The sequence below is a fragment of the Sinorhizobium fredii USDA 257 genome (genome assembly GCF_000265205.3).
Classification (GTDB): Bacteria; Pseudomonadota; Alphaproteobacteria; order Rhizobiales; family Rhizobiaceae; genus Sinorhizobium; species Sinorhizobium fredii_B.
Window position 1 is genome coordinate 5,205,001 of sequence record NC_018000.1, and the last position, 55,619, is coordinate 5,260,619.

At 63.2% G+C, this 55,619-nt stretch carries 55 protein-coding genes and 1 tRNA gene (2 of these 56 only partly in view); 28 read left to right on the plus strand and 28 right to left on the minus strand.

The features are described 5' to 3' along the window. A protein-coding gene (locus tag USDA257_RS24440) for a M23 family metallopeptidase (RefSeq protein ID WP_041414622.1) crosses the window boundary here: on the plus strand, positions 1–1,241 show its 3' portion. The gene continues 715 nt to the left of window position 1, outside the view; 1,241 of the gene's 1,956 nt are visible here — the last part of the coding sequence; the start codon falls outside the window, past its left edge; its stop codon occupies positions 1,239–1,241. A gap of 63 nt (positions 1,242–1,304) precedes the next feature. On the opposite strand, the gene clpB is transcribed toward USDA257_RS24440, so the two are convergent. From clpB to USDA257_RS33265, 7 genes are all read right to left on the minus strand, one after another. Continuing rightward, on the minus strand, positions 1,305–3,908 hold the full coding sequence (gene clpB / locus USDA257_RS24445; protein ID WP_041414623.1) for an ATP-dependent chaperone ClpB: 2,604 nt from the start codon (positions 3,906–3,908) through the stop codon (positions 1,305–1,307). Positions 3,909–4,219: 311 nt separating this feature from the next. Then, a complete protein-coding gene (locus tag USDA257_RS24450; protein ID WP_041414624.1) occupies positions 4,220–4,867 on the minus strand; it encodes a DUF4167 domain-containing protein in 648 nt (215 codons plus the stop codon). A 331-nt stretch (positions 4,868–5,198) separates the two neighbouring features. Further along, positions 5,199–6,080 carry a peptide chain release factor N(5)-glutamine methyltransferase gene (prmC, locus tag USDA257_RS24455; RefSeq protein ID WP_041414625.1) on the minus strand — a complete coding sequence of 294 codons (882 nt, stop codon included), beginning with the start codon at positions 6,078–6,080 and terminating at the stop codon, positions 5,199–5,201. A 7-nt stretch (positions 6,081–6,087) separates the two neighbouring features. After that, entirely contained in the window at positions 6,088–7,170 is a 1,083-nt protein-coding gene (gene prfA, locus USDA257_RS24460) for a peptide chain release factor 1 (RefSeq protein ID WP_041414627.1), read from the minus strand. Positions 7,171–7,255: 85 nt separating this feature from the next. Further along, positions 7,256–9,523 carry a phosphoenolpyruvate--protein phosphotransferase gene (ptsP, locus tag USDA257_RS24465; RefSeq protein WP_014765666.1) on the minus strand — a complete coding sequence of 756 codons (2,268 nt, stop codon included), beginning with the start codon at positions 9,521–9,523 and terminating at the stop codon, positions 7,256–7,258. Positions 9,524–9,615: 92 nt separating this feature from the next. Beyond that, a complete protein-coding gene (locus tag USDA257_RS24470; protein WP_014765667.1) occupies positions 9,616–10,890 on the minus strand; it encodes an aspartate kinase in 1,275 nt (424 codons plus the stop codon). 254 nt (positions 10,891–11,144) lie between these two features. Next, positions 11,145–11,669: a class I SAM-dependent methyltransferase gene (locus USDA257_RS33265; protein ID WP_014765668.1), complete on the minus strand. Its 525-nt coding sequence runs from the start codon at positions 11,667–11,669 to the stop codon at positions 11,145–11,147. 156 nt (positions 11,670–11,825) lie between these two features. On the opposite strand from USDA257_RS33265, the gene USDA257_RS24480 reads away from it, so the two are divergent. The 3 genes from USDA257_RS24480 to USDA257_RS24490 all read left to right on the plus strand — a co-directional run bounded on the left by USDA257_RS24480 (position 11,826) and on the right by USDA257_RS24490 (position 13,689). Beyond that, a complete protein-coding gene (locus USDA257_RS24480) occupies positions 11,826–12,371 on the plus strand; it encodes a dihydrofolate reductase family protein (RefSeq protein ID WP_014765669.1) in 546 nt (181 codons plus the stop codon). 116 nt (positions 12,372–12,487) lie between these two features. Next, positions 12,488–13,234, plus strand: a complete 747-nt coding sequence (gene ubiG / locus USDA257_RS24485) for a bifunctional 2-polyprenyl-6-hydroxyphenol methylase/3-demethylubiquinol 3-O-methyltransferase UbiG (protein ID WP_014765670.1) — start codon at positions 12,488–12,490, stop codon at positions 13,232–13,234. An 83-nt stretch (positions 13,235–13,317) separates the two neighbouring features. Beyond that, positions 13,318–13,689 carry a nuclear transport factor 2 family protein gene (locus USDA257_RS24490; protein ID WP_014765671.1) on the plus strand — a complete coding sequence of 124 codons (372 nt, stop codon included), beginning with the start codon at positions 13,318–13,320 and terminating at the stop codon, positions 13,687–13,689. A 43-nt stretch (positions 13,690–13,732) separates the two neighbouring features. Here USDA257_RS24490 and USDA257_RS24495 read toward each other — a convergent pair whose 3' ends face one another. The 4 genes from USDA257_RS24495 to USDA257_RS24510 form a co-directional block, all read right to left on the minus strand. Continuing rightward, a complete protein-coding gene (locus USDA257_RS24495) occupies positions 13,733–14,161 on the minus strand; it encodes a DUF1178 family protein (protein WP_014765672.1) in 429 nt (142 codons plus the stop codon). After that, complete coding sequence (locus USDA257_RS24500) at positions 14,158–15,015, minus strand: carbon-nitrogen hydrolase family protein (protein ID WP_014765673.1); 858 nt, start codon at positions 15,013–15,015, stop codon at positions 14,158–14,160. Before USDA257_RS24500 ends, USDA257_RS24495 begins: the two co-directional genes overlap by 4 nt. Positions 15,016–15,106: 91 nt before the next feature. Continuing rightward, positions 15,107–15,364 carry a glutaredoxin 3 gene (gene grxC, locus USDA257_RS24505; RefSeq protein WP_014765674.1) on the minus strand — a complete coding sequence of 86 codons (258 nt, stop codon included), beginning with the start codon at positions 15,362–15,364 and terminating at the stop codon, positions 15,107–15,109. Between the two features lie 47 nt (positions 15,365–15,411). Further along, entirely contained in the window at positions 15,412–16,188 is a 777-nt protein-coding gene (locus tag USDA257_RS24510; protein ID WP_041414628.1) for a ComF family protein, read from the minus strand. A gap of 58 nt (positions 16,189–16,246) precedes the next feature. Here USDA257_RS24510 and USDA257_RS24515 point away from each other — a divergent pair, with 58 nt between their 5' ends. Next, positions 16,247–17,146 carry a methyltransferase domain-containing protein gene (locus USDA257_RS24515; protein ID WP_014765676.1) on the plus strand — a complete coding sequence of 300 codons (900 nt, stop codon included), beginning with the start codon at positions 16,247–16,249 and terminating at the stop codon, positions 17,144–17,146. A 15-nt stretch (positions 17,147–17,161) separates the two neighbouring features. Here USDA257_RS24515 and USDA257_RS24520 read toward each other — a convergent pair whose 3' ends face one another. The 6 genes from USDA257_RS24520 to USDA257_RS24545 all read right to left on the minus strand — a co-directional run bounded on the left by USDA257_RS24520 (position 17,162) and on the right by USDA257_RS24545 (position 21,677). Next, positions 17,162–17,329: a Flp family type IVb pilin gene (locus USDA257_RS24520; RefSeq protein ID WP_014765677.1), complete on the minus strand. Its 168-nt coding sequence runs from the start codon at positions 17,327–17,329 to the stop codon at positions 17,162–17,164. A gap of 97 nt (positions 17,330–17,426) precedes the next feature. Next, the gene (locus tag USDA257_RS24525) at positions 17,427–17,747 is read right to left on the minus strand and encodes a hypothetical protein (RefSeq protein ID WP_014329520.1); all 321 of its coding nucleotides are present in this window, start codon (positions 17,745–17,747) and stop codon (positions 17,427–17,429) included. 260 nt (positions 17,748–18,007) lie between these two features. Then, complete coding sequence (locus USDA257_RS24530) at positions 18,008–18,415, minus strand: (deoxy)nucleoside triphosphate pyrophosphohydrolase (RefSeq protein ID WP_014765678.1); 408 nt, start codon at positions 18,413–18,415, stop codon at positions 18,008–18,010. 9 nt (positions 18,416–18,424) lie between these two features. Beyond that, positions 18,425–19,231 carry a GNAT family N-acetyltransferase gene (locus tag USDA257_RS24535; RefSeq protein ID WP_041414631.1) on the minus strand — a complete coding sequence of 269 codons (807 nt, stop codon included), beginning with the start codon at positions 19,229–19,231 and terminating at the stop codon, positions 18,425–18,427. A 135-nt stretch (positions 19,232–19,366) separates the two neighbouring features. Further along, the gene (gene argJ / locus USDA257_RS24540; RefSeq protein WP_014765680.1) at positions 19,367–20,608 is read right to left on the minus strand and encodes a bifunctional glutamate N-acetyltransferase/amino-acid acetyltransferase ArgJ; all 1,242 of its coding nucleotides are present in this window, start codon (positions 20,606–20,608) and stop codon (positions 19,367–19,369) included. A 214-nt stretch (positions 20,609–20,822) separates the two neighbouring features. Further along, positions 20,823–21,677 carry a peptidylprolyl isomerase gene (locus USDA257_RS24545; RefSeq protein WP_014765681.1) on the minus strand — a complete coding sequence of 285 codons (855 nt, stop codon included), beginning with the start codon at positions 21,675–21,677 and terminating at the stop codon, positions 20,823–20,825. 249 nt (positions 21,678–21,926) lie between these two features. Between USDA257_RS24545 and secA the strand changes: the two genes are divergently transcribed. The 3 genes from secA (at position 21,927) to USDA257_RS24560 (ending at position 27,537) form a co-directional block, all read left to right on the plus strand. Then, a complete protein-coding gene (secA, locus tag USDA257_RS24550) occupies positions 21,927–24,632 on the plus strand; it encodes a preprotein translocase subunit SecA (RefSeq protein WP_014765682.1) in 2,706 nt (901 codons plus the stop codon). A 239-nt stretch (positions 24,633–24,871) separates the two neighbouring features. Further along, positions 24,872–26,266, plus strand: coding sequence for a lipopolysaccharide biosynthesis protein (locus tag USDA257_RS24555; protein ID WP_174900825.1), 1,395 nt, complete (start codon positions 24,872–24,874; stop codon positions 26,264–26,266). Further along, positions 26,263–27,537 carry a GNAT family N-acetyltransferase gene (locus USDA257_RS24560; RefSeq protein ID WP_014765685.1) on the plus strand — a complete coding sequence of 425 codons (1,275 nt, stop codon included), beginning with the start codon at positions 26,263–26,265 and terminating at the stop codon, positions 27,535–27,537. The genes USDA257_RS24555 and USDA257_RS24560 overlap by 4 nt, the downstream gene beginning before the upstream one ends. Before the next feature lie 230 nt (positions 27,538–27,767). On the opposite strand, the gene USDA257_RS24565 is transcribed toward USDA257_RS24560, so the two are convergent. Continuing rightward, positions 27,768–29,408, minus strand: a complete 1,641-nt coding sequence (locus USDA257_RS24565) for an AMP-binding protein (RefSeq protein WP_041414632.1) — start codon at positions 29,406–29,408, stop codon at positions 27,768–27,770. Positions 29,409–29,886: 478 nt separating this feature from the next. On the opposite strand from USDA257_RS24565, the gene USDA257_RS24570 reads away from it, so the two are divergent. Together USDA257_RS24570 and USDA257_RS24575 are read left to right on the plus strand one after the other, a co-directional pair. Beyond that, positions 29,887–30,093 carry a hypothetical protein gene (locus USDA257_RS24570; protein ID WP_014765687.1) on the plus strand — a complete coding sequence of 69 codons (207 nt, stop codon included), beginning with the start codon at positions 29,887–29,889 and terminating at the stop codon, positions 30,091–30,093. Positions 30,094–30,254: 161 nt separating this feature from the next. Beyond that, a complete protein-coding gene (locus USDA257_RS24575) occupies positions 30,255–30,530 on the plus strand; it encodes a tyrosine-type recombinase/integrase (RefSeq protein WP_223843372.1) in 276 nt (91 codons plus the stop codon). Positions 30,531–30,637: 107 nt separating this feature from the next. Here USDA257_RS24575 and USDA257_RS24580 read toward each other — a convergent pair. Beyond that, a tRNA-Leu gene (locus tag USDA257_RS24580) sits at positions 30,638–30,723 on the minus strand. Positions 30,724–30,932: 209 nt separating this feature from the next. Between USDA257_RS24580 and USDA257_RS24585 the strand changes: the two genes are divergently transcribed. Then, positions 30,933–31,442 (plus strand): disulfide bond formation protein B, encoded by a 510-nt coding sequence (locus tag USDA257_RS24585; protein WP_041414634.1) that lies wholly within the window; start codon positions 30,933–30,935, stop codon positions 31,440–31,442. A gap of 90 nt (positions 31,443–31,532) precedes the next feature. Here USDA257_RS24585 and USDA257_RS24590 read toward each other — a convergent pair whose 3' ends face one another. Both USDA257_RS24590 and USDA257_RS24595 read right to left on the minus strand, forming a co-directional pair. Beyond that, positions 31,533–32,090: an HNH endonuclease gene (locus USDA257_RS24590; protein ID WP_014765689.1), complete on the minus strand. Its 558-nt coding sequence runs from the start codon at positions 32,088–32,090 to the stop codon at positions 31,533–31,535. Positions 32,091–32,196: 106 nt separating this feature from the next. Then, complete coding sequence (locus USDA257_RS24595; RefSeq protein WP_014765690.1) at positions 32,197–32,844, minus strand: DNA-3-methyladenine glycosylase family protein; 648 nt, start codon at positions 32,842–32,844, stop codon at positions 32,197–32,199. Positions 32,845–33,000: 156 nt separating this feature from the next. Here USDA257_RS24595 and gluQRS point away from each other — a divergent pair, with 156 nt between their 5' ends. Then, on the plus strand, positions 33,001–33,897 hold the full coding sequence (gene gluQRS, locus USDA257_RS24600; RefSeq protein WP_014765691.1) for a tRNA glutamyl-Q(34) synthetase GluQRS: 897 nt from the start codon (positions 33,001–33,003) through the stop codon (positions 33,895–33,897). A 7-nt stretch (positions 33,898–33,904) separates the two neighbouring features. Here gluQRS and USDA257_RS24605 read toward each other — a convergent pair whose 3' ends face one another. Then, entirely contained in the window at positions 33,905–34,792 is an 888-nt protein-coding gene (locus tag USDA257_RS24605) for a YihY/virulence factor BrkB family protein (RefSeq protein WP_014765692.1), read from the minus strand. 155 nt (positions 34,793–34,947) lie between these two features. Between USDA257_RS24605 and USDA257_RS24610 the strand changes: the two genes are divergently transcribed. The 7 genes from USDA257_RS24610 (at position 34,948) to USDA257_RS24640 (ending at position 40,498) form a co-directional block, all read left to right on the plus strand. Continuing rightward, positions 34,948–35,781 carry an SDR family oxidoreductase gene (locus USDA257_RS24610; protein WP_041414636.1) on the plus strand — a complete coding sequence of 278 codons (834 nt, stop codon included), beginning with the start codon at positions 34,948–34,950 and terminating at the stop codon, positions 35,779–35,781. Between the two features lie 80 nt (positions 35,782–35,861). Next, positions 35,862–36,065, plus strand: coding sequence for a twin transmembrane helix small protein (locus tag USDA257_RS24615; RefSeq protein WP_014765694.1), 204 nt, complete (start codon positions 35,862–35,864; stop codon positions 36,063–36,065). 8 nt (positions 36,066–36,073) lie between these two features. Then, on the plus strand, positions 36,074–36,652 hold the full coding sequence (locus USDA257_RS24620) for a cob(I)yrinic acid a,c-diamide adenosyltransferase (RefSeq protein ID WP_014765695.1): 579 nt from the start codon (positions 36,074–36,076) through the stop codon (positions 36,650–36,652). Between the two features lie 30 nt (positions 36,653–36,682). Next, positions 36,683–37,474 (plus strand): rhomboid family intramembrane serine protease, encoded by a 792-nt coding sequence (locus USDA257_RS24625; RefSeq protein WP_014765696.1) that lies wholly within the window; start codon positions 36,683–36,685, stop codon positions 37,472–37,474. Positions 37,475–37,764: 290 nt separating this feature from the next. Continuing rightward, a complete protein-coding gene (locus USDA257_RS24630; protein WP_014765697.1) occupies positions 37,765–38,514 on the plus strand; it encodes an electron transfer flavoprotein subunit beta/FixA family protein in 750 nt (249 codons plus the stop codon). Positions 38,515–38,539: 25 nt separating this feature from the next. Next, the gene (locus tag USDA257_RS24635; RefSeq protein ID WP_014765698.1) at positions 38,540–39,481 is read left to right on the plus strand and encodes an electron transfer flavoprotein subunit alpha/FixB family protein; all 942 of its coding nucleotides are present in this window, start codon (positions 38,540–38,542) and stop codon (positions 39,479–39,481) included. Positions 39,482–39,625: 144 nt separating this feature from the next. Continuing rightward, entirely contained in the window at positions 39,626–40,498 is an 873-nt protein-coding gene (locus USDA257_RS24640) for a 3-hydroxybutyryl-CoA dehydrogenase (protein WP_041415593.1), read from the plus strand. 15 nt (positions 40,499–40,513) lie between these two features. Here the strand turns inward: USDA257_RS24640 and tlpA are convergent, their stop codons facing one another. Next, positions 40,514–41,188, minus strand: coding sequence for a thiol:disulfide interchange protein TlpA (tlpA, locus tag USDA257_RS24645; RefSeq protein ID WP_014765700.1), 675 nt, complete (start codon positions 41,186–41,188; stop codon positions 40,514–40,516). 26 nt (positions 41,189–41,214) lie between these two features. Between tlpA and argH the strand changes: the two genes are divergently transcribed. The 4 genes from argH to USDA257_RS24665 all read left to right on the plus strand — a co-directional run bounded on the left by argH (position 41,215) and on the right by USDA257_RS24665 (position 47,002). Beyond that, entirely contained in the window at positions 41,215–42,618 is a 1,404-nt protein-coding gene (gene argH, locus USDA257_RS24650; RefSeq protein ID WP_014765701.1) for an argininosuccinate lyase, read from the plus strand. A gap of 146 nt (positions 42,619–42,764) precedes the next feature. Further along, positions 42,765–42,959, plus strand: a complete 195-nt coding sequence (lptM, locus tag USDA257_RS24655; RefSeq protein ID WP_014765702.1) for an LPS translocon maturation chaperone LptM — start codon at positions 42,765–42,767, stop codon at positions 42,957–42,959. A gap of 14 nt (positions 42,960–42,973) precedes the next feature. After that, positions 42,974–44,242, plus strand: a complete 1,269-nt coding sequence (lysA, locus tag USDA257_RS24660) for a diaminopimelate decarboxylase (RefSeq protein WP_014765703.1) — start codon at positions 42,974–42,976, stop codon at positions 44,240–44,242. Between the two features lie 144 nt (positions 44,243–44,386). Beyond that, the gene (locus USDA257_RS24665) at positions 44,387–47,002 is read left to right on the plus strand and encodes a TIGR02302 family protein (protein WP_014765704.1); all 2,616 of its coding nucleotides are present in this window, start codon (positions 44,387–44,389) and stop codon (positions 47,000–47,002) included. 31 nt (positions 47,003–47,033) lie between these two features. Here the strand turns inward: USDA257_RS24665 and USDA257_RS24670 are convergent, their stop codons facing one another. From USDA257_RS24670 to USDA257_RS24680, 3 genes are all read right to left on the minus strand, one after another. Continuing rightward, positions 47,034–47,393 carry a response regulator gene (locus tag USDA257_RS24670; protein WP_014765705.1) on the minus strand — a complete coding sequence of 120 codons (360 nt, stop codon included), beginning with the start codon at positions 47,391–47,393 and terminating at the stop codon, positions 47,034–47,036. Positions 47,394–47,662: 269 nt separating this feature from the next. Beyond that, entirely contained in the window at positions 47,663–48,208 is a 546-nt protein-coding gene (gene hpt / locus USDA257_RS24675; protein WP_014765706.1) for a hypoxanthine phosphoribosyltransferase, read from the minus strand. A 164-nt stretch (positions 48,209–48,372) separates the two neighbouring features. Continuing rightward, a complete protein-coding gene (locus USDA257_RS24680) occupies positions 48,373–49,026 on the minus strand; it encodes a hypothetical protein (RefSeq protein ID WP_014765707.1) in 654 nt (217 codons plus the stop codon). 499 nt (positions 49,027–49,525) lie between these two features. Between USDA257_RS24680 and ftsE the strand changes: the two genes are divergently transcribed. The 4 genes from ftsE to USDA257_RS24700 all read left to right on the plus strand — a co-directional run bounded on the left by ftsE (position 49,526) and on the right by USDA257_RS24700 (position 52,835). Continuing rightward, positions 49,526–50,149, plus strand: coding sequence for a cell division ATP-binding protein FtsE (gene ftsE / locus USDA257_RS24685; protein ID WP_231698945.1), 624 nt, complete (start codon positions 49,526–49,528; stop codon positions 50,147–50,149). Then, complete coding sequence (locus tag USDA257_RS24690) at positions 50,142–51,149, plus strand: cell division protein FtsX (protein WP_014765709.1); 1,008 nt, start codon at positions 50,142–50,144, stop codon at positions 51,147–51,149. The genes ftsE and USDA257_RS24690 overlap by 8 nt, the downstream gene beginning before the upstream one ends. Positions 51,150–51,242: 93 nt before the next feature. Beyond that, the gene (locus USDA257_RS24695; protein WP_048657514.1) at positions 51,243–51,902 is read left to right on the plus strand and encodes a YdcF family protein; all 660 of its coding nucleotides are present in this window, start codon (positions 51,243–51,245) and stop codon (positions 51,900–51,902) included. Between the two features lie 144 nt (positions 51,903–52,046). Further along, positions 52,047–52,835 (plus strand): lysophospholipid acyltransferase family protein, encoded by a 789-nt coding sequence (locus USDA257_RS24700; protein WP_014765711.1) that lies wholly within the window; start codon positions 52,047–52,049, stop codon positions 52,833–52,835. On the opposite strand, the gene USDA257_RS24705 is transcribed toward USDA257_RS24700, so the two are convergent. Then, positions 52,826–53,380 carry a gamma-glutamylcyclotransferase gene (locus USDA257_RS24705; protein WP_014765712.1) on the minus strand — a complete coding sequence of 185 codons (555 nt, stop codon included), beginning with the start codon at positions 53,378–53,380 and terminating at the stop codon, positions 52,826–52,828. The two genes, USDA257_RS24700 and USDA257_RS24705, sit on opposite strands and share 10 nt — an antisense overlap. A 344-nt stretch (positions 53,381–53,724) precedes the next feature. On the opposite strand from USDA257_RS24705, the gene USDA257_RS24710 reads away from it, so the two are divergent. Beyond that, positions 53,725–54,738 (plus strand): DUF2125 domain-containing protein, encoded by a 1,014-nt coding sequence (locus tag USDA257_RS24710; protein WP_014765713.1) that lies wholly within the window; start codon positions 53,725–53,727, stop codon positions 54,736–54,738. 15 nt (positions 54,739–54,753) lie between these two features. Here the strand turns inward: USDA257_RS24710 and USDA257_RS24715 are convergent, their stop codons facing one another. Continuing rightward, a protein-coding gene (locus tag USDA257_RS24715) for a prephenate/arogenate dehydrogenase family protein (RefSeq protein WP_014765714.1) crosses the window boundary here: on the minus strand, positions 54,754–55,619 show its 3' portion. Its footprint extends 61 nt past the window's final position; the window shows 866 of its 927 coding nt (coding positions 62–927); its start codon lies beyond the right edge, outside the window; the stop codon is at positions 54,754–54,756.

Sequence of the window (55,619 nt, forward strand, 5' to 3'; positions counted from 1 at the left end):
TCGACTTGATCCAAGGCCTCTCGGCTCGGATCGTCGAGGAGAACATGACCGTCTCGACCCACGAGACCATCACCGAGCAGAGCACCGAATATGCCGACGACGTCATCCCGGTGCGCCGTGCCACGCCGATCGCCACAGTGCTCGTGAATGCGGGCTACGCCAAGGCCCAGGCCGAGGACGCAGCCGGTTATATCGAAGCGTCGCTTGGTGCCAAGGAACTTGGCCCCGGTGATGTGCTGCGCATCGGCATCATCCAGAAGGGCGAGGAAGCCAGGATCGTCCGGGCGACAATCTATTCGCGCAACCGGCACGTGCTGACGATGGCGGTCGACGATCGCGGTCGTTTCGTACCCGGAGCCGAGCCCCCCAAGCTCGATGCCGTCGCCACTGCCTTTGACGATACCGGAACGCCGGTCGTAACCAGCGGTCACGATCTGCCGCGCGTCTATGACGGCATCTATCGGGCCGCCCTCTCCTACGGCATGAACGCCGAGATGATCTCGCTGATCGTCAAGCTGCTGGCGAGCAATGTCGACTTCCAGGCGCAGCTCAAGCCGACGGATTCGCTGGAAGCCTTCTTCTCGGTCACCGATGAGAGCGGGCAGGCGACGGAGGAGTCCGAACTTCTCTACGTCGATGCCAAGTTCGGCGATGCCGAAACGCGGTTCTACCGCTTCCAGGACCCCGACGACAATTCGATCGATTATTTCAACGAGGACGGCAAGAGCATCCGCCAGTTCCTGTTGCGCAATCCGGTTCCGAACGGCCACTTCCGTTCCGGCTTCGGCATGCGCCGCCACCCGATCCTCGGTTTCTCGCGCATGCATACCGGCGTCGACTGGTCGGCGCCGCGCGGTACGCCGATCATCGCCGCCGGCAACGGCGTCGTCGAAAAGGCAGGCTGGGACTCCGGCGGCTACGGGAACCAGACGCTGGTCCGCCACGCCAATGGTTACGTGTCGTCCTACAACCACCAGAGCGCCATCGCCAAGAACGTCAAGCCGGGGACAAAAGTCGTGCAGGGCCAGGTGATCGGCTGGGTCGGGACGACCGGTCTGTCGACCGGCCCGCATCTCCACTACGAGCTGATCGTCAACGGCAACAAGGTCGACCCGTTGCGCATCCGCCTGCCGGGCGGCAAGTCGCTGTCCGGCGAGGTGCTCGCGAAGTTCGAGACGGAGCGCGAGCGTATCGACGAACTGCTCGGCAAGGACGACCCGAGCGAGGTTGCAAGCCAGTAGGTCTTTCCAGACACGAAAAGGCCGCCGTTTGACGGCGGCCTCTTCGCGTTTCTGGAGACGGGATTACGCGGCCTTGGCGGTAGCCGTGCCACGCTTGAAGTTCAGCCGGTCGGAACCGGCAACGATCTTGATCGCCGATCCGTCCGGGAACTCGCCCTGCAGCATCTTCTCCGCCAGCGGGTCCTGCAGATATTTCTGGATCGCCCGCTTCAGCGGCCGCGCACCATAGGCCGGGTCGTAGCCCTTGTCGGCAAGGAAAGCCCGCGCCTCGTCCTCGAGTTCCAGGGTGATCTTCCTCTCGCCGAGCAGCTTGCGCAGCCGTCCGAGCTGGATATCGACGATCGCGCCCATTTCCGACCGACGCAGCCGGTGGAACAGGATTATCTCGTCGACGCGGTTCAGGAATTCCGGGCGGAAGGCGGCCCGCACCACCTCCATCACCTGGTCGCGGACCGCGTCGCTGTCCTCGTTCTCGCCGAGCCCGGTCAGGTATTCGGCGCCGAGATTCGACGTCATGATGATCATCGTGTTCTTGAAGTCGACGGTGCGTCCCTGACCATCGGTCAGACGGCCATCGTCTAGGACCTGCAGGAGCACGTTGAAGACATCCGGGTGTGCCTTCTCGATCTCGTCGAACAGCACGACCTGATAGGGCCGCCGCCGGACGGACTCGGTCAGGGCACCGCCCTCCTCGTAGCCGACATAGCCGGGAGGCGCGCCGATCAGCCGGGCGACCGAGTGCTTCTCCATGTATTCCGACATGTCGATCCGCATCAGTGCCGTCTCGTCGTCGAACAGGAAGCGCGCGAGCGCCTTGGTAAGCTCCGTCTTGCCGACGCCAGTGGGGCCGAGGAAGATGAACGAGCCGATCGGCCGATTCGGGTCCTGAAGGCCCGCGCGGCCGCGGCGGACGGCACGGGATACCGCCTGGACGGCATCGCCTTGGCCGACGACCCATTTCGCCAGCTCGTCTTCCATCCTGAGCAGCTTTTCGCGCTCGCCTTCGAGCATCTTGTCGACCGGAATGCCGGTCCAGCGCGAGACGATATGGGCGATGTTGTCGGGCGTGACGACCTCCTGCACCATGGCATTGTCGCTCGAGGCGTCACGGCTCTCTGCCTCGGCAAGCTCCTTCTCGAGATTCGGGATGACGCCATAGGCAAGCTCGCCGGCCCGCTGGAATTCACCCTTGCGCTGGACGATCTGCAGCTCGTTGCGCGCCTCGTCGAGCTGCTTCTTGAGGTCGGCCGCCCGGCCGAGCTTATGCTTCTCCGCCTGCCAGCGGGCCGTCAGCGTCGCCGCCTGCTCCTCAAGCGTCGCAAGGTCGAGCTCCAGCTTCTCAAGACGGTCCTTTGACGAGACGTCGGTCTCCTTCTTCAGAGCCTCGCGCTCGATCTTCAGCTGGATGACACGCCGGTCGAGCTCGTCGAGTTCCTCCGGCTTGGAATCGACCTGCATCCTGAGCCGTGACGCCGCCTCGTCCATGAGGTCGATTGCCTTGTCGGGCAGGAAACGGTCGGTGATGTAGCGGTTGGAAAGGGTCGCCGCGGCGACCAGGGCGGAATCGGAGATCCGCACTTTGTGGTGCTGCTCGTATTTTTCCTTGAGGCCGCGCAGGATCGAGATCGTGTCCTCGACCGTCGGCTCCTCGACCATTACCGGCTGGAACCGGCGGGCAAGCGCCGCATCCTTCTCGACATGCTTGCGGTATTCGTCGAGCGTCGTCGCACCGACGCAGTGCAACTCGCCGCGCGCCAGCGCAGGCTTCAGGAGGTTCGAAGCGTCCATCGCCCCGTCCGCCTTGCCGGCGCCGACCAGCGTATGCATTTCGTCGATGAAGAGGATGATCTCGCCCTCCTCGGCACGCACCTCGTTGAGCACCGCCTTGAGCCGCTCTTCGAACTCACCGCGGTACTTCGCACCGGCAATCAGCGCGCCCATGTCGAGGGCCATCAGCCGCTTGTCCTTGAGGCTCTCCGGCACGTCGCCATCGACGATCCTCAGCGCCAGGCCTTCGGCGATCGCCGTCTTGCCGACGCCCGGCTCACCGATCAGCACCGGATTGTTCTTGGTGCGGCGCGACAGCACCTGGATCGTGCGGCGGATTTCGTCGTCGCGGCCGATCACCGGGTCGAGCTTGCCGTCCCGCGCTTCCTCGGTGAGGTCGCGCGCGTATTTCTTCAGCGAATCGAAGCCCTGCTCGGCATTGGCGCTATCGGCTGTCCGGCCCTTGCGGATCTCATTGATGATCTGGTTGAGCTTCGTCGGGGTGACGCCCGCTTTGGTCAGGATCGATGCCGTCGCGGCCGAGCCTTCGATCGCAAGCGCCAGAAGCAGGCGCTCGACGGTCACGAAGCTGTCGCCGGCTTTCTTGGCCGCCTCTTCCGCAGCAGTGAAAACCTTGGCGAGCGGCTGCGACAGATAGACGGATCCACTGCCGCCCGTCACTTTCGGAAGCTTGGCCAGGGCCGCGGCCGTGCCGGCACGCGCCTCGCGGGCATCGCCGCCGGCGCGTTCGATAAGCGAAGCCGCCATGCCTTGATCGTCGTCGAGCAATACCTTGAGGACGTGTTCCGGCGTGAATTGCTGGTGTCCTTCGGCCAAGGCATAGGTCTGCGCGGATTGCAGGAAGCCCCGGACGCGCTCGGAATATTTCTCGATATTCATGCTCACCTCCATAGCCCGGCTAGCCCATCGTCGTGGCACTGGCCGGCATTTCAGGATCAGGCTCCCGCATTCGGCAAGCCTGTCATCTCGTCTCGTCCTCGCATTGCGCGGAATCGAGCCTTCGAAGCGAATATGGGGCGATATTTTTGGAAATTAAAGGGTAACCGAAGGCGGCCTTCGGCGAAAACTCTCGGATACAAGGGGACGCCGGTTGGGGCGAGCGAGCCAGGGGCAGGCATTTGACCGATGCAAGAAGCCCGGCCGTTGGGCCGGGCTTACAGATTGAAAGAGCTCGAGGATCTACGTAGCGCCTATTCCGATGCCGCCAGAGCCGCAGCGTCGCCGGCAGGCTGGCCTTCAGCCGCAGGCTCGTCCGCGCCATTGCGGCGCGGCTGGCGACGCGGCCGGGATGCAGAGCGGCGGCGCGTTGCCGAGCGACCGGAAGCCGCCGACGTTTCCTCGTCCATCGCGACTTCGGCGGGCACGCCTTCGATCACCGGCTGCGGGCCGGAGCCGTCGATAACCGGTTGCGGCTCGCTCGGTGCCGCCGCCGCAACAGGCGCAGCGGCGACCGGAGTCGGCTCGCCATAGCCCTGATCCAGATCGTCCTGGTCGCGATCGCTATCGCGGTCCTGGTAGTCCTGGCGTTCTTCGCGCTGGAAGCGCTCCTGCATCTGCGCCTGTGCCGCCGCAATGATGCGGTTATAGTGCTCGGCATGCTGCAGATAGTTTTCTGCCATCACACGATCGCCGGAACTCTGGGCGTCGCGCGCAAGCGCTGAATATTTCTCGGCGATATGCTGGGCGGTACCGCGAATTTTCACGTCCGGGCCGGAGCTGTCGTAGGTCCGCGTCAAGGGATTGGATCCCTTGCGGTTGTTGTTGTTATTGTTGTTGTTGTTGCTTCCGTTGTTGTTATTCCGCCCACGGCCGCGCTTGTTCTGCTGTCCTGGCCTCATAGTCCATTCACCTGAATTTTCTTGCTAATGATGATCATATGTTCCGATCCCGGCCGGATTGTCCGCGCCCGAGAAAACACGCGCCACGGCAGACCGCCTGTTTGCGATCCCGGCGCCGGCTGACGTCAAATTAACAGATACCCGCACAAGGCACTGTCGAACCCTAGCAACTCTTTCTTGAGAGCAACCCCCGCGGCCAGGTCATACTGGAACGAATCTTTGGTCCATGACCTTCTGCCCAGTGCGTGGGCGCAAACTAGCCGGCTTCCTTGGGGATTCCAAGCCCTTTCTTTGCTCTTCGAGAAAAGAGAAGCGCGAGTGCAGCATTTTTTCAACGGTCGTTGCTGCGTTCAACGTCCTGCCCGAATATCAGGACTCGGTCGTTGCCGCCGAAGTCCTTCGAACTCTCAAGCAAGCAAAAGCCCTGCGTCTCGAAGAGCGCCGCTACAGCCTGCTTTTGGTCGAAACCGATTTCCAAGCCTATTACGCCGTCCGGTTCAAGGTGTCGTCCGGCGTGAAGAGCGATGGCACGGTAGGCATCAAGCCCGTCATTGCCGCCATCCAAGGCGGCTGCCGGATCGTAGTATCTCACTTCCGGCTCGAGCTCAGCTACCACATTGGAACGGATATACGGCGGATTTGAGACGATGATGTCGAACCGCCCTTCCACTGCCTCGAACCAGTCGCTTCGATGGCTCTGGAACCGTTCGGCGAGCCCGTTCCTCTTCGCGTTTTCGCGTGCCGTCGCCAAGGCGTCTTCCGATATATCGGTACCGAGGCCCCGCGCGTCAAGTACCGCGGCGAGAAGAGCGAGGCAAATCGCCCCGGTGCCTGTTCCGAGATCGATGAGCCGGCAGCTTCCTTTGCTCGCGGCAATCCGACGCACGTGGGGTATCAGGCAATCGACGAGCGTTTCGGTATCTGGCCGCGGTTCCAGCGTTTCTTTCGAAAGCGTGAAGGTCAGTCCATGGAACTCGCGCTCGCCGAGGATGCGATAGACCGGCTCGCGCGCCACGCGGCGCTCGACGGCAGCACGGATACGCGCTGCATCTGCCGGGCTGACCGGCTCCCCTCCCCGCGCCATCAGGCCGGCGAGCGACAGGCCGAGGAGACCGGAGATCAGGTGGCGGGCATCGACCGCAGCTCCGTCGAGGCCGGCTGCCTTCAACCGGTCGCGGCTCTCGGCAAGCAGCCTGTCCAGTGTCTCGGACATCGCCCGCTCAATTCTGCCGTTCGCCGAGAAGGGCGAGTTGGCTTGCCTGGTGGTCCGCGAGCAAGGCGTCGACGACCTCGTCGATTTCGCCCTCCATCATCCGCTCGAGCTTGTAGAGCGTCAGGTTGATGCGGTGGTCGGTCAGGCGGCCCTGCGGGAAATTATAGGTGCGGATGCGCTCCGAACGGTCGCCGGATCCCACCTGGCTCTTGCGGTCGGCGGACCGTTCGCTATCGGCGCGTTGACGCTCCATGTCAAAGAGCCGCGAGCGCAGCACCTGCATGGCCTTGGCGCGGTTCTGGTGCTGCGACTTTTCCGAGCTGGTGACGACGATGCCGGTCGGAAGATGGGTGATGCGGACCGCCGAATCGGTGGTGTTGACGTGCTGACCGCCCGCTCCCGAAGAGCGCATCGTATCAATGCGGATATCCTCGGGGCGGACCTCGATGTCGATCTCCTCCGCCTCCGGCAGGACGGCAACAGTCGCCGCCGACGTGTGAATGCGGCCGCTCGCTTCCGTCTCCGGCACGCGCTGCACCCGGTGGACGCCGGACTCGAACTTCAGTCGGGAGAACACGCCGCGCCCGGAAACCGTCGCAATGATTTCCTTGTAGCCTCCGGCCTCCCCCTCGCTCGCCGAGAGCACTTCGACCCGCCAGCCCCTGCTCGCGGCATAGCGCTCGTACATGCGGAAAAGGTCGCCGGCAAAGAGCGCCGCTTCCGAGCCGCCGGTGCCGGCACGGATTTCGAGGATTGCGCTCTTTTCGTCGGCCGCGTCCTTCGGCAAGAGCAGGATTTGGATCTCCTGCTCGAGCGCCTCGATCCGCTCCTCCACCTCGGGTTTTTCCATGTCCGCGAGGTCGCGCATCTCCTTGTCCGTATCGCGGTCGGCGAGCATGATCTCGATATCGGCAAGCTCGGCCCCCGCCTTCTCATAGGCGCGAATCTTCGTCACGACCGGCTGAAGCTCGGAATATTCGGATGCGAGCTTCACATAGACATCGGCGGCGGGGCCTTCGGACATCCGCGCCTCGATCTCTGCGAATCGCCGTTCGAGCTCGCGCATCTTTTCAACAGGAAGCTTTGCCAACTCTCACCCCAAACACGTGTCGTTCCAAATGCGTCCGCCTCGTCCGAGCCTGGTCCGGACGAGGACAACGACGCTCTCAGTCAATCTATACCGGTATGCCGTTGGCCGCCGCGAAATCGACCAGAAGCTGGCGGACTGGCGCCTCGGATTTTACGTCGTCCAGGGCCGCGTTCAGGACTTCGGCCAGCTTGTCCGCATCGAGCGCGAGCAGCATGGCCTTGACCGGACCGACGGCGGTCGGCGACATGGAGACCGACCGGAAGCCTATCCCGAGCAGCGCCATGGCCGAAAGCGGTTTGCTCGCCATCTCCCCGCAAAGCGTCACCGGCGTGCCGTTGCGTTCGCCGGCGCGCACGATGTCACGCAGCATTCTCAAGAACGGACGGCCGAGAATGTCGAAACGATCGGAAACGCGCGCATTGCCACGATCGACCGCCATGGCGAACTGGAAGAGATCATTCGAGCCGACCGAAACGAAATCTACCTCGGCCATCAGCTCGTCGAGCTGCCAGAGCAGAGCCGGGACCTCCAGCATCGCCCCGAACTGCAGTTTGCGCGGCAATTGCTCGCCGAGCTTCGACTGCCGCTCGATCTCCTTCTGCAAAAGCTCGCGCGCGACCTTGAGCTCCGCCACCTCCGTCACCATCGGCAGCATCAGCTTGAACTCGGCGCCGGCGGCTGCGCGCAGCATCGCCCGGAACTGGGTACGCAGCAGACCCGGCCGGTCGAGCGAAAGCCGGATGGCGCGCCAGCCGAGCGCCGGATTTTCCTCCTCTGCCGCGCGGAAATAGGGAACGACCTTGTCGCCGCCGATGTCGAGCGTGCGGAAGGTCACCGGCTTGCCGCCCGTCTGTTTCAGAACATTGCGGTAGAAGGCTTCCTGTTCCTCCGCCTTCGGCATGGTCGAGGCGATCATGAACTGCAGCTCGGTGCGGAAGAGACCGATGCCTTCGGCGCCTGCTTCGTTGAGATGCGGCAGATCGACCAAAAGCCCGGCATTCATCTGCAGGGTGATGCGCTTGCCGTCCTTCGTCAGCGGCTCGACGTCCTTCAGCGCCCTGAACTGCGCCTGGCGGCGGGCGCGGAAGCGCACCTTTTCCTCATAGGACCGCTGCAGGTCGGCGACCGGCCGCAAATGCACCTTCGCGTCGTCGCCATCGACGATGATCGCGTCGCGGTTTTCGGCAAGCGCCACGGCGCCCGCCGCCTGGCCGACGACCGGAATGCCCATGGCGCGTGCGACGATCACCACATGGCTGGTGACGGCGCCCTCCTCCAGCACGAGGCCGCGGACGTTCTCGCGCGGATAGTCGAGCAATTCGGCGGCACCCATGGCGCGCGCCACGATGATCGCGTCGTTCGGGAAGTCGGCCGCCGACAACTTGGCGCCGTAGCCGGAGAGCTGGCGCAGCAGCCGATTGGCGAGGTCGTCGAAATCGTGCATCCGCTCGCGGAGATAAGGGTCCGTCAGGCGGATCATTCGCGCCTTCGTCTCGCTTTGCACCCGCTCGACCGCCGCCTCCGCCGTCAGGCCGTTGCGGATCGCTTCCTCGAGCTTTCTCACCCAGCCGCGGTCATGGGCGAACATGCGGTAGGTTTCGAGCACGGCGCGGTGCTCGCCCTCCATCGACACGTCGCGCCTCGACAGCATGTCGTCGATCGAGATGCGCAGCGACCCGAGCGCCTCGGCGAGGCGCTGCAGTTCGTGCTCCGTATCTTCGTTGAGCAGGTTGGTAACGACGATCCTCGGCTCGTGCAGCACCACATAGCCGAGGCCGATGCCTTCGCCATAGCTGTTGCCGTCGATCGAGACGGGGCGCGATAGATCGAGTTCCAATCCGGGCTTGGTGATCTTCTTGAGCTCGCCGGTCGCGACCATCTCGGCAAGCACCATGGCGGTCGTCTCGAGCGCCTCGACCTCGTCCTCGCGATAGTTGCGCATCGCCTTGTTCTGCACGACGAGAACGCCGAGTGCGCGGCCGGTGCGCAGGATCGGCACGCCGAGGAACGAGTGGTAGATCTCTTCGCCGGTCTCCGGAAGATAGGTGAAGGCGGGATGCGCCTGCGCGTCGGAGAGATTGAGAGGGCGCGCCGAGGCGGCGATCGTGCCGACGAGGCCCTGCCCCATCTTCAGTTGTGCCAGGTGCACCGCGGTCTTGTTCAGACCTTCGGTCGCGTAGAGCTCAAGCACGCCGTCGGAGCGCAGCACGTAGACCGAGCACACTTCCGCGACCATGTTCTGCGCGATCTGGCGCACGATCCGGTCAAGGCGCTCCTGCGGCTCGAGCGGTTCCGCCATGAGCTCGCGCAACCGCTTGAGGAGAACGCGCGGACCCGCGGAAAGGTCTCTCATCGCGTAGGGTCTCCCGAATAAGAATATACGACGGCACGTGACGGGAGGCGCGACCTTTCCCGGCTGCGAATCCCCAAACGAACGCCTGCTGTCTAACTCTTATCCAGACCGTAGGCGGAATGCAAAGTGCGAACCGCCAATTCCGCATATGGTCCGTCGATCAGGATGGAAATCTTGATCTCGGAGGTGGTGATCGCCTTGATGTTGATGCCCTTGTCGGCAAGCGCGCGGAAGGCGGAGGCGGCAACGCCTGCATGGCTGCGCATGCCGATGCCGATGACCGAGACCTTGACGAGGCCGGATTCCGACTGGACGACGTCGTAGCCGATCTTCTCCTTGTTGTCGGAGAGCACCTTCAGCGCCTTGTTGACGTCTCCGGACGGCACGGTGAAGGTCATGTCCGTCTTGGAGCCGTCCTCGGAAATGTTCTGGACGATCATATCGACGTTGATATGCGCTTCGGCGAGCGGCCCGAAGATCGCGGCGGAAACGCCGGGCCGGTCGGCCAGGCGGCGCAGCGAGATCTGGGCTTCATCCTTGGCGTAGGCGATGCCGGTTACGACTTCCTGTTCCACGATCTCATCCTCATCACAAATCAGCGTTCCGGGCGGGTTCAGAAGGTCACCCATGCCCGGCGCATCGGGATCCTCGAAAGAAGAGCGCACGAAGGTACGCACCTTGTGCACCATGGCGAGCTCGACCGAGCGCACCTGCAAGACCTTGGCGCCGAGGGAGGCCATTTCCAGCATTTCCTCGAACGCGACCTTTTTCAATCGCCGCGCCTTCGGCTCGATGCGCGGGTCGGTCGTATAGACACCATCGACGTCGGTGTAGATGTCACAGCGATCGGCCTTGACGGCAGCGGCGATCGCGACGGCGGAGGTATCCGAACCGCCGCGGCCGAGCGTTGCGAGGCGATTATCCGGACCGAGGCCCTGGAAACCAGCGACGACGGCCACCTGACCCTCGCCCATGCGGCGGATGATGTCGGCGCCGTTGATGTCGAGGATGCGCGCCGCCCCGTGGGTGTTGTCGGTCTTGACCGGGAGCTGCCACCCCTGCCAGGAGCGGGCGTTGATACCCATCGACTGCAGGGCAATGGCCAGCAGGCCGGACGTCACCTGCTCGCCGGAGGCGACAACCGCATCATATTCGCGGGCGTCGTAGAACGGCGCGTTCGAGCCCGCCACCTTCGGCATGTTCTCGACCCAGCCGACCAGTTCGTTGGTCTTGCCGGACATCGCGGAAACGACGACTGCAACCTCGTGGCCGGCCTCGACTTCGCGTTTCACATGGCGGGCGACATTGTGGATGCGGTTCAAATCTGCGACGGAAGTCCCGCCGAATTTCATCACGATGCGTGCCATTTCGCCTCTACCGTACCAACATGTTTCGCGCCTGCGCCCGACAGCACTCCCGCCGGCGCCTGACGATCAAAAAGCAGAGACTTCTCGGACATCGGCCAGCCACCGCTTCGGGGAGCGGAAAGTCGCGGCGTCTCTTAGCGGATCAGCGGGCGGCGTGCAATGGGAGGGCGGAGGAAGTCTTGCGCGTCAGGAGGGCACGGCTTCCAGGATGGAAACTGGTGATGCGGTCGGCGCGGCTTCGCGAGCCGAAACACTTAAATAGCGAGCCCCGGAGCCTCGGCGACGACGCAGGCGATGTCGCAACCCTTCGCCTCATGGGTCATCCATGCTTGGACCGTCCAGCCATTGCGGCTCAAGCCCGCCTCGAGACAGCCAACAAGATCGCGCGCCCCACGCGTCGGTTCGTCGTGAAACAGAAAGAGCCGTCCCTGCGGCGCCAAATGCCGACGCAGCACGGAAAGCTCGCGTTCCGGGTTGCCGCGGGCGAAAATACCGACACGCAGAGCAAAAACCTTGTCGAAAACAGCGTTGCCGAAATCGGCCCGCGCGAGTTCCGCAACTTGAAATTCGGCGCGCCCGGCGGCCACAAAGGCGGCATTCCGCCGTCGCGCTGCTTCGATCATCGCCGCCGAGCGATCGATCGCTAACATCCGGCCGTCGATGAGCCGGTCGCAAACCATCGTGGCCGCTACGCCGTGACCGCAACCGATCTCGAGAATGCGCTCGGCTGGCTTAGGTGCAAGCATCTCCACCGCCCAGCCGATCCGGTCATCCGCCATTGCTTCGCCCCCCGTTGCACTACCGATTTCGCAGTTGAGACTAGCACCAAACGAGTCCTGCTAAGTGATTTCAATACGAAACCACTTGCGAAAGTGCTTCAGTTTTGCCATTCTCAGTTCAGCAGCGAGCCGCCACGCTCAACGGGAGGATGGACAATGCGCAAGGTCATCATGTGGGACATGGTCAGCGTCGATGGATTGTTCGAGGCACCGGGACACGACATCGACTGGTTCGTCTTCGAAGACGAGCTTGCCGCCTATATCGGCGAGACCCAGTTGGAGGCCGGCACGCTGCTCTTCGGCCGAGTGACCTATGAGATGATGGCGGCCTATTGGCCCTCGGCCGAGGGCGACATCGCCACCTTCATGAACGGCATCGAGAAATTCGTTTTCTCGAAGACGCTTGGGAGCGCCGACTGGAACAACACGACGCTCGTCGCCGGCGATGCCATTGCCGAGGTCGAGCGCCTGAAGCGGCGCGATGGCGGCGCGATCTTCATCTTCGGCAGCGCCGATTTTGTCGCGACGCTCACGGCCGAGGGATTGGTCGACGAATACCGTCTCGGCATCAATCCGGTGCTGCTCGGCAAAGGTACGCCGCTCTTTCAGAACGTCCCCGAGCGCACCGAGCTGGAGCTTACCCATGTCCGCCCGCTGAAGTCCGGCGTCGTCATCCTGCACTACCAGCCTGCGAAGGCCTGAACGGTTCGCACCGCCGCCCCTTGACATCTCCTGTCGATCGTCCGACTTCACGATCGACAGGGCGATAGTCGGGCAGGTCAGGCAGCCCCGCGCCCGAACCGGACGAGGAGGCTCCGATGAGCGAGACGGCACGCACGACCATCGATCAGAGCGAGGTGGATCGCTTCTCGGCAATGGCGGCCGAATGGTGGGACCCGACCGGCAAGTTCCGCCCGCTGCATAAGTTCAATCCGGTCCGCCTCGCCTATGTCCGCGACAGGGTGTGCGAACAGTTCGGCCGCGATCCGAAGAGCCCGCAGCCACTGAACGGCCTGCGCCTTCTCGATATCGGCTGCGGCGGCGGGCTGCTTTCCGAGCCGATGGCGCGTATGGGAGCGGACGTGCTGGGTGCAGATGCCTCGGAAAAGAATATCGGCATCGCCAAGACGCATGCGGCTGGCAGCGGCGTCAAAGTCGACTACCGCGCCGTGACCGCCGAAGCGCTCGCCGAAGCCGGCGAGAGCTTCGATATCGTCCTCAACATGGAAGTGGTCGAGCATGTCGCCGATGTCGATTTCTTCATGACCACCTGTGCCCATATGGTGCGGCCCGGCGGCCTGATGTTCGTCGCCACCATCAACCGCACGCTGAAGGCTGCGGCACTTGCCATTTTCGCTGCCGAGAACGTTCTGCGTTGGCTGCCGCGCGGCACCCACCAATACGAAAAGCTGGTCCGCCCGGAAGAGCTGGAAAAGCCGCTCGAAGCGAGCGGCATGCAGGTCACCGACCGCACCGGCGTGTTCTTCAACCCGCTCGCCAATCAGTGGAACCTGTCGAAGGACATGGACGTCAACTACATGATGGTCGCCAGACGGCCGCTGTGAGAGCAGGATAGACCGGGGCCTGCTTCGGACATCGAGCGCGCACGAGTAAAATGTCAGTTTCCCACCGAACGGAGGCGGGACGAATGGACATTCGATCGACACTCAAAGAGCTCTGCGAGGCCTTCAACGCGCATGATCTTGATCGCATCATGACGTTTTTTGCTGACGATTGTGTCTTGGAAATGCCGAGGGGAAGCAAGCCTTGGGGTTCTCGTTTCGAGGGCAAACGGGACGTACGAGCAGCGCTGGCGACACGCTTTGAAGGCTTGCCGGATGTCCACTATGGCAACGCCGAGCATTTCGTGGATTCGACTGCCGATACCGGCATCTCGAAGTGGACTCTCACGGGTACCACCCGCGAAGGGACAAGACTGGAGGTCCGAGGCTGTGACTTCTACACGTTTCGCGACGGCAATGTGATCCGCAAGGACTCCTACTGGAAAATAGTGGAGTAGGGCTTCGAAGTGACTCGCCGTGTCTTTCGCGACATCGCAGCGCTCAGTTCGTGTCGTCCGGAAGCACCGGCAACGGCGCGATCTCGATGCCTTCCTCGAGAAGCGCGGTTGCCTCTTCCGCCGTTGCCTTGCCGATCAAGCCGCGTTGATCGGCCTCGCCGTAGTGGATCTTGCGGGCCTCTTCGGGAAAGCGTTCGCCGACGTCTTCGGCGTTGGCGCGGATCGTTTTCACCATGTCCCTGAGCTTGGCGATCGTCTCCTTCTGCGCTTGGTCCATGACAAGCGCCTGCCGGGCTTCCTTCTTGCGCGCCGTGGAAACGGTGGGCGCCATCAACTGCTTGCTGACGGAGCCGGAACCACAGGCGGGACAGGTGACGAGATGACTTTTGGCCTGTCGGTCGAAGTCGTCGCTCGACGAAAACCAGCCTTCGAAACCATGGCCATTGTCGCAGGAGAGATTGTAGCGGATCAAGCTGCAACGCCTCCTTTGCCGGTCGGGACCACTTCGTCGAGGACGAAATCGCGGGCGTTCTTCAAATTGGGGATCCGCGCCCGCGCACCATTCACCGCCGCCACGTCGATCTCCGCGACGAGGACCGCTTCGCCGGCAGGTCCGGCCTGGGCGAGCACCCTGCCCCAGGGATCGATGATCATCGAATGTCCGAAGGTCTCCCGCCCGTCCTCGTGCTGCCCCGCCTGGGCAGCGGCGACGACGAAGAGGCCGTTCTCGATGGCTCGCGCCCTGAGCAGGACTTCCCAGTGTGCCTCGCCGGTCTGGCGCGTGAAGGCCGCCGGCACCGACATGATTTCCGCGCCGGCGACCGCCTGCTGGCGGAAGAGCTCCGGAAAGCGGACATCATAGCAGATCGCAAAACCCAACTTAGCGAAGGGAAGATCGACCATGCGCGCGGTGGCGCCGGGGCGATAGACGGCACTCTCGCGCCAGCTCTCGCCATTGTCGAGATCCACGTCGAACATGTGGATCTTGTCGTAGTCGCAGATCTTCTCCCCATCCGGCCCGAACAGGAAACCGCGATTGGCAACCTTCCCATCTGTAAGACCGATCGGCGTCGAACCGACATGAAGATAGACGCCAAGCTCGCCGGCAAGATGCGCCGCCTCCTGGACGACGGGGTCGTCGGCTTCGTCTCTCAGCACCGAACGCAGCCCCGACCGGTCGCGCTGGATGGCACCGGTCATTTCGGGCGTCTGGATGTAGCTGGCGCCTTGGAACGCGGCTTCGCGCACCAGCTTCGCCATCGTTTCGACGTTCCTCGCGGGATCGACGCCGGAACACATCTGGACGGCTGCAGCCTTGAACGTCATTGCCATATTCTCCCCAGCGGAAAGGAACCAGTCGACGCGACCCAGATCATTCCTTCCGCCTTTCGTGCGATACTGCGCGCTTCACCTCAACTCAAGCGGCGAGCATCTCGTCGAGCTTGCCGGCACGATCGAGCGCATGCAGGTCATCACATCCGCCAACGGGCACGTCGTTGATGAAGATCTGCGGAAAGGTCCTGCCGCCATTAGATCTTTCAATCATCGTCTGGCGAAGCGACGGGTCATAGGTCGCGTCGTGCTCGACGAAATCGATGCCCTTGCTCTCCAGAAGCTTCTTCGCTCTCGTGCAATAACCACAGAACTGACGCGTATAAATAACGACCGAAGCCATGATTCCGAACTGCTCCTTCACCGGCATCGTCGCCGGACATTTTTTCGTCATATAGGCTCGGGCATCGCCATTGCAAAGGTCAAAACCGTAACGTCTCCAGCACCCGCCCGCTTCAACGCGCGGGTCGCGGCCGAGACCGTTGCGCCCGTCGTATAGACGTCGTCGACGAGCACGATGCGTTTCCCCTCGAGGCCGGGCCTGGCGCTCTCGGCTACGGCAAAGGCGCCGCGGACATTCTCCTCGCGTGCCCGCGCGGCGAGCCCGACCTGCCGGCGGGTACGTCTGACACGGTGAAGCGTCTCCGGTCGATAGGGCTTGCCGGCGCGTTCGGAGATGCAGCGAGCGAGCTCCGCCGACTGGTTGAACTTCCGCCGCCAGAGCCGAAAAGCGTGGAGCGGCACCGGCACGATCATATCGGCCGCCGCAACTGTGCCATCGCTGGCCCGGATCATCCATTCGGCCATCATCGAGGCGAGATCGGTGCGGTCGCGATATTTCAGGCCGTGCACCAGATCGCGGGCGATCCCCTCGTGAAGGGAAACGGAACGCAACCGGTCGAACACCGGCGGATTGGCAATCGCTTGGGGAGAAACGGCGCCCGAGCCCGGATCGACGGCGAAAGGCGAACCGAGGACCTCGCAATAGGGTCGCTCTATCAGGCGTAGCCCCGCCCAACAGGAGGGGCAGACGGCACGCGCATCGCCGGTCAGCCGTCCGCAACCGCAGCAGACCGGCGGAAAGACGAGATTGACCGTCGCAGCTCCGATCTCCCTGATCAGCGATTTCCAGCGCTCCGCCCGATTTCTCCAACCGTCCCGTTCCATAAGGTTGACTTTATCCCCTTCAGGGTTTCTTTGCGTCCGTGATTTCGGAGAGAGTATCGTGGAAATCATCTTTGACCAGAGCCTCGTTGAGGCGCACCGCCGTCGCGCGCTGCAGGGTGGCGACGCCAAGGCGACCTTCCTTCTCGATATCGTGGCGCAGGAACTCGCCGAGCGCGTCAGCGTGGTGGAACGGCATTTCGACAAGGCGATGGAACTGCACGGCTATACTGGCGCCACGGCGGCGCGTCTCGCCGAGACGGGCAAGGTCGAGACCATCGAGCGGGTGGAAACGGACGAAGGCTTCGGATCGGCCGCTGCTCCGGTTACCGTCGCCCCGCTCGAGCGCATCCCGGCCGAAGCGCAGTCTCTCAATCTGCTGGTCTCGCCGCTCTCGTTGCATCTCACCAACGATACGCCTGGAGTCTTCATTCAGGCGCGTCGCGCCCTCAAGCCGGACGGGCTGTTCCTTGCCGCGATCCCGGGCAGCGGCACGCTCCAGGAGCTTCGCGAATCCCTGTTGGCGGCAGAGGCAGAACTGACCGGTGGAGCAAGCCCGAGAGTGGTTCCGTTTGCCGATGTCCGCGACATGGGCGCGCTTCTTCAGCGTGCGGGATTCGCCCTGCCGGTCGCCGACGCCGAGACCTACACGGTTCGCTACGATTCGCTCTTCGGGCTTCTTAGGGATCTGAGGGCTATGGGCATGACCAACCCGCTCGCGGCACGCAGCCGCAGACCGATGCCGCGGCGCTTCTTCCTGAGAGCGGCCGAAATCTATGCGGAACGCTTCTCCGATCCGGATGGCCGGATCCGCGCGACCTTCTCGATCATCTATGTCTCGGGCTGGGCGCCGCACGAAAGCCAGCAAAAGCCACTGAAGCCGGGATCGGCGAAGCAGAGGCTGTCGGAAGCGCTTGGGGTAAGCGAGCACCCGCTGAAGGGTGCGGGAAAGCGGTCGTGATCCGCCTGTGACCTATTAGGCGGCTTCGATCGTGTTCGAGATATGGGTCAGGACTTCCTCGAGGCCGGCCCCGAAACTCTCCAGACCGAGGAGAAGGCCGACGGATATCAGGGCTGCGATGAGGCCGTACTCCACGGCCGTGGCGCCGTCTTGGTTCCGGACGAGGCGTCTCAGCTTTTCCATGCGGCCTCCAAGGCACCGTTGCATCTATGCGCCTCGATGACGGCCGGGCTCGACCGCCCTATTGGTCAACCGCAGCAGCGAGGCGACGTACTGCCGGTCAGCAGCCGCTCTTGCTGCCGTTTGCATCGATGATGCAGACGGCGCCGGGCATTTCCTGAAGCACGCTGCGGCGGACGGTGTAACGCTTCGCAGTGCCGCCGGAGGGAATCGAGCCGGTGGAAATATTGTCGTAGTCGATCGGCGTATTTGCGAGCATCCGCTTGTCGCTCTTGGATGAAAGCATCGGCGTCAGGATCAGCGTCAGCGCGATCACTGCCGTTCCGAACAGCAGCGACAGATTGAGCACGCCCGTCCGGCGGGACTGGCTCGCCACCAGATCCTTGTCCTGAACTGTCCTCCAGAAATCCTCGTCCACCATTCCAGCCTCACAAACATCTCAGAGAGCGGGGCGAAGCACCCTTCCCAAGCTTCGACCTCACCACAGCTGCTCGAAACCGGCGCCGCCCGATAGACCGGAGCGCCGAAACTGATAGGCTCGATTGTGGATGAGGGTGATAAACTTTTGATTAATAAATCTTAGAATTTAGGGGAATTGAAACGCGCACAGGCGGATTATCCCCCGATCGCCACCAAATTTCATAAATCCGGAGGCTGCGGAAACCAGCTTGCGCCATCCTTCTAAAGCAAGTCCATCAGGAACGGGATCAGCGGCTCGTCCGCGGGCGGCATCGGATAATCGCGCAGTGCCTTGGGGCGTACCCATTTGATCAACTGGCCCTCGCGCCCCTCGGCAAATCCCTCGTAGCGCCGGCAGACGTATAGCGGCATCAAGAGGTGGAAATCGTCGTAGCTGTGGCTCGCGAAGGTCAGGGGCGCGAGGCAGGCGACCTTTGTGCGAATTCCAAGTTCCTCTTCGAGTTCGCGGATCAGCGTCTCCTCCGGCGTTTCGCCGGCCTCGACCTTGCCGCCGGGGAACTCCCAGAGACCGGCAAGCGGCTTTCCCTCGGGCCGTTGCGCCAGCAGAATGCGCCCGTCCGAGTCGACCAGCGCGCAGGCTGCAACGAGCACGATCCTCTTCTTTTGCATGTCCATGCTCTACACCCTCGGTGCGCGATATAGGTAACGATAGACCTCTGCGAAGCCGGCCTTGCGGTAAAGCGCGACGGCCGCCGCGTTGGCGGCTTCCACCTGCAGCCAGGCCTTTCTCGCGCCGCGCAGGCGCGCCCAGCGCAGCGACGCGTCGAGCAGCGCCCGGCCGACGCCCCTGCGCCTGACCGACTCGGCGACCGAGAACTGCATGATGCCGGCAAGGTCGTTGTCGTGAACGACGAGCGACACGGCCGTCGGCCCGATGTCGCGATCCTCGAAGAGAAACAGCCCGCATTCGGGTTTGATCGCGGTGATGATTTCGGTCAGTGCCGGCTTGATCGCCGGATCGTCATTGCCGATCTGGATCCGGGCATCGACGAAACGACCGAGGTCCTTGATCGGCAGGTGGTCCATGCCCTCGCCGGGTTCGCTCTGCGTCAGATCGAGTTCCATGAGCAGGCTGTGGCTGAAGGAAGTCCAGCCTTCGCCATCCATGTAGGCGATGAGTTGCGGTGGCGTGAGCGGCGTCTGCCGGACGGTGAGCGGGCGGCCGTGTTCGGAAAAGCGCCGCGCCGCCTTCGCGAGCCGGGTGCCAATGTCGCGGTAATCGGACGGATCGAGCGGATTGATCGAATTCAGGCGCTTGGAGGAATGCCCGGCGGTCAGCCGGATCAACCAGCTGCCGTCGTAAAGGACCGTGGACGCAGGCCAGGCGCGGAAACCCACCGCTTCGAGCCGCCGGACACTCGGAAGATCAACCATGCTTGCTCCAACCGCCCCGCCGACCGGCGGCCGTCTGTCGTTCGATGTCATATTCCCTACAGCGCCGCGCGTCTTGTCAGACGCGCAAAGGTCGCTGTAGCGCTTTGAATTGCCGCATGATTTATCCTTAAATCGGCTAGGATTTAAGGAAAGATGCGGTAGCCTCGATGCCGCAAGCGACCCGCGTCAGCTTCTGTAGTCGCCGTTGATCTCAACATATTCCTTGGTGAGGTCGCAGGTATAGACCGTGGCGCGGCCAGGGCCGAGGCCGATATCGACGCGGATCGGAATGTCCTCGCCTTTCATCACGGCGGTCGCCGCCGCTTCCGAATAGGCCGGATCGCGCTCGCCCTCGACGGCGACGCGCACGTCGCCGAACCAGATCGCCAGCCTGTCGCGCTCGGCCATCTCGCCGGACTTGCCGACGGCCATGACCACCCGGCCCCAGTTCGCGTCCTCGCCGGCAACAGCCGTCTTGACGAGCGGCGAATTGGCTATCGAAAGGGCGATGCGCTTGGCGGCAGCGTCGTTCTCGGCGCCCTCGACGGTCACTTCCACCATCTTGCGCGCGCCTTCGCCGTCGCGCACCACCTGCAGTGCCAGTTCGCGCAGCAAGTCGTTGAGCGCCGGGCGGAAGGATTGAAGCCGCGGATCGCCCGCATCCTCGACCCTCGCCTGACCGTCCATTGCCGCGGCGCCGGTCGCAAATAGCATCAGCGTGTCGGAGGTGGACGTATCGCTGTCGACCGTCACGGAATTGAAGCTCGGGCCGACGCCGGCCGAAAGCAGCGCCTGAAGCGCAGCCGGCGCAATATCGGCGTCGGTCACCACGAAGGAAAGCATGGTCGCCATGTCCGGCGCGATCATGCCCGCACCCTTGGCGATGCCATTGATCGTCACCTTGACGCCGCCGATCTCGGCGCTGCGTGTCGCAACCTTCGGATAGGTGTCGGTGGTCATGATCGCCTTGGCCGCCTCGAACCAGAAGTCCTCTGTGCCCGACACCGCAAGGCCGTCGAGCACGCCGGCGAACTTGGTGGCATCGAGCGGCTCGCCGATCACCCCCGTCGACGCCAGGAAGATCTCGTCTTCGCTGCAGCCGACCGCCCTGGCCGCGGATTGCGCGGTGAGCTCGGTCGCTTCCCTTCCCTTCTTGCCGGTGAAGGCATTGGCATTGCCCGAATTGACGACGACGGCGCGCGCACGGCCGCCGGGAAGGTTCTTGCGGCAGAAGTCGACAGGGGCCGACGGGCATTTCGAGCGGGTGAAGACACCGGCGACCGCCGCAGGCTGGTCGAACACCATCATCAGCACGTCCGTGCGGTTCTTGTACTTGATCCCGGCGGCGGCGGTCGCCATGCGCACACCGCGAAGAGCCGGAATTTCGGTAAAGGTTTTCGGAGCAAGCGGAGAAACGGAACCGGACATGGCGAACCCTGTTTGAAAGTCGTGGATCACGATGTGATCGATCTAGTGATTTAGAGCGGCATGCGGGCGGAAAACCGCTCACACCTTTCCGCATCCCGCTCTAGGTGGTGCGAGAAATGCCCGAACGGCATTCAGCCGCCGGGCATCCCGATCTTTCATCTACAGTGAGCGGGGACGGCGACGCAGGCCTCCACTCCGCTCCGGCGCGGCGAACTTATTGGACTTCGCGCGCCTTACCGGCCTCGTCATAGGCCTTCTTCAGTTCCGGATCGGAAATCTCCACGCCGGTCGCCTTTTTTGCGGTATCCAGCAGCGCAAGGTACTTGTCGCGCATGACGAGCTGGCGAACCTGGGGCTCGACCTGTTCAAGCGCCGGCGGCGCCTGCGGGCGCTTGTCTTCGACCAGGATCACATGGAAGCCGAACTGGGACTTGACCGGCGTCTTGGTATAGGCGCCTTTCTCGAGCGCGAAAGCAGCCGTCTCGAATTCCGGGACCATCCGGCCCTTGGTGAAGTAGCCGAGGTCGCCGCCATCTTCCTTGTTCGGGTCGGTGGACTTGGCCTTGGCGAGTTCGACGAAGCTCTTGCCCGCGTCCAATTCCTTGATGATCGCCTTGGCCTCGTCCTCGGTCTTGACGAGGATGTGGCGCGCCTTCACCTCTTCCTGAGCCGGAATGGCTGCGATTTCCTTATCGTAGCGCGCCTTCACCTCTTCCTTCGTCACCGCATCAACGACGTGCTTCTTGAAGAAGGCGTTGTGAAGTTCACGCTCGGTCAGGAAGGCGACGCGCTGCTTGAACGTCGCGTCGTTCTGCAGACCTTCCTTCTCGGCATCCTTGACGAGCAGCTTGACGTCGATGACGGCGGAAAGGGCCGCGGCGCGCTTCTGCTCCTCCGGCATCCGTTGGAGCTGCGGATCGAGGCTGGTGATCGCGAGGTCCAGCTCCGACTGGCGAATTTCCTGGTCGCCGACCTTCGCGATGACCGGATCGGTCCCTTCGGCGCGGGCAACGCCTGCCGCCATCATCGCGATCAGTGCCGCTGCCGCCAGGGTCTTGTATCTAGACATGATTCTAACCTTTCACCATTGGCCGCCAGCGCGATTGGCTCCGGCCCTTCGAGAGGGCTGCACAACACCACAATATGGCGGTTCTGTAGCCGTCCGGCCGCGCAAGTGCGTTGACATAATCCGACCCCCCTCTTATCTGTCACGCAACCTCGCGTCCAGAACAGTTTCCGGGCGTTTCACGGCGTCAGACGGTTTTTCGAACCGGAACCTGAAACCCCCAGGGCGATAAATAAGGAAAGGACCATTCGGATGGTCAGTCTCGGCGGCCTTGCCCGCAAGTTGTTTGGTTCTGCCAACGATCGCCGCGTCCGCGGCTACCAGGGTCGGGTGGATGCGATCAACGCTCTCGAAGCCGAAATGAAAGCGCTGAGCGACGAAGCGCTTGCTGCAAAGACGGCGGAATTTCGCCGGGAGCTCGGCGAAGGCAAGACCCTCGACGACATCCTCGTGCCGGCCTTCGCGGTCGTGCGGGAGGCGGCGCGCCGCGTCCTCGGCCTGCGCCCCTTCGACGTCCAGCTCATCGGCGGGATGATCCTGCACGAGCGCGCCATCGCCGAGATGAAGACCGGCGAAGGCAAGACGCTCGTCGCGACGCTGCCCGTCTACCTGAACGCCGTGGCCGGCAAGGGCGTGCATGTGGTCACCGTCAACGACTACCTCGCCCAGCGTGACGCCGGCATGATGGGCCGCATCTACGGCTTCCTCGGTTTGACGACCGGCGTCATCATCCACGGGCTGACCGACGAACAGCGCCGCGACGCCTATGCGTGCGACGTCACCTACGCGACCAACAACGAACTCGGCTTCGACTATCTGCGCGACAACATGAAATACGAGCGCGCCCAGATGGTGCAGCGCGGTCACTTCTTCGCGATCGTCGACGAAGTCGACTCGATCCTGGTCGACGAAGCGCGCACGCCGTTGATCATCTCCGGCCCGCTCGACGACCGCTCCGATCTCTACAACACTATCAACGACTTCATTCCGCTGCTGTCGCCGGAAGACTACGAGATCGACGAAAAGCAGCGCTCGGCCAATTTCTCGGAGGACGGCACCGAGAAGCTCGAGAACCTGCTGCGGCAGGCCGGGCTCCTGAAGGGTGAATCGCTCTACGACATCGAGAACGTCGCGATCGTCCACCACGTCAACAACGCGCTGAAAGCCCACAAGCTCTTCCAGCGCGACAAGGACTACATCGTACGCAACGACGAGATCGTCATCATCGACGAGTTCACCGGCCGCATGATGCCGGGGCGCCGCTACTCCGAGGGACAGCATCAGGCGCTCGAGGCCAAGGAAAAGGTGCAGATCCAGCCCGAGAACCAGACGCTCGCCTCGATCACCTTCCAGAACTATTTCCGGATGTACGAGAAGCTGGCCGGGATGACCGGTACGGCAGCGACGGAAGCCGAGGAATTCGGCAATATCTACGGCCTCGAAGTGATCGAAGTCCCGACCAACCTGCCGATCATGCGCCTCGATGAGGACGACGAGGTCTACCGGACCGCGGGCGAGAAATACAAGGCGATCATCGACGAGATCAAGGCGGCTAACGAGCGCGGCCAGCCGATGCTTGTCGGCACCACCTCGATCGAGAAATCCGAGCTGCTCGCCGACATGCTGAAGAAGAGCGGCTTCTCGAAGTTCCAGGTGCTGAACGCCCGCTATCACGAGCAGGAAGCCTTTATCGTCGCCCAGGCCGGCGTGCCGGGCGCCGTCACGATCGCCACCAACATGGCCGGCCGCGGCACCGACATCCAGCTCGGCGGCAACCCGGACATGCGCATCCAGCAGGAGCTGGCCGACGTCGAGCCGGGCCCGGACCGCGAAGCGCGTGAAAAGGCGATCCGCGAAGAAGTGCAGAAGCTCAAGGAGAAGGCGCTCGCCGCCGGCGGCCTCTACGTCCTTGCCACCGAACGGCACGAAAGCCGCCGCATCGACAACCAGCTGCGTGGCCGGTCCGGCCGTCAGGGTGACCCGGGCCGCTCGAAGTTCTACCTGTCGATACAGGACGACCTGATGCGCATCTTCGGCTCCGACCGCATGGACGGCATGCTGCAGAAGCTTGGCCTCAAGGAGGGCGAAGCGATCGTCCATCCCTGGATCAACAAGGCGCTCGAACGCGCCCAGAAGAAGGTCGAGGCCCGCAACTTCGATATCCGCAAGAACCTGCTGAAATATGACGACGTGCTCAACGACCAGCGTAAGGTCATCTTCGAGCAACGCATCGAACTAATGGATGCGGAGAATGTCACCGACACGGTCACCGACATGCGCAACGAAGTGATCGAGGACATCGTCGGCAAGCGCATTCCCGAGCGGGCCTATGCCGAGCAATGGGATGTCGAGGGCCTCAAGGCCGACGTCCAGCAATATCTCAACCTCGATCTCCCGATCACCGAATGGGCCGCCGAGGAAGGCATCGCCGAGGACGACATTCTCGAGCGCGTCACGGCCGCCGCCGACAAGGCTGCCGCCGAGCGCGCGGAACGCTTCGGACCGGAGATCATGCAATATGTCGAACGCTCGGTGGTCCTGCAGACGCTCGACCACCTCTGGCGCGAGCATATCGTCAACCTCGACCATCTCCGTTCCGTCATCGGCTTCCGCGGCTACGCCCAGCGCGATCCGCTGCAGGAATACAAGTCGGAGGCCTTCGAGCTCTTCCAGGCTCTGCTCGTCAATCTCCGCCAGGCGGTCTCGGCCCAGTTGATGCGCGTCGAACTGATGCGCGAGTCGCCGCAGGAGCCGCAGCCGCTGCCGCCGATGCAGGGCCACCACATCGACCCGATTACCGGCGAGGACGATTTCGCGCAGGCGCCGCTTCTCGCCGCCGCGCCGGCAAATCGCAATCCGGCCGAGCCCTCCACCTGGGGCAAAGTGGCGCGCAACGAGCCGTGCCCCTGCGGTTCGGGCAAGAAATACAAGCATTGCCACGGAATCTACGAAGCTTGAGGAATTGCCGCCCCCGGGCGGCATTTTCGCATCCGGCGATCTACAACGTCGTGCGCCGTTTCGGCGGCACGAAGGTCGCTGCGGGCGGCATGTCTTTCCTCGAATCGGCTCCGACCTGAGAGAGCAGACCGCAGGCTGCTGAACCGTTTGTTAACGCTGTTCTGGCAGAAGTGATGCCCTGTATTGCGTAATCTCAGGGTGTCTTCGTGTTGATGGCGGTATGTCAAACGGCCGGACGAATGCTGCCGTCGGCGCTGAGGCACCGCCTGTCACCTTCGCTGCAGCGGCTTCTGCCCACGCTCACCGGCTCCGATTCCCGCAGCCGCGCGCAGCGAATGGCCCTGATCGCCTTTGCGATCCGCATTCTCAGCGCGGCAATAGCCTTTATTTCGCAAATCTTCCTGGCGCGTCTGCTGGGGGAGTTCGAATACGGTATCTTCATCTTCGTCTGGGTGATGGCTGTCCTTTTCGGCAATCTCTGCTGCCTCGGACTGCACGCGGCTGTCATCCGCTTCCTGCCGGAATACAGCACCACCTCCGCGCTTGCGGAAATTCGCGGCCTGACGACGACGGCGCGCATTTTTGCGCTCCTTTCCGCAAGCGCCTTTGCCGCCTTCGGAGCGGCTGGTCTGTGGCTCTTCGGCGCGGCGATCGAAGGCTATTACATCGTCCCGCTCTTTCTCGGCCTCTTCACCCTGCCGATGATTGCCCTCGGCGACGTGATGGACGGTACGGCCCGGGCCCATAGTTGGCCGATTGCGGCAATGAGCCCGACCTATATCATCCGGCCCTTGCTGATCCTCGCCTTCATGGTCCTGGCGACAATCGCCGGCCTGCCGCACGACGCGACGACGGCGATGGCCGCAGCGCTGGCGGCGACCTATGCGACGACGCTCGGGCAGTTCGCCGCGATGGTCTGGCGGCTCGACCGGCACTACGTTCGAGGGCCGATGAAAATCGAACTTGGCCGCTGGCTGCGGGTCTCCATTCCGATATTCCTCGTCGACGGTTTCGGCTTCCTGCTGACCAATTCGGACGTCGTGATCGTCGGCCTGTATGTGAAGCCCGACGAGGTGGCGATCTATTTTGCCGCGGCGAAGACGATGGCGCTTGTCCATTTCGTCATGTTCGCGGTCAGGGCGGCTGCCGGCCCGCGCTTTGCCGCGGCCATGGCCGCGCGCGACCGGCACCAATTGGCGGAGATCGCCATCGAGAGCGCCCGCTGGTCGTTCTGGCCGTCGCTGGCGATCGGCTGCGCAGTCGTGCTGTCGGGCCCGCTGCTGCTGTCGCTGTTCGGTCCGGCCTTCCCGGCCGGCGCACCCTTGATGGCGATCCTGCTCGCCGGCATCCTCGCCAAGGCCTTTGTCGGCCCTGCCGAGACCCTGCTGACGATGGCCGGGCGGCAAAAGCTCTGCGTCATCCTCTATGCGGCCGCGCTCGGCACCAATGTCGCACTGAACGTCACGCTCATTCCGCTTTTCGGCCTGACCGGAGCGGCCTCAGCGACCGCCGGCGCGATGTTCGCGGAAGCCGCAATCCTGCATGTCGCGGTGAGACACACCTTTGGCTTCACGCTCCTGGCGTTTGCCGGCACAAGGAGCGGTCATGACAAGAACGAGGCGATCAAGCCATGAGCGGTAACATCCAGTTCCCGGGAGATGCGAACGGAAGGGCGGACCGCCTGCTCGGCGGCCTGGCGCAGGCGGGCCTTGACCCGGCGCAGGCCGAACGGACCTCGATGGTGGGACGGCCCGGGCGGCATCTCGCCATCTATCCGGCCCGGTCCGGCTACGAACTGCAGCGCGAGCTCGATTTTCTGTCCAACCGGGCGATCGAGCCGAACGTCTTCTTCACCGGCCGCTTCCTAGCACCGGCCATGCCGCGGCTGGAGGACCGGGTCATCCGCCTCGCCGTCATCCGTGACCACAACGAACGCAGCACCCGGCTGCGCTTTCTCATGCCCTTCTCGATCGAGAAGCCGGGATTCTCGATCGGCGCGCCGATCATTCGCGGCTGGTCCAATCCCTTCGGCCCGCTCGGCGTGCCGCTCCTCGATGGGGAGGATGCCGCCGAGACGATCAGCAACCTCTATACGGCGCTTGCCGCCCCCTCATCGGGCCTGCCGCAGGTGCTGGTGCTCCCGGATGTGCGGCTCAAGGGCAAGTTCGCGCAGCTCGCCCGCGCCGTCGCGATCGGCGAGAACCTGCCGCTGACGGTCACCGACACCTTCGAGCGGCCGATGCTCGAAAGCCTGCTCGACGGGCCGACCTATCTGCGCCAGGCGATCAGCCGCGGGCATTTCAAGGAACTGAGACGCCAGTGGAACAATCTCGGGAAACACGGTGAGCTCGCCTATAGCGTCGCACGTCGGCCGGAGGAAATCCGCTGGCGTCTCGAAGAGTTTCTGGCCCTCGAGGCGTCCGGCTGGAAGGGTCGCGAGCGCACCGCCATGATCATGGACCGCTTCCGCGCCGCCTTCGCGAGAGAAGCGATCACCAATCTCGCCGAGGCCGACAGCGTCCGTATCCATACGCTCGATCTCGATGGCAAGGCGATCGCCGCTATGGTCGTCCTCATGATGGCCGGCGAGGCCTATACGTGGAAGACTGCCTACAACGAGAATTATGCGAGATATTCGCCGGGCAAGCTGCTGCTGGCCGAAATCACCGAATGGCACCTCGACGACGCCAATATCGCCCGCTCGGATTCCTGCGCCGTGCCCGACCATCCGATGATCGCCCGCTTCTGGCAGGAGCGCGAGGAGATGGGCACGTTGGTGATCGGCCTGCAGCAGAATCGCGACCGCGACGTGCGCCAGGTCGCCGCCCAGCTCCACCTCTACCGCAATACCCGCAACATGGCGCGGCTGCTGCGCGAGAAGATCCGCGCGCTGGCGGGCCGCTAGGTCGCAGACCGCTTGGAACTAGGCCGATGAGGCCACCCCCTCTGGCCTGCCGGTCATCTCCCCACAAGGGGGGACAGAGTCGCGGCAGGCCGCTTACTTCAATGGAAAGGCTACTCAAGCGGAACGCTCCAAAAGGGTGCGGAGAGAGCGGCATGTATTCTCCCCCTTGTGGGGGAGATGGCCGGCGGGCCAGAGGGGGGTAGTCGTCTTTCCGCTTTCAGCGTAACTCTTCAAAAACCGCCGGTGATCTCCGCTGCGGCCCTCTCCCGCAGGAGCCGCCGGATCACCTTGCCCGAGGTGGTGAGCGGCAGGCTGTCGACGAATTCGATCTCGCGCGGATATTCGTGCATCGACAGCCTGTTCTTGACCCAGCCGCGGATCGCAGCCGCAGTCTCGTCATCGGCCGCCACGCCCTGCTTCAGCACCACATAGGCCTTGACGATCTCGGTGCGGATCGGATCCGGCTTGCCGATCGCCGCGGCCATCTGGACGTCCGGGTGCCCCGCCAAGCAATCCTCGATCTCGCCTGGGCCGATGCGATAGCCGGACGAAGTGATGACGTCGTCGTCGCGGCCGAAGAAGGTGAAATAGCCCTCCGCATCCATGACGCCCTGGTCGCCGGTCGTCATCCAGTCGCCGATGAACTTCGCCTCGGTAGCCTTGTCGTTTCGCCAATAGCCGAGGAACATCACCGGATCGGGGCGCCTGACGGCGACCTGCCCTGTCGTGCCCGGCGGCAGCACCCGACCCTCGCCGTCGATGATCGCCACCTCGTGGCCAGGTGCGGCCTTGCCCATCGAGCCGGGTTTCAGGACGCCGAGGTCGGCTGCCGACGAGATGACGATGTTGCATTCCGTCTGACCGTAGAATTCGCTGACCTCGATGCCGAGCGCCTCTTTCGCCCATTCAAAGGTCTCTCGCCCGAGCGCTTCCCCCGCCGAGGCGATCGTCCTCAGATTGAGCTTGTAGCGGGCGCGCGGGCGATCGACGGATTTCAGCAGTCTGAGTGCCGTCGGCGGAATGAAGGCGTTGCGCACGTCCATCTCTTCCATGATCCGGAACGCGATGTGCGGATCGAACTTCTGCGCCGGCGAGGAGACCATCGGCACGCCGAAGAACAGCGACGGCAAGAGTGCGTTGAGAAGACCGCCTGCCCAGGCCCAATCGGCCGGCGTCCACATCCGGTCGCCCGGCTGCGGCAGGAAGTGATGGTGGAACTGGAAGCCGGGCAGATGACCGAGCAGCACGCGATGGCCGTGCAAGGCGCCTTTCGGCGGCCCGGTCGTCCCGGACGTATAGATCATCAGAGCCGGATCGTCCGGCCCGGTATCGGCGGCAGCAAAACTGCCTTCGCCTGCTACCAGATCATCGAAAAGCACCGTGCCGGGCAGTTCCTCCTCTTCCGCAAGCACGACCAGCCGAAGCTTCGGCAGCGCGCCCCGGATCGCCGCAAGCCGCTCGTAGCCGAACCGGTTGGTGACGATCGCCCTCGCCCCCGCATCGCGAAGCCGGTACTCGAGCGCCTCGACCCCAAAGAGCAGCGCGAGCGGTAGGGCGACCGCGCCGAGCTTATAGATCGCCGCATGGGCGATCGCCGCCTCGAAACCCTGCGGCAGCAGGATGGCGACGCGATCGCCCGGCTTGATGCCATGCGCGGCAAGCCCGCCGGCGAAGGCCGAGGAGCGGGCCGCAAAGGCACCATAGGTCAGCGACCGATGCGCGCCGTCGGGGCTGAAATGCTGAAGGCAGACACGCTCCGCATCCCGCGCCGCCCACGCATCGCTGACGGCGACGCCGATGTTGAACGCCTCCGGAATCCGCCAGCGAAATTCGCGATAGAGTTCCTCATAGCTCTCGATCTTCGGTAACATGGCCCTGCCGCGACAGAAATTTGCTGCAGCAGCTAACATCTCCGCCCCATGAAATTCAATGGGTGCGGGCTGGGCAATCCTGGATTCGACTGTGCAGGCGGTGGTGGTGCCCCATGCCGGTGTGAATAAATTCTATTTTTCAATGGCCTAGCATGACTCTGGACACCAGACTTTCACGCGAAATCATTAGGCTTTTCCGAAAAGTGTCCAGCCCTGTCTTGAATCCGATTTGATTAAAATTCAATCAGCGCTTACATTAGAGGCATTCATACGCCTCGCGTCGTTGACCACGGATGTACTGGCAGCGGCGGGAGGCGATGACGGAAGGTCGGGTTCAGCCCGGCCTTTTTTGTTGCGCCGGTCGGATCTATGCACAGCCACAATTGAAGCGCACACTGTGATCATCAGCGGCTAGTTACACGGGCGCCGCTGGCTGAGAGATCATCGCGCTTTCGCCCCAATCTATGGGAGTTGCGCAATGTATGCGATTAACGATTTCTACTCTCTTCCCCTCAGGCCTGAAGACGTCACCTTACTCCAAGGCATTCTCGACGAGGAGCTCGAAGCCAGGCACATCACAATCGACAGTGAAAAGGCCGATACCATCGCCCGAAGGCTCATCGAGTTGTTCCAGTCGGGAGTGAGAGACGAAGATGCCCTTCGGTATGTGATCAAGGCCAAATGAGCCGCACCAGATGAAGCTCTGGACGGGTGTTGGAGGGGGTTTCGATGATCTCCCGATACCTGACAGGAACGGCAGGAAAAGTCGCCTCCATCCCTAACCCCTTTGAGTGGCACCCTGATCCTTGATTGCAACCGGCGCCCCGCGGCGATCTCACTTTCTTGGTGACCGAGTTTAATCGGCCATTCACCGCCAACGGAGTCGGGAACTGGTTTCGGAAGCGGTGCAACGAGGCAGGCCTACCGCACTGCAGTTCGCATGGGCTGCGCAAGGCAGCAGCCAGCCGGCTCGCCGACCGCGGCGCGACCGAGCATCAGATCATGTCAATCACGGGACACACGACCTCGAAGGAGGTCACCAGATACACGAAGGCAGCAAACCAAAAGCGTCTCGCCAAGAGCGCTGTTGGGCTGATGAACAAGGATTTCGAAGACGAATAGGGCCGATCAAATACGGAACAAAAGTGTCCAGCTTTTTTAGAGGGGTAAAAACCTTCTGGACATTTAGAGGCAAAAAATCCAACAAAAACAGAGCCGAATTTATGTATTGGTGCCCCATGCCGGGGTCGAACCAGCACTCCTTTTGGGAACTCGATTTTGAGTCGAGCGCGTCTACCAATTCCGCCAATGGGGCAAGGCTGGGCGATGTCAGCGGTTTGCGATTTACACGATCGTTTTCGCGTCGGTCAACCGCCAATTTGAGATTTCCGCGACCCCGATCACAAAAGCGTGCAGCCCGACGTTTGTGCCGGCGATTTACAGCGGGATCGTTCCTACATTAGAAGACGGCATCGCTTGGACGGGCTGCGCCGGCAGCGTCCATCCGCCTGCTGTGAGGTATTGATGATCGAGGCTTCCGTCGCGCAACGCCAGCAACTGATTTTCGCCGGACTCGTCACGCTCGGCATGGCGGCAACCATCGGCGGTGCGCTCGGTTTCGAGCATATCGGCGGCTACATCCCCTGTGCGCTCTGCCTGCTGCAGCGCGATCCCTACTATTACGCCATCCCGCTCGGCCTACTCGCCATTCTCACCAGCGTCCTGAAGCTGCCGGCCTGGACGACCCGCGCGCTGCTCGGGATCGTCGGCATCCTGATGCTTGTTGGCGCCGGGATCGGCGTCTATCACGCCGGTGCCGAATGGCATTTCTGGGAAGGCCCGTCGACCTGCGCGACGACCGCCCAGGGAATTTCCTCCAATGTCGGCGATCTGCTCGGCGATCTCGACGCCAAGCACGCCCCCTCCTGCACGGACGCCGCCTTGCGCATCCTTGGCCTGTCCTTCGCCGGCTGGAATGTGATCGCCAGCCTGATCTTGGCGGCGATCGCGCTTCGCGGCGCCGCCAGGGCGTAAGCTCGCGCCCACGCACACCAACGCGCAGTGTCCGACCACAGGGGACAGGAAGAAATCGCTTCGAACTCTTCTGGATAGGAGGCTGCCGCCTTATGGCTGCAGCTCGACATCCCAGTAGAGATAGTCCATCCAGCTATCGTGCAGATGGTTCGGCGGGAAAAGCCGCCCATTGTTGTGCAGATCCTGCACCGTCGGCTGATACGGCCTCTGATGCGGGAACATGTGCGCCTGCTTCGGCAGCTTGCTGCCCTTGCGCAGGTTGCAGGGCGAACAGGCCGCCACGACGTTTTCCCAGGTCGTCTGGCCGCCGTGGGCGCGGGGGACCACATGGTCGAAGGTCAGATCGTCGGGGGAGCCGCAATACTGGCATTCGAACCTGTCGCGCAGGAAGACGTTGAACCGGGTGAAGGCGGGAAAGCGCGAAGGCTGGACATAGCTCTTCAGGCAGACGACGCTTGGCAGCCGCATCGAGAAGCTTGGCGAGGAGACGGAATGTTCGTACTCGGCAAGGATTATCACACGGTCGAGAAAGACCGCCTTGATCGCGTCCTGCCAGGACCAGAGCGACAAGGGATAGTAACTCAGCGGCCGATAGTCGGCGTTCAGCACAAGCGCCGGCAGGGCCTGAGGTGAGACTGCAATCGTCAAGCGTATTCTCCTGAGCGATTCGGCATCTGCATCTTCTATATTAGGCGCGTTGCGACAGGATTGTGAAGCCAGAAAGAAAAACCCAACAAAGGATTCGCTTTTTCCTTCAAGACGTCACGGGCAGCGCATCACGCCGCATCTCACGCGCATAATAGGCCCAGAAAAGCCTTGCTGCCACGCTCCGCCAGGGGGACCAAGTGGTGGCGAGCGAATCGACCTCGCTCGCGCTCGGACGCAGCTCGAAACCGAGCGCATGGCCGATCGCGTTCTGCAACGCCACATCGCCGGCCGGGAAGACGTCCGGATGGCCGGCGCAGAAGAGCAGATAGACCTCCGCCGTCCAGCGTCCGACGCCCTTGATCGCCGTCAGCTCGTGAATCGCGGCGGCCGCCTCGATGTCGCAGATGCCGTCGAGATCGATCTCGCCGGCCACGGTCGCTGCCGCCACGCGCCGCAAAGTATCGGCCTTGGCGCGGGAAAGACCGAACTGCCGGCAATCGTCGTCCTCAAGGGAAAGCACGGCCGCAGCGCTGATCTCGCCGAGCGATCCTTCCATGCGCTTCCAGATCGCCGCCGCGCTCGCCTTGGAGACCATTTGCGAAACGATAATATTGGCCAGGCCGCGATAACCCGGATCGGTGCGCCGGAGCGGCACCGGCCCGGCCTTGTCGATGACGTGCTCGAGGCGCGCGTCGAGCATCACCAGGCCGGCCAGCCCAGCCTCGACATCATCGATCGTCCGAATGATCCGCATGCGCCCTCCTACTGCATGTTCCATGAATCGCGGCCGACTCGCGGAAAAAACATGCAGCAATTCAAAGTGCTACAGCATCCTTTGTGCGTCTGAAAAGACGAACGGCGCTGTAGAAAGCGGATGACCTTTATACCGGTTCCGTGGCAAAGGAGCACGATGCCCGTTCCACCGCCAGCACAACCGGTTTTCCGCTTCGCCCCGAGCCCGAACGGCCTGCTGCATCTCGGCCACGCCCTGTCGGCTATCATCAATCACGACATGGCGAGCGCAATGGGGGGACGTTTCCTTCTGCGGATCGAGGATATCGACCGGGCGCGCTGCCGTCCGGAATTCGAAGCGGCGATCTTCGAGGACCTCGCCTGGCTGGGGCTGAGCTGGGAACGGCCGGTGCGGCGCCAATCCGATCATCTCGAACTCTATGCGGCAGCGCTCGAGCGCTTGCGAGACATGGGCCTCGTCTACCCTTCCTTCATGAGCCGCGGCGAGATCAAGGCGGCGGTGGCCACTGCAGAGGCGAGCGGGCAGGCATGGCCGCGCGACCCGGACGGAACGCCGCTCTATCCGGGCCGCGAGCGTGACCTGTCGGCGAGCGAGCAGGAGGCGCTCATCGCCAGCGGGCGTCCCCACGCCTGGCGCCTCGACGTGGCGAAGGCCGCGGGCCGCCTTGCCGAGGCGATCAAATGGCGCGAAACGGGGGCTGGTCCTGCCGGCGAAGCAGGCCTGATCGCCGCGGATCCGGCTGCTTGGGGCGACGTCGTCCTGTCACGCACGGACGCGCCCTCGAGCTATCATCTTTCGGTGGTGGTCGACGATGCCCTGCAAGGCATCACGCATGTCGTGCGCGGCCGCGACCTCTACCACGCGACGTCCATCCACCGCTTGCTGCAACGGCTTCTGGATCTTCCCGAGCCGGTCTACCATCATCACCGTCTCATCCTCGGTGCAGACGGCAGGAAGCTGTCGAAGAGCAACGGGGACACCGGCATTGCCGCGTTCCGCGCCGCCGGGCGCTCGGCGTCGGACCTGCGCGCCATGGTCCTCAACGCGACATAGAATCTTCCTAAAGGGAAGGCGGTCCATCGCCCCGCGCCTGGAAGCTGCGTGCGACCATGCGCTTTACCCTGAATTTCAGGATCGCGGCATTGATCTCGGCACCGATGATGAAGATCGCGCCGATCATGTAGAGGAAGACCAGCACGACGACAACCGAGGCGAGACCGGCATAGGTCGCCACGTAGTTGGAGAAGGTCGCCAGATAGGATGCGAAGGCATAGGCACCGATCGACCACAGGAGCAGCGTCAGCAGGATGCCGGGCAGGACGTCGATGACCTTGCGGTGTCCGTCAGGCAGCCACAGATGCGACACCAGAAGTCCGCCGGTCAGCATCACGAGTGCCAGTGCCAGTCCCCAATTGTCGACGGTTGCAAGCACGGCGTCGAGCCAGGGAATCCATTGGTCGGCATTGCGGACGGCGAGCGGAACGGCAACCAGCAGAATGCTGACAACGGCGAGAATAAGAACGCCGGCAAGCACAAAACCGAGGCTGGCGAGCCGGGTAATGTACCAGGGGCGACTTTCGGCCACGCGATAGGCCCTGTTGAGCGCGATCCTCAGCGCCTCGACGCCGTTCGATGCGAAATAGGCGGCCGCGACGACGGAAAGGGTCAGCACCCCGCTGCGCTGAATGGTCAGCACCTCGACGATCTCGTCGGCGACGGGCTTTGCGATCGACTCGGGCCAGGCGTCGAAGATCAGGTGGACGGCCGTCACGGCGAATTGATCGGCCCCTAGGAAGCTGCCGAGCGCCGTGCCGAAGATCAGGAAGGGAAAAACCGCCATCAGGGAAGACAAGGCCACGTGGCTCGCCATCGCCCAGCCGTCGTCTTCGCTGAAATGCCAGAGCGCATCGAACACGACCTTCCAGATGATGCGAAGCGATGCTGGCATTCCGTCTCCTGTGGTGCCCGCGCATTCCGCATGATCGGCTGTGCGCGATGCCCGCGGCGGCGCGCCGCCACCTCCAAAGGCAGTGGGCGCAATTCAATTGTATCCCAACCGTGAATATGGGAAACGACATGTGTATTTCTACAGGAATCGACCGGATGTCTGAACGTCCCACCATCATTGTCACCGGCTGCTCGTCGGGCATCGGCGCCTATTGCGCACGGGCACTGAAGCGGGACGGCTGGCGTGTCTTCGCGACCGTCCGCCGGGTGGAAGACAAGGCGGACCTGGAACAGGAAGGCATCGAAACCTTCATCATGGACTATACCCGGCCGGAGACGATCGCCGCGCTGGTGGAAGCCGTGATGGCGCGCAGTGGAGGGCGGATCGACGCGCTCTTCAACAATGGCGCCTATGGCCAGGCCGGGGCGGTCGAGGACCTGCCGACGGAGGCGCTGCGGCTGCAGCTCGAAACCAACGTGATCGGTTGGCACGACCTGACCCGCCGCGTCATACCGGCGATGCGGGCCCGTGGCCGAGGCCGCATCGTGCAGTGCTCGTCGATTCTCGGCCTCCTCCCCTACCGTTGGCGCGGCGCCTACAACGCTTCGAAATCCGCTCTCGAGGCACTGTCGCTGACATTGCGGATGGAGCTTGCCGGCAGCGGCATCGGCGTCAGCCTGATCGAGCCGGGGCCGATCACGTCGAAGTTCACCACCAACGCCATCGCCTATGTCGAGCGCTTCATCGATCTCAAGAATTCCGTCCACCGCGCGGAGTACGAGAAGCAGATGAAACGTCTGCGCGGCGAGAGCAAGCCGGCGCCTGGCAAGCTCGGACCGGAGGCCGTCTATCACGTGTTGAAACACGCTTTGACGGCACGCCGTCCCAGGCCGCATTATGTTGTCACAAGGCCCGCCAAACAGGGTGTGCTGCTCAAGAAACTCCTGCCGGCGGCACTGTTCTATCGTATCATCGGCCGGCTCGGCTGATCGAACTCGGTGCATGTCGCCCTAAAGTGGGCAGCGGTATTGGGACAACGATATGCACATCAAACACAAGGAGTGACGCCATGCCCAGTTTTCTTACCGCCGTGACCTTGTTCGTCATGGGCCTGGTTGCGATCGTGCTCATCCGCGGCCTGTTGAACATGGCCCGGCGCGGCAGCGGCAACACGTCCAACAAGCTGATGCAGACGCGCATCGCGCTGCAGGCGCTGGCACTCGTGCTGATCATGCTGACGCTGTGGGTCACCGGCGGCGGCCGGCCGAGCTGAACGCTACGATGGTCAAGCTAAATAAGATCTACACCAGAACCGGCGATAACGGCACGACCGGTCTCGTCACCGGCCCGCGCCGCTCGAAGAGCGACCTCCGCGTCGATGCCTATGGGAGCGTCGACGAGGCAAACGCCTTCATTGGCCTGGCCCGCCAGCATACCGGCGACAGCTCCGATCTCGATCAGATGCTGATGCGGATCCAGAACGACCTTTTCGATCTTGGTGCGGATCTCGCGACACCCGAGACCGGCGAGAAGCAGGACTACGAGCCGCTGAGGATCGTCGCCGCCCAGGTGGCCCGCCTCGAAGCCGAGATCGACCGGCTGAACGCGGATCTCGAGCCCCTGCGCTCCTTCGTGCTGCCCGCCGGCAGCGCCGCTTCCGCGGCGCTGCACGCGGCCCGCACCGTCGCCCGTCGCGCCGAAAGGCAGATGGTGGCGCTTGCTGAAACTGACGGCGAGATCGTCAGCCGCGAGGCGGTCGCCTATATCAATCGGCTCTCCGACTTCCTGTTCGTCGCCGCCCGATGGGCGAACGACATGGGGCAAGCCGACGTCCTTTGGGTTCCGGGCAGGAACAGATAAGCTCGCGCAAAATCACGCTTCGGGGATCGCATGTTCATACCGCTGCACGACAGGAACGCCCTGAAGCATATCGACATGCAATATGTGACGGTCGCCCTAATCGCCGTCAATTTCGCCGTCTGGCTCGTCACCGGCCCGATCGCCACCGAAGAATTCGCCAATGCCACCGTCCTCGGTTTCGGCTACATCCCGGCGATCGTGTTCGACTACGCCATTCTCGATCCGTCCCTTGTGGTCGTGCCGGACGAATTCACTTTCGTCACCTATTCCTTCCTGCATGGCGACCTCTCGCATCTGGCGATGAACATGCTGTTTCTCTGGGTCTTTGGCGACAATGTCGAGGATGCGCTGGGGCACTTCCGCTTCCTTCTGTTCTATCTGCTGTGCGCCGCCGCCGGCGCGCTGGCGCATGGGCTGATCGATCCCGCCTCGGAAGCGCCGCTGATCGGCGCCTCCGGCGCCGTCTCCGGCGTCGTCGCAGCCTATTTCCTGCTGCATCCCAAGGTTCGGGTGTGGGTGCTCGTGCTCTTCCGCATTCCCTTGCCGCTGCCCGCCGCCATCCCGCTTGCCTTCTGGATCGGCCAGCAGTTCTACATGTTCGCTGTCGATCCAGGCGGCAGCGTCTCCTGGAGCGCCCATGTCGGCGGCATCATTGCCGGTCTCGCCCTCGTCGTCATTTTGCGACGCCGTGGCGTGCCGCTTTTCGACCGCACGATCGTCAGCCCACGCGCCGTCGAGCACCAGTCGGGACCGCCCGAGGGCACGGATACGCCGCTGCCGGGCAAGCAAAAGCCGCCTACCCCTTGGGGCCGCCCGACCTGAGGAGCCGAGCGGATCACCTCGACCTGCCGGCTTATGCGCTGCAATTTCAACGGATTACTCGGCTCTGCTGGGTAGAGGAACGTTTCTGCTGAGCGTCCCGATTGACGGCTTGCCAGACCTTTTTCTTACGTGTACGTAAACGTTAATGAAAGTCTTCGGCTTATATCGATTTAGCGTCGTGGTTGGCGATTGTAATTGGAGAAAAAACGCGTATCGATGTCGCCAACCGACAATCAGGCCGCTCTGTTAAGGCGCATTTTCCTGCGAACGCTGCTGGAGGGAAGAAATCCATGAAAATCCTAGTAACGGTGAAACGGGTCGTCGACTTCAACGTCAAGATCCGGGTGAAGGCGGACGGATCGGGCGTCGAGCTTGCCAACGTCAAGATGTCGATGAACCCGTTCGACGAGATCTCCGTCGAAGAGGCGCTAAGGCTCAAGGAAGCCGGCAAGGCCTCGGAAGTGGTGGTCGTGTCGATCGGTCCGGCCAAGGCCGAGGAGACGCTGAGGACGGCGCTCGCCATGGGCGCCGACCGGGCGATCCTCGTCGAGACCGACGACCAGGTCGAGCCGCTCACCGTCGCCAAGATCGTCAAGGCTGTGGCAGAAGCCGAGCAGCCGGGGCTGATCATCGTCGGCAAGCAGGCGATCGACGACGATTCCAACCAGACCGGCCAGATGCTGTCGGCACTGCTCGGCTGGGCCCAGGGTACCTTCGCCTCGAAGGTCGAGATCGGCGACGGCAAGGTCAATGTCACCCGCGAGGTCGACGGCGGCCTGCAGACGGTCGAACTGAAACTGCCGGCGGTGGTGACCACCGACCTCAGGCTGAACGAGCCGCGCTATGCCTCGCTGCCGAACATCATGAAGGCGAAGAAGAAGCCGCTCGACAGACACACCCCGGCCGATTTCGGCGTCGACACGACCGCACGGCTGAAGGTGTTGAAGACCGAAGAACCGTCCGGCCGCAAGGCCGGCATCAAGGTCAAGTCGGTCGCCGAGCTCGTCGACAAGCTCAAGACCGAAGCCGGCGTATTGTAAGAGACGGGAAAGGGAGACTTATATCATGGCCATTCTGCTTCTGGCTGACCACGACACCAGCCACCTTTCCGACCAGACGGCGAAGGCGCTGACGGCGGCAACGAAGATCGCCAGTGGGACTGGAACCGACGTTCACATCCTCGTTGCCGGCTCTGGTGCGAAAGCCGTCGCCGAGCAGGCGGCGAAGCTTGCCGGCGTATCCAGGGTGCTGGTCGCCGACGACGCGTCGCTTGCCAACAACCTCGCCGAGCCGCTCGCCGCCTTGATCGTTTCGCTGGCCGGCGCCTACGACACGCTTGTTGCCGCCGCCACCTCGGTCGGCAAGAACGTCATGCCGCGGGTCGCGGCGCTCCTCGACGTCGCCCAGGTTTCTGAAATCATCGAGGTGGTCTCGTCGGACACCTTCAAGCGGCCGATCTATGCCGGCAACGCCATCCAGACGGTGCAGACGACGGAAGCGAAAAAGGTCATCACCGTCCGCACCGCCTCCTTCGCCGCAGCCCCTGAAGGCGGTTCGGCAGCGATCGAGACGGTATCGGCCGCCGCCGATCCGGGGCTGTCCAGCCACGTTTCCGACGCGCTGTCGTCCTCCGACCGCCCCGAACTGACCTCGGCCAGGATCATCATCTCCGGCGGCCGGGCGCTCGGCTCGTCGGAGAAGTTCAGGCAAGTCATCCTGCCGGTCGCCGACAAGCTCGGTGCCGCCGTCGGTGCCAGCCGCGCCGCCGTCGATGCCGGCTACGCGCCGAACGACTGGCAGGTCGGCCAGACCGGCAAGGTGGTCGCCCCCGACCTCTACATCGCCTGCGGCATCTCCGGGGCGATTCAACACCTCGCCGGCATGAAGGATTCCAAGGTGATCGTCGCCATCAACAAGGACGAGGAGGCGCCGATTTTCCAGGTCGCCGACTACGGCCTCGTCGCCGATCTCTTCGACGTCCTGCCGGAGCTCGAAAAGGCGCTCTAAGTGGGCTGGCACCCGGCACGAAAAAGGCTGGAAAATCTGCCGGCTTGGCATTAACAATCGTACCGGGCCGTCCCATCGGCCCGGTTTTTTTGCATTTTCGGCAGCGCCGCTGCTCGAGATTTCTCAAAGTGGATGTTCGCTTCGATGATCAAGACAATCGGAATTATTGGCGCGGGGCAAATGGGCTGCGGCATTGCCCATGTTTCAGCAGCCGCCGGTTACAAGGTGCAGCTCTACGATATTGCTGCGGACCGCATCGAGGCAGGGCTGGCGACCATCAATGGGAACCTCGCCCGCCAGGTTTCCTCCGGCAAGATGAGCGATGAGGACCGCAAGAAGGCCCTGTCGCTGATGAAGGGCTCGACGGACATCAACGACCTTTCGCAGGCGGACCTCGTCATCGAGGCCGTCACGGAGGACGAAACCGTCAAGCGCAAGATCTACGGCCTGGTTTGTCCGATCATGAAGCCAGACGCGCTTCTTGCGACCAACACCTCGTCGCTGTCGATCACCCGGCTCGCCTCGGCAACCGACCGCCCCGAACGCTTCATGGGCATCCACTTCATGAACCCGGTTCCGGTCATGAAGCTGGTGGAACTCGTGCGCGGCATCGCCACCGACGAAGAGACCTTCCGGACTGCAAAGGAATTCGTCGCCCATCTCGACAAGACCGTCACGGTCGCCGAGGATTTCCCCGCTTTCATCGTCAACCGCATCCTGTTACCAATGATCAACGAGGCGATCTATACACTCTACGAGGGCGTGGGCACGGTCGATGCCATCGATACGGCGATGAAGCTCGGTGCCAACCATCCGATGGGTCCGCTGCAGCTCGCCGACTTTATCGGGCTCGACACCTGTCTGTCGATCATGCAGGTGCTGCATGACGGCTTGGCGGACTCAAAATACCGCCCCTGCCCGCTGCTGGTGAAATATGTCGAAGCCGGCTGGCTCGGCCGCAAGTCCGGTCGCGGCTTCTACGACTATCGCGGCGACGTTCCGGTCCCGACGCGCTGAGGGGGACGAATCCCTTCAACTTCCCGCAGGCGGCGCAAGCGCCGCCTCGATCAGCCGTTTCGCGTCCTCACTGTCCCACACGGCAGGCCCGTTCATCGAGCCGATCAGGCAGCCCTTCTCGTCCATGAGCAGAGTGGCGGGCAGCCCGAAGGCAAGACCCTCCTTCTTCATCACATTGAAGACGCCCATCGAGGCGTCGCGATAGTAGCGGAGTTGACGGACGGCGATTTCGTCCAGGAAAGCCTTCGGCTTTTCGTCGTCGCCCGTGTCGATATTGATGGCGACGACCTCGAAGCGATCGCCGCCAAGCGCCGCCTGCAGCGCGTTGAGCGCCGGCATCTCCTCCCGGCACGGCAGGCACCAGGTCGCCCAGAGATTGACGAGCAGCGTCTTGCCGGCAAAGGCGGCAAGGGTAAGCGGCTTTCCATCCGGGCCGACGAAGTCGAGTCCGCCGATCGGACGCGGATTGGCGGCCGGCGTCATGGCGGCCACCTGGCCGCGCATCAGCGGCGTCAGCGCTGCCACTTTTTCACCGGCGCGCGGGCAACTTGCGTCAGCCGTCGGCACTGTCCCGCCATTGCCAGACCCGGTCTCCTTCACGTATACCGCAGCCGCACCGGCGATCACGCCAAAAAGGGCGGCGAGCGCGAGCATCTTCACGGCCGGAGGACGTTTCTTCTGGTCTTGCATTTCATTCTCCAAAGGCGGGCATCCCGATGGCTGACGGCAGTTCCGAGACGAAATCCTCCAACCAGATGTGGGGCGGACGCTTCGCCTCGGGCCCGGACGCTATCATGGAGGAGATAAATGCCTCGATCGGCTTCGACAAGAAGCTCTATGCCCAGGATATCTGCGGCTCAATAGCGCATGCCACCATGCTGGCGCATCAGGGCATCATTTCCGCCGAAGACAAAGACAAGATCGTTCACGGCCTCGACACGATCCTGTCAGAGATCGAAAGCGGCGCCTTCGAATTCTCTCGCCGCCTCGAAGACATTCACATGAATGTCGAGGCACGGCTGGCGACGCTGATCGGCCCCGCCGCCGGTCGCCTCCATACGGCACGCTCCCGCAACGACCAGGTGGCACTCGATTTCCGCCTGTGGGTGAAGGAAGAACTGCAGAGGACCGAAAGGGCGCTGACGGCGCTGATCGCCGCCTTTCTCGACCGGGCGGAAGAACATGCCGACACGGTGATGCCCGGCTTCACGCACCTGCAGACGGCCCAACCGGTGACCTTCGGCCATCATTGCATGGCCTATGTCGAAATGTTCGGCCGCGACCGCTCGCGCGTCAGGCACGCGATCGAGCATATGGACGAAAGCCCGATCGGCGCCGCAGCCCTTGCGGGCACCGGCTTCCCGATCGACCGGCACATGACCGCCAAGGCGCTCGGTTTCCGCGAGCCGACCCGCAACTCGATCGATACGGTCTCCGACCGCGACTTCGCGCTCGAGTTCCTGTCGATCGCGTCGATCGCCGCCACGCACCTGTCGCGGCTCGCCGAAGAGATCGTCATCTGGTCGACGCCGCAATTCGGCTTCATCCGCCTGTCGGATGCCTTCTCGACCGGCTCTTCGATCATGCCGCAGAAGAAGAACCCCGACGCCGCCGAACTGGTGCGCGCCAAGACCGGCCGCATCAACGGCTCGCTGATTGCGCTTCTAACGGTCATGAAGGGCCTGCCGCTCGCCTATTCCAAGGACATGCAAGAGGACAAGGAACAGGTTTTCGACGCGGCCGAAAGCCTCGAATTGGCGGTCGCGGCGATGACCGGCATGGTGCGCGACATGACGGTACGCGCCGACCGGATGAAGGCCGCTGCTGGTTCTGGCTATTCGACCGCAACGGACCTTGCCGACTGGCTTGTGCGCGAGGCCGGCCTGCCCTTCCGTGACGCCCACCACGTCACCGGTCGCGCCGTGGCGCTCGCCGAACAGAAAAGTTGTGACCTTGCCGATCTTTCGCTTGCCGAACTCAAGGCCTTCAACCCCGCCATTACCGACAAGGTGTTCGACGTGCTGACCGTCGAAGCCTCGGTCGCAAGCCGCACCAGCTTCGGCGGCACCGCGCCGGCAGAAGTGCGCAAGCAGATCGCCTGGTGGCGGGCGCGCAACTGAGCGCGGAGCGAACCCGGGCAACGTAGAAACAGGGTGCACAAGGTGCTGAAAAACCGATAAGAGATCGCACCAGACGAGACATGCGAGGCGCTCGCTTCGCTGCCGCTCTTGACCTATCGGCTTCAGCTTCGGCGAGGGAAATGACGATGACATTCACGAAGGCGGCCCGGCTTGCGCTCCTGCTGGCGATTCCGGGGCTGGTTCTTACCGGCTGCGGGCGCAAGGGCGATCTCGACCGGCCGGGCGCCACCACGGCGATCAACACGAAAGCGCCGGCCGGCACCGCCGAACCGAAGGAGACGGTCGAGGACCGCCCCTTCCTGCTTGACCCCCTTCTCTAAGCGAGCGACACCCCGTGAATCATTTCGACTATCGCGACGGAATTCTCTACGCCGAAGACGTGCCCGTGACGGATATCGCCCGCGCCGTCGGCACGCCGTTCTATTGCTATTCGACCGCGACCCTCGAGCGACACTACCGGGTCTTCGCACAAGCCTTTGCCGACGTCGATGCGATGGTCTGCTATGCGGTGAAGGCCAATTCCAACCAGGCCGTGCTGAAGACGCTCGGCCGCCTCGGCGCGGGTGTCGACGTGGTCTCGGAAGGTGAACTCCGCCGGGCGCTCGCCGCCGGCATCCCGGCAGACCGGATCATGTTTTCCGGCGTCGGCAAGACGCCACGCGAAATGGATCTGGGGCTTGAGGCCGGCATCTATTGCTTCAACGTCGAATCGGAGCCGGAGCTGGAAATCCTCAACCAGCGCGCCGTGCGCGCCGGCAAGCAGGCGCATGTCTCCTTCCGCATCAATCCGGACGTCGACGCACGCACGCACGCGAAGATTTCGACCGGCAAGAAGGAAAACAAGTTCGGCATTTCCTGGGAGCGGGCGCGCGCCGTCTATGCCCACGCCGCGACGCTCCCGGGCATCAAGGTGACCGGCATCGACATGCATATCGGCAGCCAGATCACCGAGCTGCAGCCTTTCGATGATGCCTTCAAGCTGTTGCGCGAGCTGGTCGATACGCTGCGCTCCGACGGCCACGTCATCGATCACGTCGACATTGGCGGCGGCCTCGGCATCCCTTATCGTGAAGACAACAACCCGCCGCCGCTCCCCGATGCCTATGCCGACATCGTCAAGAATCAGCTCAAGGGCCTCGACTGCAAGATCGTCACCGAACCGGGGCGGCTGATCGTCGGCAATGCCGGCATTCTCGTCACCGAAGTGATCTATGTGAAGGATGGCGGCGAAAAGACCTTTGTCATCGTCGATGGGGCGATGAACGACCTGATCCGCCCGACGCTCTACGAGGCCTATCACGAGATCAGGCCGGTGAAGATTTCCGCCGCCAATGCGCCGCGCATCAAGGCCGACGTGGTCGGCCCGGTCTGCGAGACGGGCGACTATCTGGCGCTCGATCGGGAGATGGCGATGCCGAAGCCGGGCGATCTTTTCGCGATAGGCTCAGCGGGCGCCTACGGTGCGGTCCAGTCCGGCACCTACAACAGCCGGCTCTTGGTCCCCGAGGTTCTCGTCAGGGGCGATCGTTTCCATTTGATCCGTCCGCGCAAGGATTATGACGCTCTGATCGGCCTCGACTCGGTGCCGGATTGGCTCGACTGAACCCCGCTGTGGCCACGTTCGACGTGGCGTCGTCGGGCAATCACGGTTTGTTTTTCTATCCGCCCTCGCCTTCGCCACAAAGGATGTTATCCTGACCGCTGACCGCCGGGGCGGTCAAAAGGAATGGAAAGGGAATTTGGGCGGATGACGCAATTCCGGCAGGATGAAACGCCACAACCGCGGTCATTCGTCAGGATGCTGGCGACGAAGCGGGTCCTGGCGCGCCTGATCCTGCTGACCGAACAGCTCCTGCCCCGGGCGCTTGCACCGGCCTCGCTCGTGCTCCTTTTCCTCTCCGCCGGCTGGCTCGGCTTATTCCGTGTTGCGCCGTTCTGGCTGCATGTCGTGGTTCTGCTCGCCTTCGTGGCCGGGCTCTTCCTGACGCTCCTGCCGCTCACCCGTGTTCGTTGGCCGGATATCACCGAAGCCGACAGGATGCTCGAAGACCGCAATCAACTGCCCCATCAGGCGATCCGCGTCCAGGACGACGCCCCGGCAACGGAGGGGGCCGTCGGTGCGGCGCTGTGGCGCGAGCATCAGGCGCGAATGGCCCGTCTCGTCCACGGCCTCGACACGGGCCTGCCGCGGCCCGACGTCGCACGACACGATCCCCTTGCGCTGAGGGCGGTGCCGATACTGCTCGCCTGCGTCGCCTTCGCCTATTCTTACTCGAATCGCGCCGGACTGATGTCGGATGCGTTTCGGCTGCCTGAGCGTCAGGTCACCGCTCCCGATATCCGCATCGATGCCTGGGTGACGCCACCGGCCTATACCGGTCGCGCACCGATTTTCCTGACCGGCCGAGAGGATATGGCGGCGGTCGAGGGGCAGGCTTCAATCACCATACCTCAGTTCAGCGATGTGACGGTTCGTATAACAGGCGCCGGACAGGATACGCAGGTCAGCTATGCCGACACGGGCAGCCCGCAGCCGACGGTCATCCCGGCCACGGCCGGGAAGCCGTCGTCGCAGCAACCGGCGGCAACCGAAGCGGCCGGAGCGCCTCCGAATGGCGCGCGCAATCATCTCTTCAAAATCACCCGGGACGGGACGCTCTCCGTCTCCGGACAGCGCTGGAACTTCAAGATCATTCCTGACAGCGTCCCAGGCATCGCCTTCGATGGCGCGCCTCGTCCGACAGCGAACGCGTCGCTTGAGATCAGCTTTCTCGGCCATGACGACTACGGCATTTCACAGGCCTGGGCGGAGATTAAACCTGTGGACGAACCCGCAGCCGATGCCCGGCCGCTTTATCCGCCACCGGAATATCGCCTCGACCTGCCGCGCCGCAATCCACGTGAAGCCAAGGGAACGACAAGCCGGAACTTGAGCGAGCATCCGCTCTCTGGAAAGCGCGTGCAGATCACCCTCGTCGCCCGCGATGCTGCCGGACAGGAGGGCCGAAGCGTGCCTGAGGAAATAGTATTGCCGGCACGGCGCTTCTTCGAACCGCTTGCCGGCGCGGTCGCCGAACAGCGGCAGGTCTTTGCGCTCGACGCCAACCAGCTGCCCCGTGCCATCGACCTCAACGATGCGCTGACGCTCTACCCCGAGGAGACGATCCCGAACCTTACGCATTTCCTGTTGATCCAGTCGGCCCGGACGCGGATGGAACTGGCGCGCAACGACGACATGCTGCGCGACGCGGCCGAGCATCTCTGGGAGATCGCGCTCGGCATCGAGGACGGCGACCTGTCGCTCGCCGAGCGCCAGCTGCGCGATGCCCAGCAGGCGCTCTCCGATGCGCTTGAACGCAACGCCTCGGACGAGGAGATCGCCAGGCTGATGCAGGAGCTGCGCCAGGCGATGCAGGAATATATGCGTGCGCTCGCCGAGCAGGCCGCCAAGAATCCGGCGATGGCCGCCAATCCGGACCTCAACAATATGCTGCGCCAGCAGGATCTGGAAAAGATGATGGACCAGATCGAGAACCTGGCGCGTTCCGGCGCGCGCGACCAGGCGCGCCAGCTCTTGTCCGAACTGCAGCGGATGATGAACAATCTGCAGGCCGGCCGCATGCAGCAGGGCGGCGAGCAGAACAATGCCATGCGCCAGCAGATGGACAAGCTCGGCCAACTGATGCAGCAGCAACAGCAGCTGATGGACGAAACATTCAAGCTGGACCAGGCCCTGCGCGACCGTATGCAGCGCGGCGATCCGCTCCAGGGCGAGGACAATGAGCTCTTCGGCCAGGATATGCCTCAGGATCCCGGACGGCAAAGCGATCCGAACGGACAGCCCAACCCGCTCGACGACATGACCGCCGAGCAGTTGAAGGAAGTCCTGAAACAGCTCCGGCAGCAGCAGGAGGCGCTCGGCAAGCAACTGGGTGAGTTGCAGAAGGGACTCGAGGATCTGGGCATAAAGCCAGGCAAGGGCTTCGGCCAGGCTGAGCGCGAAATGGGCGACGCCGCCGGCGCATTGGGTGAGGGTCAGGGCGAACGGGCCGTCGGCAGCCAGGGCCGGGCGCTGCAGGCGTTGCGCGAAGGCGCTCAGGACATGATGAACCAGATGCAGGCCCAGGGACAGGGGCCGGGCCCCGGACAAGGTGTTCCTCAATACGGTCAGAACGGGCGCGACCCGCTCGGTCGTCGCCAGCAGAACGCCGGACCGGATTTCGGCAATCAGGTGAAGGTGCCGGACGAGATCGACACACAGCGCGCTCGGCAGATTCTCGACGCGATCCGGCGCAAGCTCGGCGACAACCTGTCGCCGGAAGTGGAGCGGCAATATCTCGAGCGCCTGCTCGATATGCGCTGAGGCCCTGCAGGGGCAGAGCCTCAAGACGTCGTCAGGCGGCCAAAGCGTGCGCGACCGCCTTGCGGATGTCGGGCAGGGAAAACGGCTTGGAGATCACATCCACGACCTTGCCGGAAATATCATCGGCGCGCTCGCGCTGCTCGGCATAGCCGGTCATCAGCAAAATCTTGAGCTGCGGAAAGGCGGCCGATGCCTGATGCACAAGCTCGATGCCGTCCATGACCGGCATGCGGATATCGGATAGCAGCAGGTCAAAGCGCTGGTCCTTGAGCCGGGCGAGCCCGTCGGCTCCATCCCCCGCCTCGACCGTTTCGTGTCCATCGAGCTGCAACGCCCGCGCCACAAATGAGCGCAAGGCATCCTCATCCTCGGTAATCAGGATTTTCGCCATCATGGCCTCCCGTGTTCGCTCTCACAGAGCGCCGGCGTCATTCGCAAGAAGACGCTCCACGTCGTTGAACATATGTATCCCACGCCGCCTGCGGCCGTGACACCGTTCCAACCAAACAGCTTTGTGTTTGCTTTCGGTAAACGCGATTACTGCAATTTTCGGGTTTCCGCGCTGCTAGGTAGAGAATTCGCAATTGCTCGCCCATGAAGAGCAAGGAGCCGTTGATATCCTGTAGCCGCGGCAACCGAGGATGGCGATACGGTGAAGCGCTATTCCGCGTCGCCCGTGACCACGCCGACGAAGGGTAGTTCGCGGAAGGCATAGGCGACGTCCATGCCGTAGCCGACCACAAAGTGATCGGGGCAGTCGAAGCCGACATAGTCCGCCTCCAGATCGATGCGGCGCTTCATGCGCTTGTCGAGCAGCACGGCGACCCTGACATTGCGTGCGCCGCGCTCGTAGAGCAGATCCTTGGCAAAGCGCAGCGTCCGTCCGGATTCGAGAATGTCGTCGATCAGGAGCACGTCTCGGTCGTGCACGTCGCTGTCGATATCCTTGGTGATCTTCACGCCCTTGGATTCGGTCCCGGTGCCGTAGCTCGAAAGCGTGATGAACTCGACCTCCGGCGCAAGCCCCGCCCCGTGCATCGCACGGATCAGGTCAGCCGCAAAAATGAAAGAGCCCTTGAGGATCGAGATGACGAGGAGGTCCTTGTGCGGCCCGCGCATGATCTCTTCCGCCATGTCTCGATTGCGAGCGGCGATCGCCTCGGGGCTGTAGAGGATCTCGATTTTCTTGCCGCGAACGACGGGCATGGCGGGTCTCCCTTTCCTACAGTGCCGTGCGTCTTTCGAGACGCACAATAGGTCGCCGTAGCACTTTGATTTGCTGCATGTTTTCATCTTTAAATCGGCTACGATCTAAGGAAACCTGCAGTCGGAAGAACGCCTGCCCTCCCTTCAAGCGCCGATTAGCACAATCAGCGAGGCGAAACACTGTTTTCCGCAAAGGAAACGGTGACGTCCGGCATTTTTCCACCCGCATAGGGAAGGCGAGTAACGAAGCGGCGGCTTTCGCCGGGCGCGATGGCGGCGCCCTCGGGCATCAGGCGCGTCGCCGTCACGGGCCGTCCGTTGCTCATGACTTCGACGACCACGGGCGGCAGACGCTGTTCGAGATCGGAGCGATTGTCGATGGCCCCGTAGACGGAAAGCACGTGCATGCCGCCGGTATAGTCGAGCGAGGTGGTGACCCCGTCGATCGCGAGCGGATGGGCGTCCGCCTCGCTTTGACCCCCGAGCCCTGCCATCAGCAGGAAGGCCGCCAAGCCAAGGCCGGCGGCGAGGCCGGCGAAGCGCCGCGCCGGCATTGCGCACAGTCGCGCCTGCGCGATCGCCAGCAACCGGGCTGCGGCTCCGCTTCGAATGGTCGTCGTCGGATGCGGCTCGGGCCACGGGGCCGATCGCCGGTTGTCGTTGAAGACCGGATAGGGACTGGGTCGTGGACCAGGAACCACGGTCTCGAACTCGACGTCGATATAGTCGAGTTTCCGGGCCGCAGGGGTGTCCGAGCGCGGCACGCGCTCAGGCGGAATGAGGTCGATACCGGCCGTCCTCGTGCGAAATGCCTGCATGGGGCTCTCCCATCGGAGTGCCGCGCCCACTACAGCGCCGTGCCTCATTGCAGATGCACGAAGGTCGCTGCAGCACCTCTGGCCGCTGCATCTTTTTCCTTTATCGGCTTCGATTCAAGGAAACATGCAGTAGGCGCGCCACACTCGCTGCGGCAATACTCCTGCAAGAAACAGGGCATTGCATCAAATCCTGACGAAACGTAAACCGGAATGGTTAATGTTTCGGAAAGAGCCGCGAAAGCGGCGTCTTTTCCTGGGACATTAACCGTCGCTTAACCATGGTTCCGCACTCGGTTTTGCCTTGGCACGCGCGCTGTCCTACTGCATGGTCCTTCAATCGGCACCGCAGTTCAAAGCGATGCAGCGCGCTTCGTGCGCCCGGCGAGACGGTACGAACGCTGGATGTGCGAACGGCCGGTTGCGGCGGTTGTTGAGGGTCGTGACGAGAGATTGGGCTGTCCCGTTGATTCATTTTGAGAACGTCGGATTGCGCTATGGCATGGGACCGGAAATTCTCCGGGACCTGACATTCGACATTCCACGCCGGTCCTTTCAGTTCCTCACCGGCCCTTCCGGGGCCGGCAAGACGACGCTGCTGCGGCTGCTGTTTCTTTCGCTCAAGCCGACGCGCGGACTGATTCGCATGTTCGACCGCAACATCTCCTCCATCCCGCGCGAGGAATTTCCGATGCTGCGCCGCCGCGTTGGCATAGTCTTCCAGGACTTTCGCCTTCTCGACCATCTGACGACCTATGAGAACGTCGCCCTGCCGCTCAGGGTGCGCGGCAAGGAGGAGACGAGCTATCGCTCGGACGTGCTCGAACTTCTCAAATGGGTCGGCCTCGGCGAGCGCATCAATGTGCTGCCGCCGGTGCTTTCGGGCGGCGAAAAGCAGCGCGCCGCAATCGCCCGGGCACTGATCGACCGCCCGGAAATCCTGCTCGCCGACGAACCGACCGGCAATGTCGATCCGCCGATGGCGAGGCGGCTGTTGAACCTTTTTCTCGAACTCAACAGGCTCGGCACCGCCGTGGTGATCGCCACGCACGACCTGTCGCTGATGGACCAGGTCGAGGCCCGGCGCATGATCCTTTCACAGGGGCGGCTCGATATCTATGAATGAGCACCAGCCCCGCCGCGAGCCAGACCCGCCGCCGCAGCAGCGCCGCAGCGAGATGCGCGTGCGCCCGACCGGGCCGATCGTACCCTCGACCAATGTCTCCGGCCATGCCCTGATGTGCGTCATTGCCATCATGTCTTTCCTCGCCTGTCTCACGCTCGGCGGCGTCAGCATGGTGCGGGCGACCGCGCAAAGCTGGCAATCGCAGATCTCTCGCGAGATCACCATCCAAATCAAGCCGGACGAGAATCTGGACATGGAGAAAGCGCTTGCCGACGCGCGCGATCTCGCCTTGACCTTCCCCGGCACGACGGGCGGCAACATCATCGACCGTGCCGCAACGGCCCGGCTCCTTGAACCGTGGCTCGGCGGCGGCCTCGACCTCGATGAATTGCCGGTGCCGCGGCTCATCGTGATAACAATCGACGAAAACAACCCGCCGGACTTCGGCGCGATGCGCAAGGCTCTGACGGAAACGATCCCCGAAGCCTTCCTCGACGATCACCGTACCTGGGTCGACCGCCTGGTCGCCATGGCGAACACCACGACGATGATCGGGACCGGCGTGCTGGCGCTTGTTTTTTCGGCCATGGTGCTGACGGTCGTCTTCGCCACGCGCGGCGCCCTGTCCGGCAATCGCCATATCGTCGAGGTCCTGCATTTCGTCGGCGCCGAGGCGAGCTTCGTGGCGTCAGAATTTCAGAAACACTTCCTCAGAATCAGCCTCAAGGGCGCCGGCGCCGGCGGGCTGCTTGCGGCGCTGTCTTTCGCGATTGCCAGCTTCTGGCAATCTCGGACGCTCGCAACCCCGGAGACGGATCAGGCGACGGCCCTCTTCGGCACCTTCGCCATCGGCTATACCGGCTATCTGGGCATTTTCGCCATCATCATCGTCATTGCCCTGCTGACGACGCTGACGGCACGGCTGACCGTGACGCGGACGATCTATGAGATCGACCTCATCCGGTCGGACCCTGGCCGGACGGACACTTATCAAGGTTGAGAGCCGTGATTCGCCCTTTATCCATCTATTCCCTGCCGCAATCGGCGGCTATGTGAGAGAATCACGATGGTTGAGGAGCTTCGCGAGAGCGGAATGGCCGACAGGGGCAAATGGCGGGACAGGGCCGCGCGCCGTCGGCGGTCTCGCAGCATGCTGCGGAAAATTCTGCGCCGCGGCTTCTTCGCGCTGCTGGCCCTTCTCGCCGTCTTCGTCGCCGGCTTCCTGCAATTCGCCGACACGGTTGCCTCGATGCAACCGCCTCCAGCGCCCCGTGCGGATGGGATCGTCGTCTTGACCGGCGGCTTCCAGCGTATCGAGCAGGCGGTCGAGCTTCTGAAGTCCGGCGCCGGCAGGCGGCTTCTGATTTCCGGCGTCCATCCGGCGACGACGGGGAGCCAGATACGCCGCAACACGCAAAGCTCGGCCGACCTCTTCAGATGCTGCGTCGATATCGGCCATGAAGCGATCGACACGATCGGCAACGCAACCGAGGCCGGGCAATGGATTCACGACCGCGGCTATCGGAGCATCCTCGTCGTCACCAACAACTACCATATGCCGCGCAGCCTTCTCGAATTGCGCCGCGTCCGGCCGGACACGGAGTTCATTGCCTATCCAGTCGTCAATTCGGATTTGAAGACGTCCAACTGGCTGCGCAATCCGCTCTTCATCAAGGCCATCCTGCTCGAATACGCCAAGTATTCCATCGCGTCATTGCGGGATCTTGCGAGCGAGCACTTGGGAAATAATTAGAGAATCAACGTCTCGCATGCCATCGGGCGGAAGAGTAGCGCACTGGACCTGAAGAACTGTTTTCCTCCGTGCGAGTTTCGTGTAGGCAGCGGAACGGCCAACCGTCTCGCGGTCAGCGTCGCGTTCCCATCGAGAGCCTGCCTGATGATCATCCTGCGTTCGATCCTCTTCAACCTGGTCTTCTATGCCAATCTGATCGTCCAGATGATCGTGCTGACCCCGATCTATTTTCTGGTGCCGCGCAAGACCGCTTGGTTCGTGCCGAAGAACTGGGTGCGCAGCAACCACTGGCTCCAGGCGAAGATCGTCGGAACGACCTTCGAGATCGAGGGTCTCGAGAATGTCCCCGACGGCGCCTACATCTTCGCGCCGAAGCACCAGTCCTTCTGGGACGCTTATGCGCTTCTGCCCTGGCTCGACGATCCCTTCTACATCCTCAAGCGCGAGCTGACCTGGATTCCGCTTTTCGGCTGGTACATCATCAAGCAGCGGATGGTGCCGGTGAACCGCGCCGCCCGGGGCAAGGCGATGACGGAGGTCATGGATCGCACCAAGCGGGAAATGGCAACCGGACGTCAACTGATCATTTATCCGGAAGGCACGCGGCGCCCACCCGGCGCCCCGCCGGAATACAAATACGGCATTGCCCGGCTTTATCGGGACCTGCAGGTGCCGGTTGTCCCGGTCGCCATGCATCCAGGCCTGTTCTGGCCACGCCGCAAGTTCCTGCGCTTTCCCGGCCACTTCAAGGTGCGTGTCTTGCCGCCGATCGAAGCAGGACTGGATCCGGACGCCTTTCTGGCCAAGCTGGTCGCGGTGACCGAGGCCGCAAGCGACGAGCTTCTCGTCGAGACCGTCAGGGCCAATCCGCATCTGCCCTTGCCGCCGACGGCGGAACAACGGCTGCGCGAGCTCGGCGCCGATCAAGCCTGAGCCGACGCTGGTTCGCCGGCGATGAGGTTGGCGGCGACCTCCTCGAGCCAGTGGTCCCGGATGCCCATCTCCCTGAGGTGGGCCAGCGTGTTGAGCACGTATTCCCTGTTGTGCCCCGACTTGCCCACGGCGGTTGCGACCGTCGCGGCTGCCGCATCCGCGGTTAGCGCACCGGCATATTGCACGTGATTGCGGTCGATCACATAGGCAAGCGCCGGCACGCGGCGACCGTCGGAGAGCTGTACCGGCATGGTCCGCTCCTTGTAGACATGGGTGACCAGTTCCCGCTCACGCAGATAGTCCGTCACCTCCGCCCTCTCGGCGGAGGCGACGCGAAACGCCATGCCTATGCAGGAGCCGCCATAGTCCAGCCCGAGCACGAGGCCGGGATGCCGCTCGGTGCCGCGATGCACCCAGGAGTGGACGCAGAGGGAGCGGCGATAACCGAAGGCCCGTGCCGTCTGCTTCTCCTCGAAGCGAAAGCCCGGATTCCACATCAATGAGCCGTAGCCAAAGACCCAAAATTCGTCCATATCCGCTGCCATTCAATCGATGTTGCCGCACTCGCCGAATCACCAACGGGCAAGGCAGCGGCCGACCAGAACTTTCTAGAGCGGGATGGGCAAAGGTGTGAAGCAGTTTTCCGCCTTCATCCCGTCGTAACATCTTGAGACCTTCTGCATGTTTCCTTGGATCGGAGCCTATCCAAGGAAACATGCAGCAATTCAGAGTGCTACAGCGACCTTTGTGCGTCTGATAAGACGCATGGCGCTGTAGAACGCGGCGCGGAAGAAAGATCCCGCGTATGCCGTGCATAAGTTAGTTTGCGGGAACGGAACCGGCCACCCGCAAAGCCGATTCCGACGCAGCAAGTGGAGTATGCGATACCATGACGGTAACCGAGGTCGACAATGGGCGGCCCGCCAGCCGGAAGTTTCTCTGGCTCGCAACGGGCATCATTCTTGTCGCCGGCATCTATTCCGGCGCCTGGTTCGTCGCCGCCGACCAGATCGAGAAACGGCTGCCGGCCTACCTGGCGGAAAAGCAGGCGAGCAGCCTTGGCGGCGAGTGCACCGACCTGGAGGTGCGCGGTTTTCCGTTCCGCATCGGCCTCTTCTGCGACAAGGTGCGCCTCGACGACACCCGCCACGGTGCGTCCGCATCCTTCGGTGCCCTGAGAACGGCGGCGCAGGTCTACCAGCCGGGACGCGCCGTCGTCGAACTCGATGGCCCCGCTGAAATCCGGGTCTCGCCCGGCGTTTCGGTGTCTGCCGATTGGACGCTCCTGCGTGCCAGTCTCGCCGCGACGCTCTCGGGCCTCGACCGTACGTCGATTGCCTATGACAACCTGACCGGCACGGTCCGTTCGCCGCTCATGGGCAAGGGCGTGGGCTTCGGCGCGAGCCACGGGGAAGTCCATCTGCGCCAGACCGGCGCAGATCTCGACGCGGCCCTCAGCGTCGAGAAACTCGACCTACGCCCGGAGGAAGGACCGAGCCTCGCCCCGCCCGCCAATGTTACGGCGGATCTCACGGTCTCGGGCAAAGCCGAATGGCTGCAGGGCGCCTCCGTCGCGCCGCACATGCTTCGCGGCACGAAGGGGGAACTGCGCCAACTGACGCTGGATGCGGGCGAGGGGATGACCGCCAAGCTCTCCGGGCCCTTCTCGGTCAACGATCAGGGGCTCATCTCGGGCGAATTCGCACTGACCTTGGTCAATATCAGCACCTGGCGGGAGAACCTCGTGAAGGCCATTCCCGAGGAAACCGACCTCATCAACAACGTCGCCAACGTGTTGGCCGCGCTCGCCGCTGGCAAAAACGAGGCGACCGTCAAGCTCAATGTGCGCGACGGAACCGCCTTTCTGGCTTTCGTTCCGATCGGTGTACTGCCGGCGCTTTGAACCCGACCGTCAGGTCTACTTCTGATCCATGGCATGCCGGCCGAAGTCCGGCATCGCCGTGTCCTGACCGGCTTGGATGATCGACCGGCGGATCGTCCGGGTGCGGGTGAAGAGATCGAACAGCTTGTCGCCGTCGCCCCAGCGGATCGCGCGCTGCAGCGAGGCAAGGTCCTCCGAGAAGCGCGCCAGCATTTCGAGGATCGCATCCTTGTTGTGCAGGCAGACGTCGCGCCACATGGTCGGATCCGAGGCGGCAAGACGGGTGAAATCGCGGAAACCGGAGGCCGAATATTTGATCACTTCCGACTCGGTCACGGTGGCGAGGTCGTCCGCCGTGCCGACGATGTTGTAGGCGATGATGTGCGGCAAGTGCGAGACGATCGCCAGCACCTTGTCGTGATGCTCGGGATCCATCTCGTCGACCATCGAGCCGAGCGCCTCCCAGAAAAGCCGGAGTTTGGCGACTGCCTCCTCATCCGTGCCCGGGGGCGGCGTCAGGATGCACCAGCGGCCGCGGAAAAGCCCGGCAAAGCCGGCATCCGGACCGGAGTGCTCCGTACCGGCGATCGGGTGACCGGGCACGAAATGCACCGTGTCCGGCAGATGCGGCGCCATCTGCGCGATCACCGAGCCCTTCGTCGAGCCGACATCGGTGACGATCGCACCAGGCTTCAGATGCGCGGCGATTTCAGCGGCGACGGCGCCCGACGCGCCGACCGGCACGGAGACGACGACGAGATCGGCATTCTTCACCGCCTCGGCGGCCGAGAGCGTGTAGCGATGCCCGAGGCCGAGCTGCTCGGCGCGCTTCAGCGTTGCTTCGCTGCGGGTGGCGACGACGATCGTTCCGGCGAGTTGCCTGTCGAGGATATCCCGCGCGA

Bases quoted from the DNA above. Each gene is read 5' to 3' on its own strand.
- USDA257_RS24610 (WP_041414636.1), top strand. From the start codon at position 34,948: ATGTCTGAACGTCCCACCATCATTGTCACCGGCTGCTCGTCGGGCATC.
- USDA257_RS24695 (WP_048657514.1), top strand. From the start codon at position 51,243: ATGGCCGACAGGGGCAAATGGCGGGACAGGGCCGCGCGCCGTCGGCGG.
- USDA257_RS24560 (WP_014765685.1), top strand. From the start codon at position 26,263: ATGAGCGGTAACATCCAGTTCCCGGGAGATGCGAACGGAAGGGCGGAC.
- USDA257_RS24525 (WP_014329520.1), bottom strand. From the start codon at position 17,747: ATGGTGGACGAGGATTTCTGGAGGACAGTTCAGGACAAGGATCTGGTG.
- argJ (WP_014765680.1), bottom strand. From the start codon at position 20,608: ATGTCCGGTTCCGTTTCTCCGCTTGCTCCGAAAACCTTTACCGAAATT.
- secA (WP_014765682.1), top strand. From the start codon at position 21,927: ATGGTCAGTCTCGGCGGCCTTGCCCGCAAGTTGTTTGGTTCTGCCAAC.
- ftsE (WP_231698945.1), top strand. From the start codon at position 49,526: ATGGGACCGGAAATTCTCCGGGACCTGACATTCGACATTCCACGCCGG.
- USDA257_RS24665 (WP_014765704.1), top strand. From the start codon at position 44,387: ATGACGCAATTCCGGCAGGATGAAACGCCACAACCGCGGTCATTCGTC.
- tlpA (WP_014765700.1), bottom strand. From the start codon at position 41,188: ATGCAAGACCAGAAGAAACGTCCTCCGGCCGTGAAGATGCTCGCGCTC.
- hpt (WP_014765706.1), bottom strand. From the start codon at position 48,208: ATGCCCGTCGTTCGCGGCAAGAAAATCGAGATCCTCTACAGCCCCGAG.
- USDA257_RS24535 (WP_041414631.1), bottom strand. From the start codon at position 19,231: ATGACATCGAACGACAGACGGCCGCCGGTCGGCGGGGCGGTTGGAGCA.
- USDA257_RS24530 (WP_014765678.1), bottom strand. From the start codon at position 18,415: ATGCAAAAGAAGAGGATCGTGCTCGTTGCAGCCTGCGCGCTGGTCGAC.
- USDA257_RS24520 (WP_014765677.1), bottom strand. From the start codon at position 17,329: ATGGAAAAGCTGAGACGCCTCGTCCGGAACCAAGACGGCGCCACGGCC.
- USDA257_RS24710 (WP_014765713.1), top strand. From the start codon at position 53,725: ATGACGGTAACCGAGGTCGACAATGGGCGGCCCGCCAGCCGGAAGTTT.
- USDA257_RS24480 (WP_014765669.1), top strand. From the start codon at position 11,826: ATGCGCAAGGTCATCATGTGGGACATGGTCAGCGTCGATGGATTGTTC.
- grxC (WP_014765674.1), bottom strand. From the start codon at position 15,364: ATGGCTTCGGTCGTTATTTATACGCGTCAGTTCTGTGGTTATTGCACG.
- USDA257_RS24625 (WP_014765696.1), top strand. From the start codon at position 36,683: ATGTTCATACCGCTGCACGACAGGAACGCCCTGAAGCATATCGACATG.
- USDA257_RS24450 (WP_041414624.1), bottom strand. From the start codon at position 4,867: ATGAGGCCAGGACAGCAGAACAAGCGCGGCCGTGGGCGGAATAACAAC.
- USDA257_RS24635 (WP_014765698.1), top strand. From the start codon at position 38,540: ATGGCCATTCTGCTTCTGGCTGACCACGACACCAGCCACCTTTCCGAC.
- USDA257_RS24630 (WP_014765697.1), top strand. From the start codon at position 37,765: ATGAAAATCCTAGTAACGGTGAAACGGGTCGTCGACTTCAACGTCAAG.
- USDA257_RS24620 (WP_014765695.1), top strand. From the start codon at position 36,074: ATGGTCAAGCTAAATAAGATCTACACCAGAACCGGCGATAACGGCACG.
- USDA257_RS24510 (WP_041414628.1), bottom strand. From the start codon at position 16,188: ATGGAACGGGACGGTTGGAGAAATCGGGCGGAGCGCTGGAAATCGCTG.
- USDA257_RS24640 (WP_041415593.1), top strand. From the start codon at position 39,626: ATGATCAAGACAATCGGAATTATTGGCGCGGGGCAAATGGGCTGCGGC.
- USDA257_RS24570 (WP_014765687.1), top strand. From the start codon at position 29,887: ATGTATGCGATTAACGATTTCTACTCTCTTCCCCTCAGGCCTGAAGAC.
- ptsP (WP_014765666.1), bottom strand. From the start codon at position 9,523: ATGAGAGACCTTTCCGCGGGTCCGCGCGTTCTCCTCAAGCGGTTGCGC.
- USDA257_RS24490 (WP_014765671.1), top strand. From the start codon at position 13,318: ATGGACATTCGATCGACACTCAAAGAGCTCTGCGAGGCCTTCAACGCG.
- USDA257_RS24705 (WP_014765712.1), bottom strand. From the start codon at position 53,380: ATGGCAGCGGATATGGACGAATTTTGGGTCTTTGGCTACGGCTCATTG.
- USDA257_RS24615 (WP_014765694.1), top strand. From the start codon at position 35,862: ATGCCCAGTTTTCTTACCGCCGTGACCTTGTTCGTCATGGGCCTGGTT.
- USDA257_RS24500 (WP_014765673.1), bottom strand. From the start codon at position 15,015: ATGACGTTCAAGGCTGCAGCCGTCCAGATGTGTTCCGGCGTCGATCCC.
- USDA257_RS24595 (WP_014765690.1), bottom strand. From the start codon at position 32,844: ATGCGGATCATTCGGACGATCGATGATGTCGAGGCTGGGCTGGCCGGC.
- USDA257_RS24700 (WP_014765711.1), top strand. From the start codon at position 52,047: ATGATCATCCTGCGTTCGATCCTCTTCAACCTGGTCTTCTATGCCAAT.
- lptM (WP_014765702.1), top strand. From the start codon at position 42,765: ATGACATTCACGAAGGCGGCCCGGCTTGCGCTCCTGCTGGCGATTCCG.
- USDA257_RS24680 (WP_014765707.1), bottom strand. From the start codon at position 49,026: ATGCAGGCATTTCGCACGAGGACGGCCGGTATCGACCTCATTCCGCCT.
- USDA257_RS33265 (WP_014765668.1), bottom strand. From the start codon at position 11,669: ATGGCGGATGACCGGATCGGCTGGGCGGTGGAGATGCTTGCACCTAAG.
- USDA257_RS24555 (WP_174900825.1), top strand. From the start codon at position 24,872: ATGCTGCCGTCGGCGCTGAGGCACCGCCTGTCACCTTCGCTGCAGCGG.
- USDA257_RS24670 (WP_014765705.1), bottom strand. From the start codon at position 47,393: ATGGCGAAAATCCTGATTACCGAGGATGAGGATGCCTTGCGCTCATTT.
- argH (WP_014765701.1), top strand. From the start codon at position 41,215: ATGGCTGACGGCAGTTCCGAGACGAAATCCTCCAACCAGATGTGGGGC.
- USDA257_RS24690 (WP_014765709.1), top strand. From the start codon at position 50,142: ATGAATGAGCACCAGCCCCGCCGCGAGCCAGACCCGCCGCCGCAGCAG.
- USDA257_RS24470 (WP_014765667.1), bottom strand. From the start codon at position 10,890: ATGGCACGCATCGTGATGAAATTCGGCGGGACTTCCGTCGCAGATTTG.
- USDA257_RS24565 (WP_041414632.1), bottom strand. From the start codon at position 29,408: ATGTTACCGAAGATCGAGAGCTATGAGGAACTCTATCGCGAATTTCGC.
- USDA257_RS24545 (WP_014765681.1), bottom strand. From the start codon at position 21,677: ATGTCTAGATACAAGACCCTGGCGGCAGCGGCACTGATCGCGATGATG.
- prmC (WP_041414625.1), bottom strand. From the start codon at position 6,080: ATGTCCGAGACACTGGACAGGCTGCTTGCCGAGAGCCGCGACCGGTTG.
- clpB (WP_041414623.1), bottom strand. From the start codon at position 3,908: ATGAATATCGAGAAATATTCCGAGCGCGTCCGGGGCTTCCTGCAATCC.
- ubiG (WP_014765670.1), top strand. From the start codon at position 12,488: ATGAGCGAGACGGCACGCACGACCATCGATCAGAGCGAGGTGGATCGC.
- USDA257_RS24585 (WP_041414634.1), top strand. From the start codon at position 30,933: ATGATCGAGGCTTCCGTCGCGCAACGCCAGCAACTGATTTTCGCCGGA.
- USDA257_RS24605 (WP_014765692.1), bottom strand. From the start codon at position 34,792: ATGCCAGCATCGCTTCGCATCATCTGGAAGGTCGTGTTCGATGCGCTC.
- gluQRS (WP_014765691.1), top strand. From the start codon at position 33,001: ATGCCCGTTCCACCGCCAGCACAACCGGTTTTCCGCTTCGCCCCGAGC.